The organism is Streptomyces sp. NBC_00223 (assembly GCF_036199905.1).
In the GTDB taxonomy this organism is placed as follows: domain Bacteria; phylum Actinomycetota; class Actinomycetes; order Streptomycetales; family Streptomycetaceae; genus Actinacidiphila.
In genome coordinates this window covers 7,048,180-7,105,115 of the sequence record NZ_CP108109.1, presented here as the reverse complement: position 1 = coordinate 7,105,115, position 56,936 = coordinate 7,048,180, and the positions used below count along the sequence as shown (strand labels likewise).

Here is a 56,936-nt window from a genome sequence, read left to right as displayed (position 1 = left end):
GGGTGCGGGCGCTCCTTGACGCGCACGATCCCTCGGGCGGCGATCCGCTGGACTTCCTGCGGGCCCGTTTCGACGCGGGCCTGGCGTGGGTGCACTTCCCCGAAGGGCTCGGCGGCCTCGGTGCTCCGCGCGCCCTCCAGGCCGTGGTGGACGCGGAGTTGGCGGCCGCGGGGGCGCCGGACAACGACCCGCGCCGGATCGGCATCGGCCTCGGCATGGCCGCGCCCACGATCCTTCGTTACGGCACGGAGGCGCAGAAGGCCCGCTTTCTGCGCCCGCTGTGGACCGGCGAGGAGGTCTGGTGCCAGCTGTTCAGCGAGCCGGGCGCGGGCTCGGACCTCGCGGGGCTGCGGACCAGGGCCGTACGCGAAGGCGGCGGCAGCGGAGAGGGCGACGGCGGCGGAGGGGGCGGCGGCGACTGGATCGTGGACGGCCAGAAGGTGTGGACCTCCAGCGCCCACAACGCCCGCTGGGCGATCCTCATCGCCCGTACCGACCCGGACGTCCCCAAGCACCAGGGCATCACCTACTTCGTCTGCGACATGACCGACCCCGGGGTCGAGGTGCGGCCGCTGCGGCAGATCACCGGTGAGGCGGAGTTCAACGAGGTCTTTCTGACCGGCGTCCGTATCCCCGACGCGCACCGGCTCGGCGCGGTCGGCGACGGCTGGCGGGTCGCGCAGGCCACCTTGATGAACGAGCGCGTCGCGATCGGCGGCATGGTCACGCCCCGCGAGGGCGGCATGATCGGCCCGGTCGCCGCGACCTGGCGGGCGCGGCCCGAGCTGCGGACGTCCGAGCTGCACGACCGGCTGCTGGGCCTGTGGGTCGAGGCCGAGGTGGCCAGGCTCGGCGCCGAGCGCGTACGCCAGCAGCTCGCCGTCGGCGCGCCGGGGCCCGAGGGCTCGGGTCTGAAACTGACCTTCGCCCGGCTCAACCAGCGGATCAGCGGCCTGGAGGTCGAACTCCTCGGCGAGGACGGCCTGCGCTACGGCGACTGGACGATGGTCCGCCCGGAGAGCGTCGACTTCTACGGGCGCGACGCGGGCTACCGCTATCTGCGGGCGAAGGGCAACTCGATCGAGGGCGGTACGTCGGAGATCCTGCGCAACATCGTGGCCGAACGGGTGCTCGGGCTGCCGTCGGAACCCCGTACCGACAAGGACGTCGCCTGGAAGGACCTCCCGCGATGAATCTGCTGTACACGGAGGTGGAGGACGATCTGCGGGCGGCCGTCCGCGCGGTACTCGCCGACCGCTGCCCGCCGTCGGCGGTGCTCGGCCGGGTGGAGAGCGACACGCCGTACGACCCGGAGCTGTGGCGGACGCTGGCCGTCGAACTCGGCCTGGCCGGGCTGCTCGTGCCCGAGAAGCTCGGCGGGCAGGGGGCGTCCGCGCGGGAAGTGGCCGTCGTGCTGGAGGAGTTGGGCGCGGCGGTGGCGCCCGTGCCGCTCCTCGGCAGCGCGGTGCTGGCCACGTCGGCGCTGCTCGGGTGCGATGTGGGGGACGCCGGGGTGGCCGCGCTCCTCGGGCGGCTCGCGGCGGGGACGGTCACGGGGGCGCTGGCCGTACCGCTGTCTGCGGTGCCCGGCGCGTTCCCCGGGGGAGCCTCTGCCGGCTCTTCCGGCTCTACCGGCTCTGCCGGCGTACGGGCGGACGCGGACGGGTGGCTGACCGGGCGCGTGACGAGCGTCGCGGACGCGTTCGCCGCCGATGTGCTGGTGGTGCCCGCGCTCGGGCCTGACGGACCCGCGCTCTACGAGGTGGCCACGGCCGATGCCCGGGTCGAGCGGGTGGTGTCGCTCGACCTGACCCGGCCGCTCGCTGACGTCACCTTCGCCGGTCCCGGCCGACGGCTGCCGGGTGACGCGGTGGCCGCGCTGGACCGGGCGCTGCTGGTGGGGGCCGGGCTGCTGGCCTCAGAACAGCTCGGGGTGGCGCAGTGGTGCCTCGACGAGACGGTCCGCTACCTCGGGGAGCGGCACCAGTTCGGGCGCGTGGTGGGGTCGTTCCAGGCGCTCAAGCACCGGCTGGCCGATGTGTGGGTCGAGGTCGTCTCCGCGCGGGCGGCCGCGCGGGATGCCGCCGACGCGCTCGCCTCCGGCGAGGCGGCGGGTACGGAGGCGCGCGTCGCGGTGGCGGTGGCCCAGGCGTACGTGGCGGGGGTCGCCGTGCGGGCGGCGGAGGAGGGGGTGCAGCTGCACGGCGGGATCGGGATGACGTGGGAGCACCCGCTGCACCTGTATCTGAAGCGGGCGAAGGCGGACGAGATCGCCCTCGGCACCCCGGCCCACCACCGCGCCGCCCTCGCCCCCCTGGTGAACCTCCCCCCGGCGTAGGCGGGCGGACCCGCGCCGGGCGGGCCGCCCCTCGGCAAGCGGCCCGCCCGCCGCCGGGCGCTCAGGTCCGGGCGGCTCGCGATCATGTTCAGCAGCGTGGACCTGCCGCTGCCGGAGGGCCCGAGCACGGCCGGCGCCTCCCCCGCGCGGACGTCGAGCGGCAGCCCGTCCAGCGCGGCCGGACCGTCGTCGTATCTCTTGCTCACTTCGCGGATCTCGATGATCGGCGTGGTCACGCGGTTCCTCCCGGCGCTGCGGCGGTACGCGCCGGGGACGCGCTGCCGGCCCCCGCGATCACCCGGCGCCCGGTCGAGCGCTTCGCGGACCGTACCGGGGGCGGCGCGGCCCCGCACCGCGACCTGGCCACGCCCACCCCGCGCGAACGCGAAGTGCTCCATCTGCCGGTCAGGGGGCTGAGCAACGCCGAACTCGCGGCGGCCTTCGGGCTCAGCGAGGCGACCGTGAAGACGTGTGTGGCCCGGATTCCGGCGAAGCTGCGGCGGCGCGACCGCGCCCAGGCGGTGGTCGTCGCCTACGAGACCGGGCTGGTCACTCCCGGCTCGCCCGCCCCCGGTGCCGGGGGCGCCGCGACCGACATCGCGTAGAAGGAGACCGCCGCCGCGGCGGCCACGTTCAGGGAGTCGATCGCGTGCGACATCGGGATGCGCAGGCGGGTGTCGGCGGCGTCCTGGGCGCGTGTGGTCAGGCCGGTGCCCTCGGCGCCCAGCAGGAGGGCGAGACGCGGCGGCGGGGTGAAGGCGGTGAGGTCGGCGGCGTCCTCGGCCGGGGTCAGCGCGAGGACCTGGAAGCCGGCCGCGCGCACGACGGTGGCGAGGTCGCCGGGCCACACGGCGAGGCGGGCGTACGGCACGGAGAAGACCGCGCCCATCGAGACCTTCACCGAACGCCGGTAGAGCGGGTCGGCGCAGTCCGGCGAGAGCAGCACCGCGTCCATTCCCAGGGCGGCCGCGCTGCGGAAGATCGCGCCGATGTTGGTGTGGTCGTTGACCGCTTCCATGACCGCGACCCGGCGGGCCCCGGCGAGGAGTTCGGCCGGGGTGGGCAGCGGCTTGCGTGCCATGGCGGCGAGGGCGCCTCGGTGCACGTGGTAGCCGGTGACCTTCTCGGCGAGGACGGGGTCGACGGCGTAGACGGGCGCGGTCGCCGCCTCGATCACGTCCCGCATCGGGTCGGTCCACTTGGCGGAGAGCAGCATGGACCGCATGCCGTAACCGGCGGCCAGGGCGCGGCGGATGACCTTCTCGCCCTCGGCGATGAACAGGCCCTCGGCGGGTTCGCGGCGGCGGCGCAGTTCGACGTCGGTGAGGTCGGTGTAGTCGGTCAGGCGGGGGTCGGCGGGGTCGTCGATCGGGGTGAGGTCAGCCACGGTCGGTCTCCGGACGGCCGGTTGCGGGCACTCCGGCCGCGAACGTGCTCCCGAACGCGCCTCCGACGCCGACGACGTCGCCGATGACGATGACGGCGGGCGGGCGTACGCCTTCGTCGACGACCGTGCGCGCGACGGTCGCCAGCGTGGCGTCGACCCTGCGCTGCGCGGCCGTGGTGCCCTCCTGGACGACGGCGACCGGGGTGGCGGCGTCCCGGCCGCCGGCCACCAGGCTCTCCGCGATGGCGCCGATCCGCTCGACGGCCATCAGCAGCACGAGGGTGCCGCGCAGCCGGGCGAGTGCGTCCCAGTCGACCAGGGAACGCGGGTCGCCGGGCGCGACATGCCCGCTGACCACGGTGAACTCATGGGCGACGCCCCGGTGGGTGACCGGGATCCCGGCCGCGCCCGGCACGCTGATGGCGCTGGAGATACCGGGGACGACGGTGACGAGGACGCCGGCGGCGGCCAGCGCCTCGGCCTCCTCCATGCCGCGTCCGAAGACGTAGGGGTCGCCGCCCTTGAGTCGGACGACCGCCTTGCCGGCCTTGGCGTGCTCGATCAGCGCGGAGTTGATGGCCTCCTGGGCCATCGCCCGGCCGTACGGGATCTTCGCCGCGTCGATCACCTCGACGTGCGGGGGCAGTTCGTCCAGCAGGTCGCGCGGGCCGAGGCGGTCGGCGATCACCACGTCGGCCTCGGCGAGGAGCCTGCGGCCGCGGACGGTGATCAGGTCGGGGTCGCCGGGGCCGCCGCCGACCAGGGCGACGCCGGCGGTACGGGTGCGGTGGTGGGGGGCGACGAGGGTGCCGTCGCGCAGCCCCTCGACCACGGCGTCGCGTACGGCGGCCGAGCGGCGTGGGTCCCGGCCGGTGAGCACGGCGACGGTGACGCCTTCCGTACGGCCGGTCGCCGGGGTCCAGGCGGTGGCCGCGTCGGCGTCGTCGCTGCGGACGCACCACACGCGGTGGGTCTCGGCCTCGGCGGAGGCGGCGGCGTTCGCGGCGGGGTCGGTGGTGGCGATCAGGGCGTACCAGGCGTCGGCGAGGTCACCGGGTTCGTACGGGCGGCGCTCCCAGCGCAGTTCGCCGGCCGTCGCCATGGCCTCGACGGAGGGGGTGGCGGTGGGGGCGATCAGTACGACGTCGGCGCCCGCCGAGAGCAGGGCGGGCAGGCGCCGCTGGGCCACTTGGCCGCCGCCGAGGACGACGACCCGCCGTCCGGCGAGGCGCAGTCCGACGGGGTAGGCGGGCGCGTCTTGACGGTCCATGCGGGTGGGTTCTCCTCGGCGGTCGCGGGGCGCCGCCGCGGCGGCTCTCCCCAAGGTCAGCCCCTCACTCTACGTCGCCCCGATCCCCGGTCCCGCGCGTGGCCGCGTCCCGCTGCGGTGGTCCGGTCCGTGCGGGGTCACGTAGTTCGGCCGGGCACTCCGGCGGCCGATGGGGGCGGGCGACTTGGGTGTCGCCTTCTCGGTCCGCCGCGTTTTGGAGAGACGGGTATGTGCACACTTCGGTAAGGTGGTGTGCATGACCGAGTTGACCTATTCGATCGTGGAAGCCCGCGCCCGGCTGGGCGCCATCGCGCGCGAGGTCAGCGCCACCCGTGAGCCGGTCGCGATCACCGACCACGGGCATACCGTCGCGATACTGGTCAGCCCTGCCGATGCCCTGGAACTTCAGGAGCTGCGGGCGCTGGCCGCCTACCGGGCGCGCCAGGCCCGGGGCGACGACGTCGGCGTCCCGCACGAGGAGGCGTACCGTCGCATCTTCGGCGGCGATGCGGCGTGACGTACGAGATCATCTGGGAGCCCGAGGCTCTCGCCCAGGCTGAGCGGTTCGCCAAGGAAGACCCCGCCGGGGTGCGGCAGGTGTTCACCGCCGTCGACCATCTCGCCGACGACCCCAGGCCCGACGGCGCCTTCGGCAGCGCCGATGTGCTGCGCATTCACGTCGGTGTCTACCGCGTGATGTACGAGATCAGTGACCAGCAGGTCCGCGTCAGCGTGATCCACCTCGGGCGCGTGCGCTGAGCAGCGTCCCGCTGCGGTGGCGGGGGTGGGTGGGGGACGTCCCCCACCGGGCCCCGCTGTCCGGGCAGGCGCACACCGGACCCACGCGGGGCTTGCGGCCGGTTCGGCACCGCCGAGATGCGCCGCCCCGCGTCCCGCCGCTGCGGCGGGAATGGTGGGGGCCGCCCCCACCGGGCCCCGCTGTCCGGGCAGGCGCACGCCCGACCCACACACCGCCTGCGGCCAGCTCGGCACCGCCGAGATGCGCCGCCCCGCGTCCCACCGCTGCGGCGGGGCTAGGTGGGGGCGGCCCCCCACCGAAGCGTCACCGGCCGGCCAGGGCGCGAGGCAGCCCGCCCGACCCGCGCGGGGCTTGCGGCCAGCTCGGCACCGCCGAGGAGCGCCGTCTCGCGTCCCGCCCGCGGTGGCGAGGGTGGGTGGGGGCGGCCCCCCACCGAAGCGTCACCGGGCGAACCGGACGCGAGGCAGCCCGCCCGACTCGCGCGGCGGTTGCGGCCGGTTCGGCACCGCCGAGGAGCGCCGTCTCGCGTCCCACCGCTGCGGCGGGGGTGGGTGGGGGCGGCCACACACCTACCGGGGCGGGGGCGTCAGGGTTTTTCGGTGACGCCTGCCGCGTCGAATGTGGCGACCTCGTGCATGACGCGGGCCGCGCTCTGGACCAGGGGGAGGGCGAGAAGCGCGCCCGTGCCCTCGCCGAGGCGCAGATCGAGGTCGATCAGCGGGCGCAGGCCGAGCGTCGTGAGGGCCGCGACATGGCCGGGCTCCGCGCTGCGGTGCCCGGCGATGCACGCCGCCAGTACCTCCGGCGCGATCGCGCGAGCCACCAGCGCCGCCGCCCCCGCGCTGACCCCGTCGAGGATGACCGGCGTGCGCAACGCCGCCGCCCCGAGCAACAGCCCCACCATCGCCGCGTGTTCGAGCCCGCCGATCGCGGTGAGGACGGCGATCGGGTCCGCCGGGTCGGGCCGGTGGAGTTCGAGCGCGCGCCGGACCACCTCGATCTTGCGCGCGTGCATCTCGTCGTTGATGCCCGTGCCGCGCCCGGTGACCTCTGCCGGGTCGACCCCGGTGTAGACGGCGATCAGCGCCGCGGACGTCGTCGTGTTGGCGATGCCCATCTCCCCGGTGAGCAGCGCCCTGTTCCCCGCCGCGACGAGATCGCGCGCGGTCTCGATGCCCACCTCGATGGCCCGCAGGGCCTCCTCGCGGGTCATCGCCGGCCCCACCGTGAAGTCGGCCGTGCCCGCCCGTACCTTGCGCGGCAGCAGCCCCGGCGTACTGGGCAGTTCGGAGGCGACGCCGACGTCGATGACGCACACCTCCGCGCCGACCTGGTTGGCGAACGCGTTGCAGACCGCGCCCCCGCCCAGGAAGTTCGCGACCATCTGCGCGGTGACCTCCTGCGGCCACGCGGTGACGCCCTGGGCGTGCACCCCGTGGTCACCGGCGAAGATCGCCACCGCCGCGGGCTCGGGGATCGGCGGCGGGCACTCCCGGGAGAGCCCGCTGAGCTGCGCGGAGATGATCTCCAGCATGCCCAGCGCGCCGGCCGGCTTGGTCATCCGCTTCTGCCGCTCCCACGCCTCGCCGAGCGCCTTCGCGTCCAGCGGGCGGATGCCGCGCAGCGTCTCGTCGAGCAGGTCGTGCGGCTCCTCGCCGGGCAGCGCCCGGTTGCCGTACTCCTCCTCGTGGACGACCCAGGACAGCGGCCGCCGCTGCGACCAGCCCGCCTGCGTCAACTCCGGCTCGTCCGGGAACTCGTCGACGTACCCGACGCACAGGTAGGCGACGACCTCCAGGTGCTCGGGCAGTCCGAGCGCCTCGACCATCTGCCGCTCGTCGAAGAAGCTGACCCAGCCGACGCCCAGACCCTCCGCGCGGGCGGCGAGCCACAGGTTCTCCACGGCGAGCGCCGAGGAGTACGGGGCCATCTGCGGCTGGGTGTGCCGGCCGAGGGTGTGCCGGCCGCCGCGGGTCGGGTCGGCGGTGACGACGATGTTGACCGGTGTGTCGAGGATCGCCTCGATCTTGAGCTCGCGGAACTGCCGGGCCCGGCCCTTGGGCAGCGACTTGGCGTACGCCTCGCGCTGGAGCATGGCCAGCTCGTGCATCTTCTCGCGGGTCTTCTCGGAGCGGATCACGACGAAGTCCCACGGCTGCGAGTGCCCGACGCTCGGCGCGGTGTGCGCCGCCTCCAGCACGCGCAGCAGCACGTCGTGCGGGATCGGGTCGGAACGGAAGCCGTTGCGGATGTCCCGGCGCTCCCGGATCACCCGGTGCACGGCGTCCCGTACGGCGGGCTCGTACGCCTCGGCCGCCGCGGTCGGCTGCGGGTCCGCCTCGGCGGCGGGCTGCTCCGGCGCGGCCTCGACGACCGGGGCCTCGGGGGCGACGACGGGCTGTGCGGCCTCGACGGGCTCGACGGCGGGCGTGCCGCGGCGCCTGCCCCGGCGGGGCTTGGCGGGAGCGGGCTCCTCGGCGACGGGCGCGACGGCCTCGGGCGCGACCGGCACGGGGGCCTCGGGCACCACGACGGCCTCGACGGGCGCGGCCTCGACCACGGGCGGTACGGCGACGGCCTCCGGAGCAGCGGCGACCACGGGGGCCACCGGAGTCACGGCCTCGGGCGCCGCCGGAGCTGCCGCCGCCTCCGCGATCACGGGCACGGCCGGCGCCGTCGGCGCGTCAACGCCCGGCGCGGGAACGGCCTCGGCCACGACCGGCACGGCGGCCTCGGGCACTGCGGCGGCTTCGGGCGCGGGCGCTACGGGCGCCTCCACGGCCTCGGGCACGTCCACCACCGGGGCCACCGGAGCCACCGGCTCCACCGCGTCCGCCGCCGGAGCGGGCTCCGCCACCGGGACGGCCTCGGGCGCGGCGGCGAGGGCGGCCGCCTCCCCCGACACGTCCACCGGCTCGGCGACGGGCACCACAGCGGCCACGGGCTCGGCCGGTTCTGCAACAACTGCGGGTACGTCCGCCACCGGCTCGGCGACGGCGGCCGGAGCGGCGACGGCCACCGGAGCGACGGGGGCGGCCGCCACCTCAAGGCCCACCCCGCCTTCCAGCGCGGCACCGCCCTCCAGGGCCGTGCCGACCTCGGCGGCCGGGGCCTCGTGGACCTCGGCCTCCGGCACGCCGTTCGCCGGAGCGTCGGCGGGCTCGTACTCGGCCGCCCCTTCACCGGGGCCGAACCGCGGCTCCTGCGCCGGGACGAACTGCGGCCCCTCGGCGGCCGGGTACGCGGCCGCCACCGGGACCTGCGGCACGGAGGGCTCGGCCGGGGAAGCCTCGACCGGCGCCGCCGTGAACTCCTGCACCGGAGCCGCGACCTGAGCCACGTCCGGAGCCGCGACGGGCGCCACGGCGGCCGCCTCCACCGGAGCCTCAGCCGGAGCCTGCACGGCCTCCGGCACGACGTCCGGCACCGGCTCCGCCACGAACTCCCGTACCGGCGTGGCCTGCTGCTGCGCCGGAATCACACTGTCCGCGTGCGGGATCAGGGACTGCTGGGAGACCCCGCCGGACGCGGCCGGCCACGCGCTGCCGGCAGCCGGGGCCCCGCCCGCGTCACCGGTCTGCTGCGCGGGGATGACGCCCGTGTCGCCGCGCGGCCCGTCGAGGTATTCGGGGCCCGAGACGGACGGAACCGAGGCGGTCACGGCCGGGCCGCGGTCGGCGAGGGAACGTACCGAGACACCGCCGCTGGGGGTGTCGGAGACGGGCGGGCCCAGGTGCAGCGGGCGCCGGGGAGCGGGCGCGGGAGCCGGCTGGCCGACGGCGGACGCGGGCTGCTGGTCGGCCGGTTCGCCGCTCTCGGGGACCGGCGGCAGGTCGTAGCGCTGCGGCGGCACCGGCTGCGGGTCGCTCCAGGTGCCCTGCGGGCCGGGCATGAGCAGGACGTCGTCCTCGTCGTCGATGCCCGCGCCGGGCGGAGCGGGGTGGTCGAGGTACGCGTAACCGGGCACCTCGGCGGAGGGGTCGATGCCCCAGCCGGGCTGCTGCGGCACACCGATCGCGCCGGGTACGCCCGGTACACCGGAGCCGTCGGCCACACCGGGTACACCAGGTCCGCCGAGTACGCCGTTGCCGGGAAGGTCGGTGTGCGGCTGGAGAACCGCTTCGCCGACTCCGTTCTCCGGTAGCCCCTCGCCGGGGATCTGACCGGTGTCCGTCATGCGTGCCCCTCGCCCATCGGTTTCGCTCCTTCCAGCCGCTGTGCCACGCACAGCCCGACCCCCACCAACAAGAACGAGCGTGCCGGGGATGCGGCACGTCGGGCGCCGGGCGTCCGTACAGCTCGACGCTCCGTCAACGCACGACGACGGCACAACGATCCGTCAGCCTACCCCCCGACCGGCCGCCGTCAGGCCCGTAGTCCGCACCTCGGGACGTATCTCACACCGCCTGCTACGACACCGTCTCCACCAGCGGAAACGTGCTCCCCACCGGTCTCGTCGGGCGGGCTGGACAGCCGGGATCGACCATGGACGGTCAGCGGCGGGTGGCACACAGCGCGAAGGTCACCGAGCGTTCGCGCTCGGCCCATTCGGCGTCCAGTTCGACGGATTGCAGCAGGGCGCGCTCGACGTCGTAACCGCCTTCCGTCAGCGCCCTGCTGACCGCCTCGGCCCGGTCTCGGGTGGCGGCGGTGGTCACGATCCGCTCGGGGCGGCGGGCCGCGCAAGCGGCGGCGATCGCGGGGTCGGCGCGGCCGATCCGGATCACATCGGGCTCGGGGAGGTCGTCCAGGACCTCGGGCGCGGTCCCGTGCACGACGTGGAGTTGGACGCCGGTCCGGCGTGCGGTGGCGGTGATCCAGTCGCAGGCGTCGGCGTCGCGGTCGACGGCGATGACCGCGGCGCCGAAGCGGGCCGCCTCGACGGCGACGGCGCCGTCGGCCGCGCCGATGTCCCAGACCAGGTCGCCGGTGCGCGGGCCGAGCCGGGCCAGCAGATAGGCGCGCACCTGGGCGGGCAGGTCGCCGCCGTACTCGGAGGAGGGCAGCGCCCAGCCGCGTACGCGTCCGGGGAAGCCGGGGTCGCGGCCGGCGATCCAGCCGCCCCCGCGCTCGGCCGGCGCGACCCCGAGAGCGGCCACACCACGCCCGGCCGAGGTGGTGCCGCCGACGACGAGTACGACATTGGGGTCGCGCCAGATGTGGTCGGCGACCTTGTCGGAGGTCAGTACGGTGACCTGCTCGCGCTCGGTGCCCAGCGCCTCGCAGATGACGAAGGTGCGGTGGACTCCGGTGAGCAGCAGGGCGAGTTCGGCCGGGCCGGCGCCGGGCGCGGTGAGGACGGCGACCTTGGGGTGGGCCCGGCAGACGTTGACGGCGCGGCGCAGGGTGCGGCTCTGGGCGACGACCACCCGGGCGTCGTCCCAGGGCATCCCGGCGCGGGCGAAGGCGCGGGCGACGGCGGAGACACCGGGGACGACCTCGACCTCCAGGCCGAGTTCGGGTTCGCGCAGCGCGCGGACCACGCCGAAGAAGCCGGGGTCGCCGTCGGCGAGCACGACCGCGCTGCCGCGGTGCTTGGCGATCCGGCGGGCGGCGATGTCGATGCTGCCGAGGACGATGTGCTCGGCGCCCTCGGGGACGTAGGGCAGGGCGAGGTGGCGCCGGGTGCCGGCCACCAGGGTCGCGGCGCTGAGCGCGGCTCGGGCTGTGTCGGACGGAGGTGAGCCGTCCCATCCGATCACGGTGACCCGGTCGGCCATCGTCGTCTGCCTCCATGGCGTGTGCGCGTGTGCGCGTGTGCGGTGGGGGTGAGAACACTAGCCCGCTCGGCCGATCGGCGCCCGGGCGAGGTCAGCGCCAGTCGGCGTAGGCGCTGTGGCCGCTGTAGTTGTCGTACGCCTCGTTGCCCGCGCCGTGCGCCGAGCCGTCGTCGAGGTCTTCCGGCAGCAGGCTCCACACCAGCAGGTCGGCGCGGATCTCGGCCCAGCGCCCGTCCTCGGTCTGGCTGCGGACGATGCCCGCGTTGCGCAGCACTCCCTCGCTGACGCAGCCGATCTTCTGGGCGACCTGCTGGGAGGCGGTGTTGTCGGCGGCCGTGCGCAGCTCGATCCGTTCGAAGCCCTGGTGGGTGAAGAGCCAGCGGGCCACCGCGAGCACCGATTCGCAGGCGTAGCCCTCGCCGCGGGCCCAGGTGGCGGTGAGGTAGCCGATCTCGGTACCGCGGATCCGCCAGTCGGTGTGCTGGAGCTGCACGGTGCCGACCAGCCGCTGGGTGAGGAATTCGGTGACGGCCAGCACGAGGCCGCGGCCCCGGTCGCGTTCGGCGGGCGCGGTCCTGGTGACGAACTCGCGGGCGTCGGCCGTGGTGTACGGATGGGGCCCGGCGGTCCACGCGGTGACCAGCTCGTCGTTCATCATCTCCGCGAGCGCGGGGATGTCGGCCTCCTCGTACGCGCGCAGCACCAGCCGCTCCGTACTGATCGTGACGTCCGGAAAGGTGGAGGTCATTCGCTGCTCCGTAACCAGGGCAAGGATGGAATGCACAGCTTTGGGATCGCACACTTCGGGCTGCCCAGCATGCAGCATCGGGCGCGGCGTCCGCGGGGCAGGGTCCGCCGTGCCCGGCCCGTGGGCGGCCGGGCGGCGAACACCCTTCCAGAGTAGGGGGGATGGCGGTCACGACGGGTATCCGTGGACGTCATCCGATCCTGCTACCGTCAGCCCGCGTGAGAGTGCACCACGCAGCAGGAGTCGGCTATCAGCGGGCCGCGGGGGTCTACGAGCGCTCCCGGCCCTCCTATCCGCTCGCGGCGCTGGCCGCGCTGGCGGACGCGTTGCCCCTTGAGGCGGGCCGTACGGTGGTCGATCTCGGCGCCGGCACCGGCAAGTTCACCCGGCTGCTGGCGCTGACCGGCGCCGAGGTGCTGGCGGTGGAGCCGGTCGCGGAGATGCGCGAGCGGCTGGCGGAGCTGCTGCCGGGGGTACGGGTGACGGCGGGCACGGCGGAGGACACCGGGCTGCCGGGCGGCTGCGCGGACGCGGTGGTGGCGGCGCAGTCCTGGCACTGGTTCGAGGCGGGCGAGGCGCTGGCCGAGGCGGAGCGGCTGCTGCGGCCGGGCGGCGCGCTGGCGCTGGTGTGGAACACGTACGACACGTCGGTGCCGTGGGTGCGGGACTTCCAGGACATCTACTTCCGGCTGGCGCCGCGCGACCTGCCGAGCCCGCTGGACGAGGGCTGGCGCAAGGAGTTCGGCCGGCGTCCGGGCTGGGGCGCGATCGAGGAACGGCACTGGCCCAATCCGCACTCCACGACGGTCGCGGACGTGGTGGAGCGGATGATGTCCTCCAGCCACATAGCCGTGCTGAGCGAGGACGCCCGGGTCCGGGTGCGCTCCGAGGTGGAGTCGGTGCTGGGCGCGCACGGGGCGACCAGCGGCGGCGGCGCGATCGAACTGCCGTACACGACGGATGTGTACTGGGTGCGGTACGGCTGAGGGCCCGCACCTGGTGGTACGGACCCTCAGCGCGCGGGGGTGCCGGGCGGGCGGGGGCGCCGGGCGGGCGGGGATCAGGCGGCGGGGGCGCCGAACGCCGGTATGACCGAGCCCTTGAAGGTGTCCTCGATGAACTGCTTCACCTCGGGCGAGTTGAGCAGGGTGGCGAGCTTCTTGACCCGGGGGTCGTTCTCGTTCCCCTTCTTCACGGCGAGGAAGTTGGCGTAGGGGTTGCCGTCGGCCTTCTCCAGGATCAGCGAGTCCTTGGCGGGGCTGAGACCGGACTGCAGCGCGTAGTTGCCGTTGACCACGCCGGCGTCGACGTCGTCCAGCGAGCGCGGCAGCTGGGCGGCCTCCAGCTCCTTGAACTTCAGGTGCTTGGGGTTGGACGTCACATCGGCGGGGGTCGCGGTCTGGCCGGTGCCGGCCTTGAGCTCGATGAGCCCGTTGTCGGACAGGAGCTTGAGCGCGCGGGCCTCGTTGGTGGTGTCGTTCGGTATGGCCACGTCGGCGCCGTCCTTGAGGTCGCCGATGGTCTTGATCTTGTGCGAGTACAGGCCCAGCGGCTCCAGTTCGACATTCACCACGGGCACGATGTGGGTGCCGTTCTTCTGGTTGAAGTCGTCCAGGTAGGGCTTGTGCTGGAAGAAGTTGGCGCCGACGTCGCCCTGCTCGGTGGCGGTGTTGGGCAGGACGTAGTCGGAGAACTCCTTGACCTGGAGGTCGAGGCCGGCCTTCTTCGCCAGGTGGTCGCGGACGAAGTTCAGGATCTGGGCGTGCGGGGTGGGGCTGGCGGCGACGATCAGCGGGCCGGAGTAGGCGTCCTTGCCGCTGCCGGTGGCCTTGTCCTTGTCGGAGCCGCAGGCTGCGAGGCCGGCGGTGAGCGCTCCCGCGACGAGGACGACGGTGGTGAGTTTGATGGTGTTGCGCACGAAAAGTGCCTCTTTCTTGGACGTGTCGGGTCAGGGAGGGGCGGCCCCGCGGTGTCGCGGAGCGGGACAGGAAAGCCGGGAAGGCCGGGAGCGGACGCGGGAAAGGGCTGAGGGCTGAGGGCTACGGGGAAGGACTCAGGAGGCGGTGGCCGCCGGGCGCAGCAGCCGCAGCCTCGGGGCCGGGCCCGAGCCGCCGCGGCGGGCGGCGATCCGGGCGGCGAGGTCTCCGGCGAGCTGGACTGCGGTGACGATGACGACCAGCACGGCCACGATCACCCACATGAAGCCGGTCTCGAAGCGCTGGTAGCCGTAGCGCAGCGCCAGGTCGCCGAGCCCGCCGCCGCCGACCACCCCGGCCATCGCGGAGTAGCCGATGAGCGCGATGACCGTGGTGGTGGTGCTCGCGATCAGGGACGGCAGCGACTCGGGCAGCAGCACCTTGCGGACCACGGTCCACGTACTGCCGCCCATCGCCCGTACGGCCTCGATCAGCCCGTCGTCCACCTCGCGGACCGCGGTCTCGACCAGCCGGGCGAAGAACGGTATGGCGCCGACGGACAGCGGGACGACGGCGGCCTCCCAGCCGATGGTGGTGCCGACGATCATGCGGGTGAAGGACATCAGCGCGATCATCAGGATCACGAACGGCAGGGAGCGGCCGACGTTCACCACGACGCCGAGCACCCGGTTGACGGCGAGGTTGCGCAGCAGTCCGCCGCGGTCGGTCAGTACGAGCAGGACCCCGATGGGCAGCCCCGCGGCGACGGCGACCGCCGTCGACCACGCGACCATCTTCAGGGTCTCCCCACACGCCTGGGTGAGCAGCGGGTGCATTTGTGCCCAGGTCACTTCGCGGGCTCCCCGATCGGCGCCGCCCGGCCCGGCGCGGACTTCGCCGGGTCGGCCACGTCCACCTGGAGGCCCTGCTCGCGCAGGTAGCCGATGGGCACGACGTTGTCCTCGAAGCGGCCGGGCAGTTCGATCCGCATCCGGCCGATCTGCCGGCCGCCGTAGGTCTCGATGGCGGCGCCGAGGATGGAGATGTCCACGTTGTAGGTGCGGGCCAGCTGCGAGATCACCGGCCGGGTCGCGCTCTCGCCGTGGAAGGTGAGGTCGACCACCGTACGGTCGGGGCCCGAGGCGGTGCCGCCGAGCGGGAAGAGCTCGTCGGCGAGTTCGGAGCCGGGGGTGGCCAGGAGTTCAGCGACGGTGCCGGATTCCACGACGCGTCCGCCTTTCATGAGTGCCGCCGAGTCGCAGACGGTCTTGATGACGTCCATCTCGTGCGTGATGAGCAGTACGGTCAGGCCGAGCCGCCGGTTGAGGTCGCGCAGCAGCGTCAGCACCGAGCGGGTGGTCTCCGGGTCGAGCGCCGAGGTGGCCTCGTCGGAGAGCAGCACCTTGGGGTCGCCGGCCAGCGCGCGGGCGATGCCGACCCGCTGCTTCTGGCCGCCGGACAGCTGGGCGGGGTAGGAGCGGGCCTGCTCGGACAGGCCGACGACGTCGAGGAGTTCCCGGGCCCTGCGGGCGCGCTCGCGGCGGCCGGAGACCCCGAGGATCTCCAGCGGCAGTTCGACGTTCTCCTGCGCGGTGCGCGAGGAGAGCAGATTGAAGTGCTGGAAGACCATGCCGATGCCGGCCCGGGCGGCGCGCAGCGTGGCGGGCGCCCGGTCGCTGTGTCCGGCCAACGCGGTCAGATCGCGGCCGTCGACCTCGACGGTGCCGGAGGTGGGCCGCTCCAGCAGGTTGACGCAGCGGATCAGGGTGCTCTTGCCGGCGCCGCTGCGGCCGACGACGCCGTAGACCTCGCCTTCGCGCACGGTCAGGTCCACCCCGTCCAGGGCGGTGACCTCACGGTCGCGCGAGCGGTAGACCTTTCTCAGGCCGGTGGTGGTGATCACGATGCGTCCATCACTTCTGGGCACACGGCGCGGCGGGGCGACCGTGTACGGGGTGTCTGCGGGGGGGTGCGGCACGCGTCGGCCCGCGGGGGCCGTACGGGAGCCGGTGGCGCGGTGGCGCTCTACCGGGGTTCGTGACGCGGGGGCGGAGCCGCTGTCACACGTGAACGCGGCGCGGGTCTCGCTTCGGGGCGCGAGGCTGCTCGGGGACCCTCGTCAGTCGCACATTCGACACGCACGACGGACACCGGGCGTGGTCGCCTCGGTCGCGCGGCAGCGGCTGCTCGTCGTCGTGGTCATGGTCCCAGTAAACCAGACCCGGCCGTCACGTCCCGCATTCCGGGCGTGCTGTTCATTATGCGGACACAATCGGGGTCCTGGGCCCTCCGCGGGGGCGGGCGGCGAGCGGCCCCGGCGCCCGTAATAAGGTCAGCGCATGCTTGACGCGGTCATCATCACGGTTACCGTCGCGGCGCTGCTGCTCGCGGCGTGGTGCGGCTGGGCGGCGTACAAGGACTCGCCGACCAAGGACTGGCACTTCGTCGGGATGGCCGTGGTCACCCTGGCCGTGGTGGTCCAGCTGGTGATCTCCCTGGTGCAGCTCGCCCACGGCGACCGGCCCGCCCAGGGCATGGCGGTCTTCCTCGCCTATCTGGTCGGCGCCGTCTGCGTGATCCCGGCGGCGGCCTTCATGTCCCTGGCCGAGCGCACCCGCTGGGGTTCGACGATCGTCGCCGCCGGCGGGGTGATCCTGGCCGTGCTGGAGCTGCGGCTGCACGACATCTGGGGAGCGGGACATGGCTGAGGGTACGGCCGACGGGGCGAGCGAGAACGGGGACGTGAGCGTGGCCGGAGACAGCACAGGGGCCGAGGGTTCGGCAGAGGGTTCGGCGCGGGCAGAGGGAACGGGCGGGCCCGCGAAGCTCGGCACCGGCCCGGGACGGCTGCTGCTGTCCCTGTACGGCGTCTTCACGGTGGCCGCGCTGTCCCGCTCGATCGTGCAGATCAGCACCAAATACCACGAAGCACCGCTCGCGTACGTTCTGTCGGCGGTGGCCGGCGTGGTGTACGCGGTGATCACGGTCGCGCTGTGGAAGGGCGGCGAGTCGGCCCGGAAGGTCGCGCTGGTGTGCTGCTCGGCGGAGCTGGTCGGTGTGCTCGCGGTGGGCACCTTGACCCTGGCGGACTCCTCCGCCTTCCCCGACGCGACCGTCTGGTCGGACTTCGGGATCGGCTATGTCTTCCTGCCGCTGGCCCTGCCGATCGCCGGTCTGCTCTGGCTGCGCCGGTCCGCCCGGGAGCGGGCGGGGGCGCGGCCGTAACCGACGGCACCGGCCCGCGCCCGTAAGTGGAGCGGGCACGGGCGGGCGGCGGCGGGTGCCGCCGGGCGCGAGACGAGTGCCGCCGGACGGCCCTGCACAAGGCCGCCCGGCGGATCAGCTCACGGCTCAGGCGGTGGCCGCGTAGGTCTCCGTCTCGACGACGGGCTTTTCCATGTGCACCAGGCTCAGCCGGCGCGTGACGGGCTCGGCGGCGCCCACCTGCTCGTAACCGAGCTTGCGGTACATCCGCAGATTGACCTCGCTGCGGTGGCCGGTGAAGAGCCGGTACCGCTTGGCCTCGGCCTCGGCGGACAGCCGTCCTTCGAGCGCGGCCAGCAACCGGCCGCCCAGGCCGTGCCGTTGGAGCCGGGGGTGGACGATGAGTTTGCCGATCCGGGCGGTGCCGTCGTCGTCGACGGCGCCGCGTACCGATCCGACGACCTCCTGGCCGAGACGGGCCACGAGGACGACGCCGTCGGCGAGTTCGGCCCGCAGCTCGTCCAGGGTCTGGGTGAGCGGCTCGATGGTGTAGTCGCCGTAGAGCTCCGCTTCGCTCTGGTAGCAGAGGTACTGGAGCTTCAGGATCTTCTCGGCGTCACTGTGCTCCGCCGTAGAGATGGTCACGCTCATGCCCATGCGCGCGGGCCTCCCCTTCGAATCCGTCCGGGCAGTTGAGGGTGAGGTGTGCGCCCGGAACGTGTGCCTGAGCGGAGTTGGTGCGGGTGTGCGCCGCCTCCGTGGCGCCGATGATCGCACAAACGTCCCGGTGGGGTGCCGTTGCTGCGCCACCCGTCCCAGACCCGTCCCGGCGTGCCAAGGGTGCCCACTGCCGCTGACTGTTTACCGTGGATTACCCCGTCCCACCGGGGATTCAACCCTCGAATTCAAGATCGGTCGAAGACGGTCGAACGTGATCGGAGCTGCGCGGTCGCGGCGCCCGCGCGCTTCCCTGTGAGATTCCCAACTCCCGGGAGATTTCCCGGTAAGTACGCACAGAACCGGACATCGGACCGGCCCGGACGCCCGCGCGGGAGCCGTCACCCCGGGGGCCGGCGCGGGAGTGGTGAGCGACACGTCCCGACGGGGGTCCCCGGTCCCCCGACAAGGCGCGCGGCGGCGTGCCGTGTGGAATCATCGTCCTCGTGTACGGGCCGGTAGGTTCTCGGCCCGGGGCCTGTCGACCGTACGAGACCGGAGGGTCTGTTGTTGTCCCGCATGTCCCGCAGCGTGCTGAAGGCGATTCTCGGAGTGCTGATGCGCGTCCTGTACCGCCCGGTGGTGGAAGGCGTGGAGCACATTCCGGGCGACGGGCCGGTGATCTTGGCGGGTAACCATGTCACCTTCGTCGACTCGCTGTTCCTCTCCCTCGTGGTCGAGCGGCAGGTGTACTTCATCGGCAAGGACGAGTACGTCACCGGAAGGGGTGTCAAGGGCCGGCTGATGGCCTGGTTCTTCACCACCTGCGGGATGATCCCGGTCGACCGCGACGGCGGCCACGGCGGTGTCGCGGCCCTGATGACCGGGCGGCGCGTCCTGGACGAGGGCAAGATCTTCGGCATCTACCCCGAGGGCACCCGCTCCCCCGACGGCCGGCTCTACCGCGGCCGTACCGGTGTCGCCCGGCTGACCCTGATGACCGGCGCCCCCGTGGTGCCGTTCGCGATGGTCGGCACCGACAAGGTCCAGCCCGGCGGCACCGGCATGCCCCGGATCGCCCCGGTCGCCATCCGCTTCGGCGCCGCGCTCGACTTCTCCCGCTACGAGGGCATGGACCGCGACCGCTACGTACTGCGCGCGGTGACCGACGAGGTCATGAGCCATGTGATGCGCCTGGGCGGCCAGGAGTACGTCGACATCTACGCGACCAAGGCGAAGGCCGCCTGACACCCCACCGAACCGCGGAACGGAAAAACCGCAGACCCGTAGACCCGCGGAACCCCGTATGCCGCCGTCCCTCCGGAGGGACGGCGGCATACGGGGTTCCGGTACACGGATGGCGGATTCCGCGGCCCTGGGACCTTGGTCCCAGGGCGTGGTGCCGCCCTATCGGTCGGCGTTCGCCCAGGTGTGCTGGGCGGCCAGATCGGCCTTGACCTCGGCGAGCTGGACGGCGACCGCGCTCGGCGCCGTACCGCCGCGCCCGTTGCGCGAGGCCAGCGAACCGGCCACGTCGAGCACCCCGCGGACCTCGGGCGTCAGATGCTCGGAGATCTTGGCGAACTGCTCGTCCGTCAGATCGCCCAGCTCGATGCCCTCGGCCTCGCAGACCTTGACGCACTCCCCCGCGACCTCGTGGGCGACCCGGAACGGCACACCCTGCCGTACCAGCCACTCGGCGATGTCGGTGGCGAGCGAGAAGCCGGCCGGGGCCAGCTCCTCAAGACGCTCGCGGTGCACGGTGAGGGTGGCCATCATCCCGGTGAACGCCGGGAGCAGCACCTCCAGTTGGTCGCAGGAGTCGAAGACCGGCTCCTTGTCCTCCTGGAGGTCCCTGTTGTACGCCAGCGGCAGCGCCTTGAGCGTCGCGAGCAGCCCGGTGAGATTGCCGATCAGCCGCCCGGACTTGCCGCGCGCCAGCTCCGCGATGTCCGGGTTCTTCTTCTGCGGCATGATCGACGAGCCGGTGGAGAAGGCGTCGTGCAGGGTGACGAAGGAGAACTCCTTCGTGTTCCACAAGATGACCTCCTCCGCGATCCGGGAGAGGTTCACCCCGATCATCGCGGTGACGAAGGCGAACTCGGCCACGAAGTCCCGCGCCGCGGTGCCGTCGATCGAGTTGCCCACCGAGCCGTGCTCGAAGCCCAGGTCACGGGCGACGGCCTCGGGGTCGAGGCCGAGCGAGGACCCGGCGAGCGCGCCCGAACCGTACGGCGACACGGCCGTGCGCTCGTCCCACTGCCGCAGCCGCTCCGCGTCCCGCGACAGCGCCTGGGCGTGTGCGAGCACATGGTGGGCGAAGAGCACCGGCTGGGCGTGCTGGAGGTGGGTGCGGCCGGGCATCGCGGTGTCCGGGTGCGCCTGCGCGAGGCCGACCAGCGCGTCCTGGAGGTCGGCGATCAGACCGCCGATGATCCGGGCGTGGTCGCGCAGGTACATCCGGAAGAGCGTGGCGATCTGGTCGTTGCGCGACCGGCCGGCCCGCAGCTTGCCGCCGAGGTCGGCGCCGACCCGCTCCAGCAGACCGCGCTCCAGCGCGGTGTGCACGTCCTCGTCGGCGATGGTGCCGGTGAAGTCACCGGCGGCCACGTCCGCTTCGAGGGTGTCGAGCCCGGCGATCATCCGCGCCAGCTCGTCCGCCGTCAGCAGCCCGGCCGTGTGCAGCGCCCGGGCATGCGCCCGGGAGCCCGCGATGTCGTACGGGGCCAGCCGGAAGTCGAAGTGCACGGAGGCGGAGAGCCGGGCCAGCGCCTCGGCGGGGCCGTCGGCGAACCGGCCGCCCCACAGCCGCAGGTTCTCGTCCTTGTTACGGTCCTTGCCGCCGGCCTTGCTTTCGGACGACGGGCCCCCGTCGTGTGCCGCCTTGCCGTTCGTCACTGGGCCTGGTCCCGCTTGGCCGCGATCTTCGAGGACAGGCCGAAGATCTCGATGAAGCCCTTGGACAGCGACTGGTCGAAGGTGTCACCGGTGTCGTACGTGGCCAGGTTGAAGTCGTAGAGCGACTCGTCGGACTTCCGGCCGTTGACGACGGCCCGGCCGCCGTGCAGGACCATCCGGACCTCGCCGGAGACATGCTCGTTGGCCTCGTTGACGAAGCCGTCCAGCGCCCGCTTGAGCGGGGAGAACCACAGACCGTCGTAGACCAGCTCGCCCCAGCGCTGCTCGACCTGCCGCTTGTAGCGGGCCAGCTCGCGCTCGACGGTGACGCTCTCCAGCTCCTGGTGGGCGGTGATCAGGGCGATCGCGCCGGGGGCCTCGTAGATCTCCCGGGACTTGATGCCGACCAGCCGGTCCTCGACCATGTCGATCCGGCCGATGCCCTGGGCGCCGGCCCGTACGTTCAGCTGCTGGATCGCCTCAAGGACCGTGACCGGCTGCCCGTCGATGGCGACCGGGACGCCCTGCTTGAAGGTGATCGTCACCTCGTCGGCCTCGCGGGGAGTCGCCGGGTTCTGCGTGTACTCGTACACGTCCTCGATCGGCGCGTTCCAGATGTCCTCCAGGAAGCCGGTCTCGACGGCCCGCCCGAAGACGTTCTGGTCGATGGAGTACGGCGACTTCTTGGTGGTCGCGATCGGGAGGTTCTTCTCCTCGCAGAACGCGATGGCCTTGTCCCGGGTCATCGCGTAGTCGCGGACCGGGGCGATGCACTTCAGGCCGGGGGCGAGCGAGGTGATGCCGGCCTCGAACCGGACCTGGTCGTTGCCCTTGCCGGTGCAGCCGTGGGCGACCGTGGAGGCGCCGTGCTTCTGGGCGGCGGCCACCAGGTGCTTGACGATGACCGGCCGGGAGAGCGCCGAGACCAGCGGGTAGCGGTCCATGTAGAGGGCGTTGGCCTTGATCGCGGGGAGGCAGTACTCGTCCGCGAACTCGTCCTTGGCGTCCGCGACCTCGGCCTCGACCGCGCCGCAGGCGATCGCGCGCTTGCGGATGAGGTCCATGTCCTCGCCGCCCTGGCCGACGTCCACCGCCACGGCGATGACTTCGGCGCCGGTCTCCTCGGCGATCCAGCCGATGGCGACGGAGGTGTCCAGGCCGCCTGAGTAGGCGAGTACGACGCGCTCGGTCACGGGTCTCTCCTTACGATGCATCCACTGACTGGTATAAGTATGCACTCCACCGTATGACTCGTCAACGCGGCAGGTCAGAGGCCCTTTGACGACCCCCGCCGACCCTCCGCGCGTCGGAATCGGACGCGAAGAGCCCCGGCTCCTCAGGCGCGGAAGCCGGGGCCCTGCAACCTGAAAGGGCCCCCAAGGGCGCGAACCCTTGGGAACCCCTCAGGCGTCGCCCTGGGCCAGCCGCAGCAGGTGGTCGGCCAGCTTCTGGCCGCCCGAGGCGTCCCGGCTGATCAGCATCACCGTGTCGTCGCCCGCGATCGTGCCCAGGATGTCGTACACCTCGGCCTGGTCGATCGCGGAGGCCAGGAACTGGGCCGCGCCCGGCGGGGTGCGGATCACCACGAGGTTCGCGGACGCCTCGGCCGAGATGAGGAGTTCGGCGGCGAGCCGCCGCATCCGCTCCTCCTTGACCGACTCGCCGAGCGGCGCCTGCGGGGTGCGGAAACCGCCCTCGGAGGGCACCGCGTAGATGAGTTCGCCGTCATTGGTGCGGATCTTGACGGCGCCGAGTTCGTCGAGGTCCCGGCTGAGCGTCGCCTGGGTGACGCTCAGCCCGTCGTCGGCGAGCAGTTTGGCCAGCTGGCTCTGCGACCGCACCGGCTGGCGGCCGAGGATGTCCACGATCCTGCGGTGCCGTGCCGTACGGGTCTGCGGTACGGCCTGGCTGCCGCCCTGCGTGTGCGCCTCGGTCATCGCGCGTCGGTCTCCGTCATCGTCCCGGCCGGTCGGCCTGAGCGGCGCTCGGGGCCCCCGCGGCCGCGACGGCCCGGGTGGTGGCCCGAGCGGCCTCGTACACCTGGTCGAGGACACCGGGCAGGGCCTGGAGGAACGCGTCCGTCTCGGCGTCGCCCACGATGAGCGGCGGCGCGAGCCGTACCGTGTCGGGCACGGCGGCGTTCACCAGGAATCCGGCGTCCTGAGCCGCCTGCTGGATCGCTCCGGACAGCGGCTCGGTGAGCACGATACCGATCAGCAGCCCGGAACCGCGCACATGATCGACCAGCGGGTGTCGCAGCGCCTCGATGCCCTGCCGCAGCTTCTCGCCCTGGCGCTTGACGTTGTCCAGGATGCCGTCCGCCTCAATGGTGTCGAGGACGGCCAGCGCGGCGGCGCAGGCGACCGGGTTGCCGCCGAAGGTCGACCCGTGGGCGCCCGGCGTGAGCAGGTCGGCGGCCGGGCCGAAGGCGAGGGTCGCGCCGATCGGCAGCCCGCCGCCCAGCCCCTTGGCCAGGGTGACCACATCGGGCTCGACGCCCTGGGCCTGGCACTCGAACCAGTGCCCGGTACGCCCGATGCCGGTCTGCACCTCGTCCAGCACGAGCAGGGTGCCGGTCGCGGCGGTGATATCGCGGGCCGCCCGCAGATATCCGGCGGGCGGTACGACGACGCCGTTCTCGCCCTGGAGGGGTTCGATGATCACCAGCGCGGTGTCGGTGGTGACGGCGGCCCGCAGCGCGTCCACATCGCCGAACGGCACATGGGTGACGTCACCGGGCAGCGGGTGGAAGGCGTCACGTTTCTTCGGCTGGCCGGTGAGCGCGAGCGAGCCCATCGTCCGGCCGTGGAAGGCGCCCTCGGTGGCGACCATACGGGTACGCCCGGTCAGCCGGCCGATCTTGAAGGCGGCCTCGTTGGCCTCGGCGCCGGAGTTGGAGAAGTACACCCGCCCGGGCCTGCCGGAGAGCCGGAGCAGCCGTTCGGCGAGCGCGACCGGCGGCTCGGCGATGAAGAGGTTGGAGACATGGCCGAGGGAGGCGACCTGCCGGGACACCGCCTCGATCACGGCCGGGTGCGCGGTGCCGAGCGAGTTGACGGCGATGCCGCCGAGGAAGTCCAGATAGACCTTGCCGTCGGCGTCCCAGAACCTCGCGCCCTCGCCGCGGACCAGGGGCAGCCGCGGCAGCCCGTAGTTGTCCATCAGCGAACCCTGCCAGCGCTGGGCCAGTTCCTCGTTGCCGGTCACTGGACTCCCCCTTCTTGCGGTGCGGTCGCGGGGGCGTCGGGCACGACCATCGTGCCGATCCCCTCGTCGGTGAAGATCTCCAGCAGGATCGAGTGCTGGACCCGGCCGTCGATGACCCGGGCGGTGCGTACGCCGTTGCGCACGGCGAACAGACAGCCCTCCATCTTCGGCACCATGCCGCTGGACAGGTCGGGCAGCAGCTTCTCCAGCTCGGTGGCGGTCAGCCGGCTGATCACGTCGTCGCTGTTCGGCCAGTCCTCGTACAGGCCCTCGACGTCGGTGAGGACCATCAGCGTCTCGGCGCCGAGCGCGGCGGCCAGCGCGGCGGCCGCGGTGTCGGCGTTGACGTTGTAGACGTGGTGGTCGTCGGCGGCGCGGGCGATGGAGGAGACGACCGGGATACGGCCGTCGGCGAGCAGTGCCTCGATCGCGCCGGTGTCTATGGCGGTGATCTCGCCGACCCGGCCGATGTCGACGGACTCGCCGTCGATCCGCGGGTAGTGCTTGACGGCGGTGATGGTGTGGGCGTCCTCGCCGGTCAGACCGACCGCGAGCGGGCCGTGCCGGTTGAGCAGCCCGACGAGTTCACGCTGCACCTGCCCGGCCAGCACCATCCGTACGACGTCCATCGCCTCGGGGGTGGTGACCCGCAGCCCGGCCTTGAACTCGCTGACCAGGCCGTGCCGGTCGAGCTGGGCGCTGATCTGCGGGCCGCCGCCGTGCACGACGACGGGCTTGAGCCCGGCCTGCCGCAGGAAGACCACGTCCTGGGCGAAGGCGGCCTTCAGCTCCTCGTCCACCATGGCGTTTCCGCCGAACTTGATGACCACCACCCGGCCGTTGTGCCGGGTGAGCCAGGGCAGCGCCTCGATGAGGATCTGCGCCTTCGGCATCGCGGTGTGCTTGCGCGGGGGTACCCCCGGCCGGAGGTTGGGGGACGTCATGAGCTGTACGCGCTGTTCTCGTGGACGTAGTCGGCCGTGAGATCGTTGGCCCAGATCACGGCGGACTCCGCTCCGGCGGACAGATCGGCGGTGATGACGACCTCGCGGAAGCGCATGTCGACCAGGTCGCGGTCCTCGCCGACCGAGCCGTTCCTGCACACCCACACACCGTTGATCGCCACGTTCAGCCGGTCGGGCTCGAAGGCGGCGCCGGTGGTGCCGATCGCGGAGAGCACCCGGCCCCAGTTGGGGTCCTCGCCGTGCACGGCGCACTTGAGCAGGTTGTTGCGGGCGATGGAACGGCCGACCTCGACGGCGTCCTCCTCCGAGGCCGCGCCCACCACCTCGATCCTGATGTCCTTGCTCGCGCCCTCCGCGTCGCCGATCAGCTGCCGGGCCAGATCGGCGCAGACCGTGTGCACCGCGTCGGCGAACTCGCCGTACTCCGGGGCGACTTCGGAAGCGCCCGAGGCCAGCAGCAGCACGGTGTCGTTGGTGGACATACAGCCGTCGGAGTCGATCCGGTCGAAGGTCCGCCGGGTCGCGTCGCGCAGCGCCTTGTCCAGGGTCCCGGCGTCGAGGTCGGCGTCGGTGGTCAGGACGACGAGCATGGTGGCCAGGCCCGGCGCGAGCATGCCCGCGCCCTTGGCCATGCCGCCGACGCTCCAGCCGGTACCGCTCACGACGGCCGTCTTGTGCACGGTGTCGGTGGTCTTGATGGCGAGCGCGGCCTTCTCGCCGCCGTGCTCGGACAGTTCGGCGGCCGCCCGGTCGATGCCCGGCAGCAGCTTGTCCATCGGCAGGGTGACGCCGATCAGACCGGTGGAGGCCACCGCGATCTCGCCGGCGCTGTGGCCGAGTACGTCGGCCACCCGCTCGGCGGTGGCGTGGGTGTCCTGGAAGCCCTGGGGGCCCGTACAGGCGTTGGCCCCGCCGGAGTTGAGGACGACGGCGGTCACCGCGCCGCCCTTGAGCACCTGCTCCGTCCACAGGACGGGCGCGGCCTTCACCCGGTTGGAGGTGAAGACGCCCGCGGCGGCGCGGCGCGGCCCGGTGTTGACCACGAGGGCCAGGTCCGGGTTGCCGTTCGCCTTGATCCCGGCGGCGATCCCCGCCGCCGTGAACCCTTTCGCTGCCGTGACGCTCACGGTGTCCTCTCCTCTGACAATTGTCCGTTCATCAGCCACACGCCCGCGGCCGTCGTCGTCCGCCGCCCGGCGGCCCCTCCCGCGAAGCCCGTCAAGCTCAAGCCGCTCAAGGGGCCACTCCGATCGTGGACAGTCCCGTCGCCTCGGGCAGGCCGAGGGCGATGTTCATGCTCTGCACCGCGCCGCCCGCCGTGCCCTTGGTCAGATTGTCGATCGCGCTGATCGCGATCACCCGCCCGACGCTCTCGTCGTACGCGACCTGGACCTGGACGGCGTTGGAGCCGTACACGGCGGCGGTCGCGGGCCACTGGCCCTCCGGGAGCAGATGGACGAAGGGCTCGTCCGCGTACGCCTTCTCGTAGGCCGCCCGTACGTCCTGGGCGGTGACGCCGGCGCGGGCCCTGGCCGAGCAGGTGGCGAGGATGCCGCGGGACATGGGCGCGAGGGTGGGGGTGAAGGACACGCTCACCGGCTCGCCCGCCACCGCGCCGAGGTTCTGGATCATCTCGGGGGTGTGCCGGTGGCCGCCGCCGACCCCGTACGGGGACATCGAGCCCATGACCTCGGAGCCGAGCAGATGCGTCTTGGCGGCCTTGCCGGCGCCCGACGTGCCGGACGCGGCCACGATCACCGCCTCGGCCTCGACCAGCGCGGCCCCGTAGGCGGGCCAGAGCGCCAGCGAGACGGCCGTCGGGTAGCAGCCGGGGACCGCGACGCGCTTGGACCCCTCCAGCGCGGCGCGGGCCCCCGGCAGCTCGGGCAGCCCGTACGGCCAGCTGCCCGCGTGCGGCGACCCGTAGAACCGCTCCCAGTCGGCCGGGTCCTTGAGCCGGAAGTCGGCTCCCATGTCGACGACCAGCACGTCCTCGCCCAGCTGCTCGGCGACGGCCGCGGACTGGCCGTGCGGCAGCGCGAGGAAGACCACGTCGTGCCCGGCCAGGGTCTCCGGGGTGGTGCGTTCCAGTACGCGCCCGGCCAGCGGCACCAGGTGCGGCTGGAGAGCGCCGAGCGGCTGACCGGCGTTGGAGTTCCCGGTCACCGCCCCGATCTCGACCTCGGGGTGCCCCACGAGCAGTCTGAGCACCTCTCCCCCGGCGTACCCACTGGCACCGGCAACCGCCACCCGCACTGTCATCGACTCCTCCTCCTCGACAGCATGACTATACGGTCGACCGCACTCTTATGCAAAGGTCCTCGTTGTTTCGCACAGGATCACTTGGACGGGGAGGCGCAGCCGGGTCACCGGGCGCGCATACTGGGTGTAATGACAAAGCCAGCCGCAGCCCGGCGCATCCTGCCCTCCAGTCCCTTCAAACAGCCTGCCCCGGCGCCTCTCAAGGTGTTCGAGACCGGCGATCGGGTCAGCCATGACGGACACGGCCTCGGCCGGGTGATCGGAGTCGAGCACGACGCGGTTGTCGTCGATTTCGGTTCGCTGCCCCGGCGGATTCCGAGTCCGTACACGCGGATGACCAAGCTCTGACCCGGTAGCGCGCCACGGCGGTCGGCGTGCGAGCGTACGGGCGCGCGATTCCGCGCGGCCCGGGCGCCGCCGGCGCCGTACGGCGCCCTGGTGCGCTACCGGCGGTTTCACCGCTTTCCCGCAGTTCCCCGTGCGGGCCGCGCACGCGCCCACGCACGCACGGCGGCGCGGGCGGTTTCGGGACGGCCGCCCGCATGATCCGGCCCTGCGTGCCCAGCCGCCCGGAACCCCGCGGCCCCGAGCCCTGCGGTGCCCCGAGCCCTGCGACCGGACGCTGCGGTCTCCCGCGTGCCCAGCGGTCCCGAATCCGGACGCCGCGGTCTCTCTCCCCCGTGGCCTGCGGCCCTCGCGCCCGGACGCCGCGGTCTCCCGTGCCCTGCGGCCCCGAGCCCTGCGACCGGCGCCGCGGTCTCCCCCGAGTCCGGACGCCGCGGCCCCTCCCCCGTGCCCGGCGGCCCCGCACTCAGGCGCCCCGCGCCTTCTCTCAGCGCTTCTCCGCGCGCAGCACCACGAACTTCGGGTCCGAGGCGACGACCTCGCAGCCGCCGAAGATCCGCCGCAGCATGACGTGGTAGCTCAGGTGCCGGTTCCCCACCACCCACAGCTCGCCACCGGGGCGCAGCGCCGCGCGCGCCGTGGTGAACATCCGGCGGGCCGTCGCGTCCGTGGTGGCGCGGTGGGAGTGGAACGGCGGATTGTTGAGCACGAGGTCGGCGCTACCCGCGGAGATCGCGGTGAGCGCGTCGGCGACCTGGAACTCGGCGCGCGCGGCCGGATCGGCGTTGGCCCGGAAGGTGGCCTCCGCCGAGGCCACGGCCTGGTGGGACTCGTCGATGAACAGCACGTCGGACCCGGGGTTGGCGACGGCCGCGGCCGTACCGACGACACCGTTGCCGCAGCCGAGGTCGATCACCCGGTCGGGACCCTGCCGGGCGGGCAGGTGCTGGAGCAGGAAGCGGGTGCCGACGTCGAGGCGGTCGGCGCAGAAGACCCCGGCGTGGTTGGTGACGGTCCGGCCGGACAGCGGGCCGATGCCGTCGGGCAGCTCGTAGCGCAGCGGCCAGGGGCTGGGCGTGCGGGGCAGCGCGGGGTCGGGTGTGCACAGGATCAGCCGGGCCTTGCGCACGGCCAGCGAGGTACGCGTCGGGCCGACGATCCGCTCGAACAGCCGGAGCGTCGAGGTGTGGATCTCGGTGACCATGCCCGCGCCGATCACCACCGTCCCGGCGTGCATGGCGGGCGCGAGCCGGTGCAGCTGGTCCTCCAGCAGGCCGAGGCTCTTGGGCACCCGCACCAGCAGGACGTCGATCCGCTCCGGCGGGGTGTCCCGGGTCGACAGCAGGGTGACGTCGTCCACCGCGCCGGGCGCGTTGCGGCGGAGGTTGGCGCGGGTGGCCTGCTGTCCGAGGTGGGATTCGGAGATCTGCGTGGGCCGGTGCGCGGCGAGAGCGGTGGTCAGGGCGCCCCAGCGGTCGCCGACCACGGCCACGGCCCCTGACAGGTCCGTTCCCGCGTCGGCGAGGTGCCGCAGTACGTAGTCGTCGGCGGCGTCCCAGGCCCGCAACTGCTCACGCGGGTCCGCCGGGAAGCGGGTCAGATCGAGGTCGCCCCACGGCGTGGTGAATCGGTGCATCGTCCTCTCAGGCTATCCGAGGCCGAGGACCCGGCGGACGGACGGGCGGGCGGCGGCCCGTACCGGTCGGCGGGCGGACGTACGGGTCGTACGGCAGAGGACCGGCAGGCGGCCGCGCTCACGGGGTACGGACCCGGGTCGGATAGTGGTCGGCGACGACGCGGCTCATCGCGCCGAGGGGGTCGGCGGCGACCTGGGTGGCCGAGAACCAGACGTTGCCGCGCACCCGCGGGTGGGCGGCGTCGAGGTCGAGGTGGCGGGAGAGCTCGGCCGGGTCCTGCCAGGCGTCGGGCCGGCCTTCGGCGCCCGCCTTGTACAGGGCCTCGCCGATGTAGAGCCGCACCCGGGTGCCGGCCACGACATCGGACCACCAGGGCACGAGCGTGGCGTAGTCGGCGGCGGCGAAGCCGATGTTCCAGTAGACCTGCGGGACGATGTAGTCGATCCATTCCTCGCGCACCCACTTGCGGGTGTCGGCGTGCAGGTCGTCGTAGGTCTGCACGCCCGCCTGAGTGGCCGAGCCGAGCGGGTCGGTGGCCGCGTTGCGCCAGACGCCGAAGGGGCTGACGCCGAATCGCGTGCCCGGCCTGATCCGCCTGATCCGGGCGGCGGTCTCGGCGACCAGCAGATCGGTGTTGTGGCGCCGCCAGGCGTCGCGGTCGGGGAAGCCGGCGCCGTACCGGGCCCAGGCGTCGTCGTCGGCGAAGACCTCGCCCGCCACGGGGTACGGGTAGAAGTAGTCGTCCCAGTGCACGGCGTCGACCGGGTAGCGGCGTACGGCGTCGAGCATCGCGTCCTCGACGAAGCGGCGCACCCGGGGCAGGCCGGGGTTGTAGTACAGCTTGCCGCCGTACGGCAGAACCCAGTCGGGGTGCAGCCGGGCCGGGTGGCCGGGCGCAAGCGCGGAGACATCGGTGCTCAACGCGACGCGGTAGGGGTTGAACCAGGCGTGCAGCTCCAGACCGCGCCGGTGCGCCTCGTGGACGGCCGTACCGAGGGGGTCCCAGCCCGGATCACGTCCCTGAGTGCCCGTCAGGTAGCGCGACCAGGGCTCGTACGGCGAGGGCCAGAGCGCGTCGGCGGTCGGGCGGACCTGGAACATCACGGCGTTCAGCCGCCGTTCGACGGCGAGGTCGAGGAGGTCGAGCAGTTCGCTCCTCTGGCGCTCGGGCGAGAGGCCGGGCGCGGACGGCCAGTCGGTGTTGGCCACGGTGGCGATCCACATGCCGCGCAGCTCACGACGGTGGCCGCGCGCGGCCGGACGCCCGGCCGGGTCCTCCGCCGAAGCCGCGCTCGCCGTACCGGGGAACGCCGTACCGGGAAACGCCGCCGCGGTCACGCCCGCGGCCGCCGCCGTGAGCCTCCGGCGCGAGATCCCCCGCGCTCGCCTGTCCTGTTCCGCCCGTCCCATCCGCGTCTCCCGATGCACCGTCAACTTCCGCCGAATGCCGACGAGTACCGACGAATGCCGACGGCTTCCCTCAACTTCGCACGGCTTCCGGCAACTTCGCCCGTGATTCCGTCCGATCATGCGACCCGTCCACCCACAGGGCAACACGCCTCACTGGAGACTCACCCGTTCACCGCGGTCGACGACGGACCCTTCTCGGCCGCCCCTCCGGGCGCTAACATCGGACCTCCCAGACGTGGGAGCGCTCCCACACATCCCATGTCTGAAGCGGAAACACCAGCACGTCCACCCCCCACCACCGCACCCCGGGTCCGGTTCACGGGCCCGTCCGTACGGAGAGGACGACCCCTCAACATGCTTCGCAGACCTGTCGCCGCGCTCGTCGCGGCCCTGTCGCTGATCGGCGGCGCCGTCACGGTGGCGTCGACCACCGCGGCGGCCTCCACCGGAACGCAGGCGGCCCCGGCCGCCGCGTCCGTCGCCAGTACGTACAGCTGGAACAACGCCCAGATCGGCGGCGGCGGTTTCGTCCCCGGCATCATCTTCAACCAGTCCGAGAAGAACCTCGCGTACGCCCGTACCGACATCGGCGGCGCCTACCGCTGGAACGAGTCGTCCAAGTCCTGGACACCGCTGCTGGACTCGGTGGACTGGGACCACTGGAGCCGGACCGGCGTGGTCAGCCTGGCCACAGACGCGCTCGCGCCCGACAAGGTCTACGCGGCCGTCGGCACCTACACCAACAGCTGGGACCCCAACAACGGCTCGGTGCTGCGCTCCTCCGACCGGGGGGCGACCTGGCAGGCCACCGACCTGCCGTTCAAGCTCGGCGGCAACATGCCGGGCCGCGGCATGGGTGAGCGGCTGGCCATCGACCCGAACAAGGACAGCATCCTCTACCTGGGCGCGCCCAGCGGCAACGGCCTGTGGCGCAGCACCGACTCGGGTGTCACCTGGTCGAAGGTCACGGCCTTCCCGAATGTCGGCAACTACGCGGACGACCCCTCGGACACGTCCGGGTACAACAGCGACAAGCAGGGCATCGTCTGGGTGACCTTCGACCCGACGACGGGCACGAAGGGGTCCACCACCCAGACCGTCTACGTCGGTGTCGCCGACAAGGACAACACCGTCTACCGCTCGACCGACGGCGGCACCACCTGGTCCCGGCTGGCCGGCCAGCCGACCGGGTACATCGCGCACAAGGGCGTGCTGGACTCGGTCAACGGCTACCTCTACCTCGCCACCAGCGACACCGGCGGCCCGTACGACGGCGCCAAGGGCCAGGTGTGGCGGTACGCGACCAAGACCGGCGTCTGGACGAACATCAGCCCGCTGTCGGACACGGACACGTACTTCGGCTACAGCGGTCTGACCGTCGACCGCCAGCACCCGGGCACGATCATGGTGACCGGCTACAGCTCCTGGTGGCCGGACACCCAGATCTACCGGTCCACCGACAGCGGCGCGACCTGGACCCACGCCTGGGACTACAGCAGTTACCCCAACCGGGACAACCGCTTCACCCTGGACGTCTCCGCGGTGCCGTGGCTGACCTTCGGCGCGAACCCGTCGCCGCCGGAGTCCACGCCGAAGCTCGGCTGGATGACCGAGTCGCTGGAGATCGACCCCTTCAACTCCAACCGCATGTGGTACGGCACCGGCGCCACGATCTTCGGCACCGACAACCTCACCAACTGGGACACCGCGGGCGGCAAGTTCACCATCAAGCCGAACGTCAAGGGCCTGGAGGAGACGGCGGTCAACGAGCTGATCAGCCCGCCGACCGGCGCCCCGCTGGTCAGCGCGCTCGGTGACATCGGCGGCTTCCGGCACACCGACCTCACCAAGATCCCGGCGATGATGTTCCAGCAGCCGAACTTCACCACCTCCACGGGCCTGGACTACGCCGAGACCAACCCGAACATCATGGTCAGGACCGGCAACGTCGACTCCGGCGCCCATGTCGCCTTCTCCACCGACAACGGCGCCAACTGGTTCGCCGGCGCCGACCCGTCCGGGGTGAGCGGCGGCGGTACGGTCGCGGCCGCGGCCGACGGCAGCCGCTTCCTGTGGAGCCCGGAGGGCACGGGCGTCAAGTACACGGTGGGCTTCGGCAGTTCGTGGACCGCCTCGACCGGCATACCGTCGGGCGCGGTGATCGCGGCCGACCGGGTCAACCCGAAGAAGTTCTACGGCTTCTCGGCCGGCAAGTTCTATGTCAGCACCGACGGCGGCGCGTCCTTCACCGCCACCGCGGCCACCGGTCTTCCGGCCAGTTCCGTGCATGTCAAGGCGCTGCCCGGCACCGAGGGCGATGTCTGGCTGGCGGGCGGCACCACCGACGGCGCGTACGGCCTGTGGCACTCCACCAACTCCGGCGCCTCCTTCACCAAGGTGAGCGGCATCGACCAGGCCGACAACATCGGCTTCGGCAAGGCCGCGCCGGGCGCGAGCTACCAGACGCTCTTCACCAGCGCCAAGATCGGCGGGGTACGCGGTCTGTACCGCTCCACCGACAAGGGTGTCAGCTGGGTGCGGATCAACGACGACGCCCACCAGTACGGCTGGACCGGCGGCGCCCTCACCGGTGACCCGCGGGTCTACGGCCGGGTCTACGTCGGCACCAACGGCCGGGGCATCATCTACGGCGACACGTCCGACACCTCGGGCGGCGGCGGTACGACCACTCCCCCGACGACTCCGCCCACCACACCTCCGACCACTCCCCCGACAACCCCGCCCACCACACCTCCGACCACTCCGCCCACGACCCCGCCCACGACGCCTCCCACCACGCCTCCGACCTCCCCGTCGAGCGGGGCCTGCACGGTGAAGTACACGGTCAGCAACAGCTGGCCGGGCGGCTTCCAGGCGTCGGTGACCGTCAAGAACACCGGTACGGCAGCGGTCAACCCGTGGAAGCTGGTCTGGACGTTCCCCAGCGGTCAGACCATCTCCTCGCTGTGGAACGCGGACTACACGCAGAGCGGGGCCACGGTGACCGCCACCGCGCCCAGTTGGGCGCCCTCGCTGGCCGCCGGAGCCTCGGTGGACGTCGGCTTCAACGGGACGTTCACCACGGCGAACACCCCGCCGACGTCCTTCACCCTGAACGGCGCGAAGTGCGCGGTGAGCTGATCTCGCCATGACGCCCTCCCGGTCACGGTCACGCTCCTGATCCTGGCCCGACCGTGATCCCCCGCTGCCCGGTACCCCGTGGAACGGCCCCGACCGACTCCACGGGTACCGGGCAGCGGTAACGTCTGTCCGGTACGTGAGCAGTGCGGGATCGACACCGGACCGGCACCGGACCGGCACGGGAGCACCGCGGGTCGACCGCGGCGCGCAACAGCGAGGGGCTGACGAGTGAGTGACATCCAGCGCGTCGGAGTGGTCGGCGCGGGCCAGATGGGTTCCGGGATCGCCGAGGTGTTCGCGAAGGCCGGGCTCGATGTCCGGGTCGCCGAGACCACCGGTGAGGCGCTGGAGTTGGGCCGGGCCAGGCTCTCCCACTCGCTCGGCAAGGCGGCCGAGCGCGGCAAGCTCACCGAGGACGAGCGGGACGCGGCGCTGGAGCGGCTGAGCTTCACCACGGATCTGGGCGAATTCGCCGACCGGGATCTGGTGATCGAGGCGGTCGTGGAGAACGAGCAGGTCAAGCTGGACATCTTCCGGGTGCTGGACCAGGTGGTGACCCGCGAGGACGCGATTCTGGCGTCGAACACGTCCTCGATCCCGCTGGTACGGCTCGCGGTCGCCACCTCGCGTCCCGACCATGTGCTGGGCATCCACTTCTTCAACCCGGCGCCCGTGCAGCGCCTGGTCGAGCTGATCCCGGCGCTGACCACCGGCAGTGACACCCTCAAGCGCGCGGAACACCTGGTCACGGAGGTGCTGGGCAAGCACGCGATCCGCGCCCAGGACCGCTCCGGCTTCGTGGTGAACGCGCTCCTGGTCCCGTATCTGCTCTCGGCTATCCGCATGTTCGAGTCGGGCATCGCCACCCGCGAGGACATCGACAACGGCATGGAGCTGGGCTGCGCCCACCCGATGGGCCCGCTCAAGCTCTCCGACCTGATCGGCCTGGACACGGTCGCGGCGATCGCGGACTCGATGTACGAGGAGTACAAGGAGCCGCTGTACGCCGCTCCCCCGATCCTGCGGCGCATGGTCGACGCGGGCCGCCTGGGCCGTAAGTCCGGCGCGGGCTTCTACCCGTACTGACCCCGCCCGGGGGGCCGCGCGGTCAGTCCTGGTTGGAGTGGGTCTCGTAGGCGGGGACCACCTCGTCCGTGGGGCCGTCCATGAGGAGTTCGCCCTTCTCGATCCACAGGGTGCGGTCGCAGGTGTCGCGGATGGTCCTGTTGTTGTGGCTGACCAGGAAGACCGTGCCGGCCTCCTTGCGCAGTTCGCGGATACGTTCCTCCGAGCGCTTCTGGAAGGCGCGGTCGCCGGTGGCCAGTGCCTCGTCGATCATCAGCACGTCGTGGTTCTTGGCCGCCGCGATGGAGAAGCGCAGCCGGGCGGCCATGCCGGAGGAGTACGTCCGCATCGGCAGGGTGATGAAGTCGCCCTTGTCGTTGATGCCGGAGAACTCCACGATGCCCCGGTAGCGGGACCGGATCTCCTCCTGGGACATCCCCATGGCGAGGCCGCCGAGGATCACATTGGTGCCGCCGGTCAGGTCGTTCATCAGCGCGGCGTTCACGCCGAGCAGGGACGGCTGGCCGTCGGTGTAGATCTTGCCGCGCTCGGCGGGCAGCAGGCCCGCGATGGCCTTGAGCAGCGTGGTCTTGCCCGAGCCGTTGGAGCCGATGATGCCGATGGCCTCGCCGCGGTAGGCCGTGAACGTCACGCCCTTGACGGCGTGCACGAGGTGGACGCTCGGCGAGCCCGTGCGCATCAGAAGGCGGCGCAGGGCCGAGGTGGCGCTGCCGCGGCCCGCGCCGGCGGTGTAGATCCGGTAGACGATGTGCAGGTCGTCCACGACGACGGTCGGCACGCGCGGCGCCGGGGGTTCCTGCGACACCTGGGGCTTGGGGGGTGTTTGAGGCGCTGCCTCCTTGGCGGCCGCGAGTGCCCGCCCGGTGGCCTCGTCACCGGACGCGGCCATGACGCGCGCGGCCTCGTCGCCCGACGGCTCGATCGGGCTGTCCGGCCCGCCCGGCTCCTTCTCGGCCGGATGTTCGGCCATGTCGTACTCCTTCTCGGCTGACCCGGTGGGTCGTCTGCCCGGCGGGCCCGCCTCTAGTCGCTCAGGGCGGGCCGCAGGTGGTACATCGTCCAGCGGCGGCGTACCGCCGCGGTGAGCAGCAGTGCGGCCACCGCGAAGGCGGTCCACCCGGCCAGGACGCCCACGTCCCGCCACAGACGGCCCGTGTCGCCGCCGGTCAGGGTGATCCGCAGGGCGTCGACCAGGTATGTCATCGGGATCACCACGTGCGCCGCGCGGAAGGGCGCCGGGGTGGTCTGCACGGGGTAGAGGCCGCCGCAGGAGGTGAGCTGGATCATCAGCAGCGCCAGGGCCGCAAGGGCGCCCGGGGTGCCGAACGCGGCCCGCAGCACATGGGTGATCGCGGTGAAGCAGACCGTGCCGAGGGCCATCACCCCGAGCGCGCCGCCCAGATCGACCGCGTCGAGGCCGAGGCCGAACTGGGCGATCAGATAGAGCAGCCCGGCGCCGATCAGGGCGGGCACCAGCGCGGCGATCAGCCCGCCGAAGGCGACGGTCGCGGTTCGCGCCCTGGTGGTCAGGCCGTACGCGTCCAGCGGGCGGAGCACTTCGAAGGCCGCGATGCCGAACACCCACAGGCCGATGGAGAGCAGGAAGGGCGCGAGGCCGCGCCCGTACAGCTTGGCCGGGTGGCGGTTGACCGAGCGGACGGCCAGCGGCCGGCCGACGGCCTTGGCGAAGGCGTCGATCTGCGCCGGACTGCTCGGCAGCGGGCCGCCGCTGGGCGGCCGGCCCTGGGCCGCGGCCTGCCGGTCCTTGGCCTGCCGGGTGAGCGCGGCCTTGGTGTACGAGCTGAAGGCGACGGAGTCCGCGGCGGCGACGATGCCCGACTCGATGCTCTGCGAGAGCTTGTTGATGATGAAGCCGTTGGCGTCGTTCAGGTCGAACACGAGGGTGGCCTGCCGGGGCTTGCCGCTGAGCGGGCTGGCGAGTTTCGCGCTGAAGTCGGCGGGGATGGTCAGGCCGAACGCGTAGTCGCCGTCGCCGACCCCGGCGTGCGCCCGCGCGGCACTCACCTGCCGCCAGCCGACGGTGCCGCGCCGGATCAGCTCCTGGGTGAGTCGGCGGCCCGCGGCGAGCGTGCTGCCGTCGGGGAGGGTGACCGGCCGGTCCTCGTCGACCAGCGCGATCGGCACCTTGTGCAGCTTGCCGTAGGGGTCCCAGTTCGACCACAGATAGAGCGCCCCGTACAGGCTCGGTACGAGGACGATCGAGATCAGCGCCAGGACGCGGATACGGGGGCCGCGGGTGAGGCGGCGCCACTCCTGGAGGGCGAGGCGGAACGCGTTCACCGGGCGCCGCCCCGGGGCAGGCCGTCGCTCCCGTCGTCATTGGCGCCGTGCGCCAGCAGAACGGTGCGGTGGGCGTAGCGGCCCGCGGTGGTGGCGCCGGAGGCGGTGGCGATGACGGTGGTGCCGGACTCGGCGACCCGGCGCAGCTCGGTCCATACCCGGTGGCTGCCCCGGTCGTCCTGGCCCTCGTCGACGTCGTCGACGAGCAGCACCTCGGGCTCGCCGACCAGGGCGAGGGCGACGGCGAGCAGCAGTCGGTCGGCGGCGTGCAGGTGCTCGTAGCGGGCGGAGCGGGCGAGGACGCCGGGCTCGTCGGACTTGGGGTGGTCGACCACGGTCAGCCCGACGGCGGCCAGCGCGTCGCCGATCGCGCGGGCGCCGGTCCGGTGGCCCGCGTACAGGCCCGCGAGGTCGAGGAGTTCGCCGACCTTGTCGTACGGGTCGGGGGCGGCGGCGCCCTGGGCGCGGGCGACGGCGACGCGGCGGCGTACCTCGCGGGCGCCGGTGCGCAGCCGGACGGTGCCGACCTCAGCGGTGCCCGCGCGCAGCCGCATCCGGCCGCCGAGGGCGAGCAGCAGCGAGGTGCGGCCGGAGCCGGCCGGGCCGATGACGGCGAGGAGTTCGCCGGCGGGGGCGGTGAGGTCGACGCCGGTGACGATCGGCCCGTCCGAGCCGCGCAGCGCCAGCCCGGCGGCCGTGACGGCGACACCGGCAGCGGGGACAGGCGCGTCGTGACCGGGCGCTGTGGCCATGCGGCCTCTCTCTTCCGTTAGGGGCTATTACTGGCTATATCCCCATATCTACCAAGGAAGAGAGGACTCAGGGTCGCGGCGCTCCGGAGAGCAGGGCGGCCGTGCGCGGCGCGTCCGGGGTGCGGGCGGAGTTGCGCACCAGGACGAGTACGGCCATGTCGTCGGTGACCCGGCCACCGGTGTGGCGGCGCACGGCCGTACGGATGCCGGCGGCGACGGTCGGGCCGTGCGGGGCGATCCGGTTGCGGAAGGCGGCGCCGAGGACGTGCGGCAGCGCGTCGGAGAGCGAGAAGAAGCGGCCCGCGCCGTCCCGGGCGTCCGGCAGCCCGTCGGTGTAGAGCAGCAGCCCCTCCCCCACGCCGATCCGCCCGCAGGTCGAGGGCGTGGCCGTGTGCAACGGATCGAACAGCCCGAGCGGCGGCAGCGGTTCGCCCAGCGGCAGCGGGCGCGGTCTGCGGCTGAGCAGATACGGCGGCGGGTGGCCGCAGTTGACGGCCTGGAACACGCCGTCGTCGGAGAGCTGCACGAGTTGGACGGTGGCGAACTCCTCGGCCGCGGGGTCCGGCGGGGGCGTGCCGGCCGCGGCCGGGTGCTCGCCGTGCGCGCGCTCGCGCAGGTGGCGGCCCAGGGCGCTGTCGAGGCGGTGCAGGACGCCCGCGAGGTCCCGTTCCTGGTGGGCGGCCTCGCGGAAGCTGCCGAGCAGGGCGGCGACCAGGCCGAGCGCGGGCAGTCCGTGCCCGCGGGCGTCCCCGATGAGGACGCGTACGCCGTAGGGGGTGGCCAGCACCTCGTAGAAGTCGCCGCCGACCCGGGCGCCCCGGCTGGCCGAGACGTACTCGCCCGCGACGGTCCAGGCGCCGACCCGGTACGGCAGCGGGCGCATCAGCACCTGCTGGGCGGCGGTGGCGATCTCCCGGGTACGGTCCAGCTCGGCGGTCATCCGGGTGCGGCGGGCGGCGGTCCACATCCCGGCGAGCACGACGACCAGGACGGTGGCGGCGGCGCCGAACACCGGGCCGCCGTCGTCGAGGGAGTCGTCGGCGAGTTCGCTGCTCAGGACGGCCAGGGTGAGTACGCCGCTGCCCAGGATCCAGCGCTGCCGGGCGCCCGCGGCGCAGGCCAGGGCGGGGGTGACGGCGAGGCCGGGTAAGGCGTCGGCGCCTTCGGGCAGCCACCACTCCAGGCCGCCGAGTACGCACACCCAGGTGCCGGCCAGCACGGCCCATGGGGCTCTGCGCACTCCGTTGCGTGTTCGTTCGAGGATCATCCGCCCGGCTCCCCCCGTGCGTGCGCCGGCTTTCCCGGGCTTGCCGCGTTCCGCCGATTCTGCCGAGTCGGCGGCCCACTTGGGGCGCGCGGACGGCTCAGATCACCCAAACGGATGAAGCGGGCAAAAAAGCCCCGCGCCCCCTTGCGCCGGCGTTCCACCCACCGGGCCTTCGCGCGCCCCTGAGCGCGCGCCCCTCAACCGCCGCGCGACCTGGGCTCAGTCCCGGGTGGCCCCCTCGGGCCACAGCACGCGGAGCGCCACGCCGTGCTCCCGCGCGTAGCGGACGACATCGGCGGTACCGCCGTAGCCCCGCGCCGGCCGGCCGTCCCAGACGGCGATCACCTCGTCCACCAGGCCGACCAGGATCTCGCTGCCGGTCATGTGCGCCTGGGAGTCCGACCGGGCGAGGCCCGTCGCGTGGATCTCCGCGGCCCGGCTGAGGAGTTCGTCGTACGTGCGGTGGTGCCACGCGGGCAGCGAGTCCCGGTACTCCTCGGCAGGTACGACCACTTCGAGGCGGCCGCCGAGGTCGAGTACGGTCTGCGCGAACCACGCGTCGGGGCCGTCGGCGATGCAGGACACGCCGGTCAAGTCGGCGCCCGCGTAGGGCTGCACGGCTTCCCGTATCGCCTCCCGTACGAGCGCTTCCGACGCCTCGGGCAACCCGCGATGCCCCGTTATTCCGACCCGCATACGGTCTCCTTGTCGTGGCGGAAGCCCCGGGCGGGCTTCGGGATTCTGACATCCGGGCTCCGCCGTGCCCTGCCCACGCCGATCCCCAGCATCGGCAATCGGCCACCGCGCGCCGGAACGCGGGGCGGTCTCGCGGCCTACCCTTGTGGTGACGAATCCGCAGGGAGGGACAAGGCCGTGACGAACGCAGACGCCGATCCGGACCCGTACTCCGACCCGTTGGCCTTCGGACAGCGGCTTCGGATTCTCCGCACCCGGCGGGGTCTTACCCGTGAGCAGTTGGGCGGCCTGCTGGGACGCTCCGGATCATGGGTCAAGGGTGTGGAGAGCGGTCGGTTGAAGACACCGAAGCTCGACATCATCCTGAGCATCGCCGAAATCCTGCGGGTGCGTGATCTGGCGGATCTCACGGGCAGCCGTACCCTCCATGTCGACCTGTTCGCGGGTCCGGGACACCCCCGGCTGGCGGCCGTGAAAGCCGCGGTCGACGCTTTCCCCGTCGGCTCCCGGCTGGAGGCGCCGCCGACCGCCCACCTGCGGGCCCGACTCGACCACGCCTGGGCCGCCCGGCACAGGTCGCCCCACCACCGCGACGTCCTGGGCGCGTTGCTGCCCGACCTCATCCGGGACGCGCAGGCCGCCGTACGGCAGGCGGACCGGGCCGGGGAACGGCGGGCGGCACAGGCCGTCCTCAGCGAGACGTACTCGCTGTGCCAGTTCTTCGTGGCCTACCAGCCCGACGCGCCGCTGCTGTGGCGGGTGGCGGAGCGAGGTCTGATCGCCGCTCAGGAGAGCGAGGACCCGCGCGCCATCGGGTTGGCGGCCTGGCTGGCCGGGCAGGCGCACCGCGACTCCGGTCCGGCCCACTTCGACGCCGCCGATGCCGTGAACCGCGACAGCCTGACATATCTGGAGCCGCTGCTGCCGGACGCGCCGGACGGCGTACTGGCCATCGCGGGCGCGCTCACCTTCGAGATCGGGTACACGGCCGCGAGGCGCGGCGAGACGGGTACGGCCTGGCGCCACTGGGACCTGGCCCGGGCCATGGCCGAGCGGCTGCCCGCCGACTATTTCGACCCGGTGACCTCGTTCTCGCGGGCAGTCATGGGTGCGCACGCCGTCACGGTCGCCGTGGAACTGCGCGCGGGTGGCGAGTCCGTACGGCAGGCCGCTGCCGCCGACGCGGTCACGCTCCCGTCCCGGCCGCGCCGGGCCCGCCACCGGATCGAGGAGGCACGCGGCTACCAGCTCGACGGCCAGCCGGACGTGGCCCTGGCGACGCTGGACAAAGCCCACGAAGCCGCGCCGGAGACGATCAAGTACAACGGTTACGCGAAGCGGATCGTGCTGGAGGAGACCGAGTCGTCGATTCCGGCCCGTCGCCGAAGGGCGTCCGAACTCGCCGTGAAGATGGGCCTGCTCGCTGCGTGAGCGAGGGGGCACAATCTGTGTCCCTGTCAGGTGACGGACGCTCATAGCGTCATGGACCAAGAGCACCCCCGCGACCGGCTGAACGGTCCGGGGGCTTGGCCGACCTGACGAAAGCAGGCTGACATGTGTGAGCGTATCCGGCGGTGGCCGGGACGGAGTAGGGCCCTTCTCGGCCCGTCACCCGTCGTCCACCACCCCCTCGGTTCCGCTGCGGCGGCCCCCGACCCGTTTCCGGTGATCCGGCGGGAAGCGGTCCGTACGGCGGCGGAGCCGAACAGCGACGCGCACGCGCTGGTGCGTCCGTATGCCCCGGCCGTGGACGCGGTCTCGCGGGGGCGGGCGGTCGGGCGTGGCTGACAACGTTGCGGCCGGCGACCGGGCCAGTTCCGAGGGCCGGTGGGGCGGGGTGCCGTACGTCGCGCGGTGGAGCGGGGAGCCGTCGGGCGCGATGCCCCTGGTTCTCAGGCGCAAGCGGCCGGGCATCGCGTACGCGGACGAGCGGTCGTTCGACCGGGACGAGCGCGGCGTGCTGTGGCGGCGCGACCCCTCGCAACCCGGGCGGGGACAGCCCCGGTTGGGGCAGGTGCACGGACTGCGGCAGCGCATCGCGATGGGCGGGCTGCGGTGCCAGATCTGCGGCGGGCCCGCCGACCGCAACGCCGACGGGGTGCTGTGGCTGATCGACGCGGCCCCCGACGACCCCATCCTGCAACGGGGTGAGGAGCGCACCACCCATCCGCCCATCTGCGTGCCCTGCGCCCACCGCTCGGTCCGCGCCTGCCCGCATCTGCGCACCGCCTGCGTGGCATTGCGCGTACGCACCTGGACCCAGACCGGAGTCAGCGGCGCGCTGTACCAGGCCGCCCGTCCGACGCCAGTCGCCGTGCACGTGGGCACCTTCCGCTACGGAGACCCCCGCCTGCCCTGGGTCCTGGCCGCCCAACTCGTCATGACCCTGAACGACTTCACCCTCACCGACCTCGAATCCCCGGCAACGGAACAGGAACCGACCCCATGACCACCACGCAAGCGCCGGCGAAGACGTGGACCCTCACCACGACCAACGGCTACGCCGCCACGGGCCACTTGCCCGCCTGGGCGGAAGAGGACCCCACCGAAACCGGCGTACCGCTCGACCGGCTCTCCGCCCAGCTCGCGGACATCACCCACCGCGCCGCCTTCAACGGCCTGTGCCTGCCCGTCGTGAACGGCAACGGCCCCGCGCAGGAAGCGGAAATCCTCAGCGGCACCCTCGAATGCGTCCCCTACGCCGACGCCCCCGAGCCCAACGTCCCCGTCGTCAACCTCCGCATCATCGACGATCACTGGATCACCGGCCTCGACCCCACCGCCCTCACCGACCTCGCCACCACGCTGCGCACCCACGCCGACCACCTCGACCACCACATCAACCCCGCCCTGACCGCCGCCCGCACCGACTGGACCACCCACCACCCGCCCCACACCAACGAATAGCGAACCGCCGACCCGGGCCGCGAAGCGAACCCCTCGCGGCCCGAGTTCGGGGATCATGCGCCCTCCCTCGCAAGCCCACGTAAGTGCTGCTCGCCGTTCCGGCGTCATGTGGCGGGGGTACCGTTCTGGTGTCGACGCGCGGAACGGAGTCCCATATGCCCCGGCACGTTGCGGAATTCACCGGCGCACGTATCGCGCGTACCCGTAAAGCGCGCGGGCTGACGCAGCGTGAACTGTCCGATCTCTCCCACGTCTCCTACAGCACCCTGACCAAGGTGGAACAGGGCGCCATGCCGGCCAGTCCATCGGTCATCGGCGCGCTGGCCCGGGCCATGTCCGTGCAGGTCACCGAGTTGACCGGGCAGCCGTACCTCGACGAGCTGCGGCAGGACCAGTTGGACGGCCTCATCCAGCCCATCCGTGAAGCGCTGAACATCTACGACCTCGGCCCCGATCCCGATGTACTCCCCCGCCCGACCAGGGAGTTGGAGGCCGAGGCGGAGCAACTGTGCGCACTCGTCCGGGTGACGGACATCAAGAAGGTGGCCACGCTTCTGCCCGGCCTGATCACGGAGGCCACGACCGCGGCACACAACGAGCCCACGACCCGGCACTGGCAACTCCTGGCCGCCACCTACCGCACCGCGTACGACGTGACGACAAAACTCGGCTACGCCGATCTGTGCACGGTGGCGCTGGACCGTATGGACTGGGCGGCCCAGCGGGCCTCAGATCCCGTTCTCAGCGGGATTCGCCAGTACATGCGGGCGCTGGCCTACTTGAGGGCCAGCGACTACCGCACAGGAAAGCGGCTCGTCCGACTGGGTATGTCCGCCCTGGAGCAGGCGGAGAACGGCCGGGTACGCGATGTGGTTCTCGGCCAACTGCACCTCGGGGCGGCGGTGCTGGCGGGCCGCGACAAGGACATCGGTGCGGCGGAAGGGCACTTGGACGAGGCCACGGTCATCGCCGCGCGCACGGGGCCGGCCGAACGGGTCCACTGGCTCTCGTTCGGACCGACGAACGTCGGCGCCCACCGGGTCAGTGTCCTGGCCGAACTCGACCGCTATCCGGAGGCGGTACGGACCGCGAGCGAGATGACGATTCCGGCCGACTGGCCGCTGTCCCGGCAGGCCCACCACCACGCCGAGGTGGCATGGGCCCAGATGTGGACCGGCCATACGGAGGAAGCGTTCCGGAGTCTGCAACGCGCCCGCAAGCTCGCCCCGCAGCAGACCCGCTACCACCCCACGGTGCGCGAGACCTTCGCCGGCCTGGAGTCCGCCCGGCGCCGCATGCCGGAGACCTTCACCAACTTCGGCGCCTGGCTCGCCGTCTGACGCGACGTCGATCACGGCGGGCACGCGGGCGGCGCCGCCCGGATGCGCGCGTACCCCCGTGCGGCCGGGCCGGACGGGGGTACGTAGGGGCGGGGGGTTACGCGCCGCGGAGGGTGGCGCCCGTCGCGGTCGTCGCCGCGGCGACGGCCGCTTCGCGGGCCGCCGTGGCCTCCTCGGCGGTGAGCGTACGGTCCGGCGCCCGGAAACGCAGCGCGTACGCGAGGGACTTGCGGCCCTCACCGATCTGCTCCCCGGCGAAGATGTCGAACAGCCGTACCGATTCGAGGAGTTCGCCCGCGCCCTCGCGCAGCGCGGCCTCCACGTCCCCGGCGGGCACGCTCGCGTCGACGATCAGCGCGACATCCTGCGTGGCGACCGGGAAGGTCGACACGCGCGGCCCGGCGATCCGCTTGCCGCCCGCCGCCTCGATCAGATCGAGGTCGACCTCCATCGCGCAGGTCCGCTCGGGCAGACCGAGCGCCTTGGTGACGCGCGGGTGCAACTCCCCCGCGTGCCCGACCACTTGCTCGCCGGCCAGCAGCGCGGCGCAGCGGCCCGGGTGGAAGGGCGCGTGCTGGTCCTGCCGTACGGTCAGCTCGACCCCGGCCTCACCGGCCACCACACGGGCCGCCTCGATCGCGTCGGCCCAGGTCGCGGGGTAGCCCTTGCCCCACCAGCCGGCCTGCTCGCGCGCTCCGGCGAGCACGACGCCGACCCGCCGGGGCTGGTCGGGCAGTGCGGCCTGGAGTTCGGCCAGCTCCGCCTCGGTGGGACGCCGGTCGACCGGCAGCCGGGGCGGCACCACGGCGTCGCCCGAGGGCTGGAAGACCAGCCCGGTCTCGAAGAGCGCCAGGTCGTGGCTGCCCCGGCCGACGTTGCGCCGCAGGGTGCCCAGCAGGCCGGGCAGCAGCGTGGTGCGCAGATCGGGCTCGGTGTCGTAGAGCGGGTTGGCGAGCGTGACCGTACGGCGGCGGGCGTCGTCCGCGTCCAGGCCGAGCTGGTCGAAGACCTCCGCGCCGAGGAACGGGTAGCTGGGCGCCTCGACGTATCCGGCCCCGGCCAGCGCGCGCCCGACCCGGCGGCGCAGCAGCTGCGAGTCGGTCAGACCGCGGCCGGAGGGCAGCCGGGGAAGCGTCGAGGGCAGGTTCTCGTAGCCTTCGAGCCGGATGACCTCTTCGGCGAGGTCGTTGGGGAAGGCCAGGTCGGGCCGCCAGCTGGGCACGGTGACGATCAGCTCGTCGGAGCCGTAGACGTCGCAGCCGATCTGCTGGAGGCGGCGTACGACGGTCTCGCGGCCGTACTCGGTGCCCGCGACGCGGTCCGGGTGGTTGGCCGGCATGGCGACCGTACGCGGCGGGAAGGGCGAGATGATCTCGGTGACGCCCGGCTCCGCCTTGCCGCCGGCGAGCAGCACCAGCAGGTCGACGGCCCGCTGGGCGGCGGCCGAGGTGGCCTGCGGGTCGGTGCCGCGCTCGAACCGCCGGGACGCCTCGGAGCCGAGCTTGTGGCGGCGGGCGGTGCGGGCGATCGAGACCGGCGCGAAGTGCGCGGCCTCGATGACGATCTCGGTGGTGCCGCTGTCCGGGCCCGCCTGGGCGATCTCGGTGTGGGCGCCGCCCATCACGCCGGCCAGCCCGATCGCGCCGCTGTCGTCGGTGATGACCAGGTCTTCGGGGTCCAGCACGCGGGCGACGCCGTCGAGCGTGGTGAGCTTCTCGCCGGGCTGGGCGCGGCGCACGCCGATCGGGCCGTCGAGCCGCGTGCGGTCGTAGGCGTGCAGCGGCTGGCCGATCTCGAACATCACGAAGTTGGTGATGTCCACGGCGAGCGAGATCGGGCGCATGCCGACCTTCTGGAGCCGGCGCTGGAGCCAGATCGGCGAGTGGGCCTCGGGGTTGACGCCGGTCACCGTACGGGCGGTGAAGCGGTCGCAGCCGACGGGCTCGGAGATCCTGACCGGGTAGCCGGAGGTGTTGGGCCCGGGCACGTCGATCAGCGCCGGGTCGCTCAGCGGCAGCCCGTACGCGATGGCGGTCTCACGGGCGACACCGCGCAGCGACAGGGCGTAGCCGCGGTCGGGGGTGACCGCGATGTCCAGCACCTCGTCGACGAGTTCGAGCAGCGCGATCGCGTCGGTGCCGGTCTCGTGCTCGGGCGGCAGGACGACGATGCCCTCGTGGTCATCCCCCATGCCCAGCTCGCGGGAGGAGCAGATCATGCCGTGCGAGGTGCGGCCGTAGGTCTTGCGGGCGGAGATCCGGAAGTCGCCGGGGAGCACTCCGCCGGGCAGGATCACCACGACCTTGTCGCCGACCGCGAAGTTGCGGGCGCCGCAGACGATCTCCTGCGGAGCCCCGGTGCCATTGGCATTGCCGACGTCGACCGTGCAGAAGCGGATCGGCTTCTTGAAGCCCTCCAGCTCCTCGATCGTGAGCACCTGGCCGACGACCAGCGGGCCCTGGAGCCCGGCGCCGAGCTGTTCGACGGTCTCGACCTCGAGACCGGCGGAAATGAGCTTGGCCTGGACGTCGCGGCCGGTCTCACCGGCGGGCAGGTCGACGTACTCCCGCAGCCAAGAAAGCGGGACCCGCATCAGATCTCCATCCCGAACGGAAGGGTGAACCGCACGTCACCCTCGACGATGTCTCGCATGTCCTCGACGTTGTGGCGGAACATGAGCATCCGCTCGATGCCGAAGCCGAAGGCGAAACCGCTGTACTTCCGCGGGTCCACCCCGCAGGCCGTGAGCACCTTGGGGTTGACCATGCCGCAGCCGCCCAGCTCGATCCAGCCCTCGGAGGAGCAGGTGCGGCAGGGGCGGTCGGGGTTGCCGACCGACTCGCCGCGGCAGACGTAGCAGACCATGTCCATCTCGGCGGACGGCTCGGTGAAGGGGAAGTGGTTCGGCCGCAGCCGGGTCTTCATGCCCTCGCCGAAGAGCGAGACGACCAGGTGGTCCAGGGTGCCCTTGAGGTCGGCCATGGTCAGGCCCTCGTCCACGGCCAGCAGCTCGACCTGCATGAACACCGGGGTGTGGGTGGCGTCCAGCTCGTCGGAGCGGTAGACCCGGCCGGGCGCGATGACATAGACCGGCGGCTCGCGGTCGAGCAGCGCGCGGATCTGCACCGGCGAGGTGTGGGTGCGCAGCACGATCCCGGACTGCTCCTGGCCCTCGGGCCCCTGGACGAAGAAGGTGTCCTGGGTCTCGCGGGCCGGGTGGTCGGGCGGGAAGTTCAGCGCGTCGAAGTTGAACCACTCGGCCTCGACCTCGGGGCCCTCGGCGACCTCGTAGCCCATGGCGACGAAGACGTCCTCGATGCGGTCCGAGAGCGTGGTCAGCGGGTGCCGGGCACCGGCCGGGACGCGGTCGTACGGCAGGGTGACGTCCACCGCCTCCTCGACCAGCACCCGGGCGTCGCGCTCGGCCTCCAGCTCGCGCTGCCGGGCGGCGAGCGCCTGGTTGACGGCGCCGCGGGCCTGGCCGACGCGCTTGCCCGCCTCGGCCTTGGCCTGGGGGGGCAGCGCGCCGATCTCGCGGTTGGCGAGCGCGAGCGGCGAGGTGCCGCCGGTGTGCGCGGTCTTGACATGGGCGAGCGCGTCCAGGTCGGCGGCGCCGGAGATCGCGGCGAGCGCCTCTTCGCGCATGCGCTCGATCTGCTCCGGCTTCAACGCCTCGACCTCGACTGGGTCGTACGACTTATTCGGTGCCGACATCTCTTCCCGTTTCGATATGGACAATGGGGGTGGGGGTCCCTCCCGGGCCGGCGGCTCCGGGGCGATGACTCCCCGGCCGACGGCTCTGTGGGGAGGCGCGGCTCCATCCGACCTGACACATGCCAAAGGCTGAGTCTACTGGCCTCGCGGAACCGTACTCCTCGCAGGCGGTGGCGCCCGCCGGGCGGCTCCTGTGCTGTTCCCGCGGCCGGTGACGGCTCAGCTGAGGAACGCGGGGGCCCCGACGGGCAGGGTAAATCGGAATTCGGCGCCGCCGCCGGGGGCGCGGCCGACCGCGATGGTGCCGCCGTGGGCCTCCACGATGCCCTTGACGATGTACAGGCCCAGGCCGGTGCCGCCGCGCTTGCTGCCCCGCCAGAAGCGGGTGAAGACTCGGCCCATCGATTCCTCCGGGATGCCGGGACCCTCGTCGCTCACGGTGACCGCGGTGCACAGGCACCCCCGCTCGCGCGGGGAGGAGGCGGGCGCCACCTCGATGGTGACAGTCCCCTCGCCGTGGCGCACCGCGTTTTCCAGCAGGTTGCCGAGGATCTGGTCGACCTTGTCGGAGTCGGCCCACAGCGAGGGCAGCGGCCCGCTGACCCGCACCGCGAACCGGTCGGCCGGCTGCCCGGCGGCCACATGGGCGTCCACGTGGTGCCGTACGGCGGCGGCCATGTCGACCGGCTGGCGGTGCACTTCGAGCCGGCCGGAGTCGATCCGGGAGATGTCGAGCAGCTCGGCGATCAGCCGGGTGACCCGGTTGGCGTCGGCGTCGACGGTCTCCAGCATCAGCTTCTTCTGGTCCTCGGTGAAGCGCTCCCACTTGGCGAGCAGGGTCGCGGTGAAGCCCTTGACGGAGGTCAGCGGCGAGCGCAGTTCATGGGCGACGGTGGCGATCAGCTCGGCGTGGCTGCGCTCGGTACGGCGCCGGGCCTCGGTGCCGCGCAGGGTGACCACCAGGCGGCGCAGCGGGCCCGAGGGGCGCTCGCGTACGTAGCGGGCGGCGACCAGCACCTCACGCCCGCCGGGGAGCAGCAGATTGCGCTCGGGCTGGCCGATCCGGATCGCGATGCCGCCGTAGGGGTCGGTGACCTGCCACCAGCGGCGGCCTTCGAGGTCTTCGAGCGGCAGGACCTGCTCGATGTGGCGGCCCAGCACGTCCGCGGAGCGCAGCGCGGTGATCTTCGCGGCGGCGGCGTTGAAGGAGATCACCCGGCCGAGCTCGTCGGCGACGACAAGGCCGTCGGGCAGGTCGTCCAGGTCGAGACCCAGCGGATGGAGGTCGGGACCCAGCGGGTGGAGGTCGGGACCGGCCGGTTCCGCGGACCGACCCGCGAGCGTGCCACGCACACTGTTCTGCGGCATTGTGTCCAACCCGCCACCCCCCTTTCAGGGCCCCCGGGACGCCACCCTACTAGGTCGATGTGACGCTGCGGCACCCTCCGGGCGCACGCTGCTGCCGGGCGGAGGCGTAGAGGCACACCGCGGCGGCCGTGGCGAGGTTGAGACTTTCCGCCCGGCCGTGGATCGGGACGCGCACGACATCGTCCGCCAGCGCCCTGGTCTCCTCGGGCAGGCCCCACGCCTCGTTGCCGAAGATCCAGGCGGTGGGGCCGTTCATGGTGCCCTCGTCCAGCTCGGCGTCCAGGTCGCGGTCGCCCGCGCCGTCGGCGGCCAGCACCCGTACCCCCGCGGCGCGCAGCCCCGCCACCGCGTCCGCGACGGGCACGCCGACGGCGACCGGCAGATGGAAGAGGCTGCCGGCCGAGGCGCGGACGGCCTTGGGGTTGTACAGGTCGACCGAGGCGTCGGTGAGGATCACCGCGTCGGCGCCGGCGGCGTCGGCGCAGCGCAGCACCGTACCGGCGTTGCCGGGGTCGCGGACGTGGGCGAGCACGGCGACCAGGCGGGGGCGGGCGGCGAGGACCGCGTCGAAGGGCGAGTCCAGGAAGCGGCAGATACCGACCAGGCCCTGCGGGGTGACGGTGTCGGAGATCTCCGCCACCACCTCGGGGGTCGCGGTGAGCACCTGGGCGCCGGCCGCGCGGGCGCCGGCCACCAGGTCGGCGTGGCGCTCGGCGGCCTCGGGCGTGGCGTAGAGCTCCACGAGGGTGCGTCCGGCCGGGCCGCCGGGGTGCGCGACGGCCTCCCGTACGGCCTGCGGGCCCTCGGCGAGGAAGCGACGCTCCTTGCCGCGGAAGCTGCGCCTGGCCAGCCGGTGGGCGGCGGTGACGCGCGCGGACCGCAGGGACGTCAGGTCGGGCGTGGCCATGGGGGTACTCGCTTCACGATCGCAGGGGACGGCGGCGGCCGTCAGCCGGCCCGGTCCTTCGCCGCCGGGCGCGGGCGCGCGGCGGGCGGGCTGTACGGGGGCCGCCGGGCCGTACGCGGGCCGACGCGTCGTACGCCCCCGGCCCGGCGGGTCCGGACAGACCACGGGCCCGCAGGGGACACACCACCCGCGGGCCCGGGGCCGCACTCGCACGGGGTGCGGGCGTCACGCCGCCTTGGGGGCGTTGACGTCGCTGGGCAGCGCCTTCTGGGCCACCTCGACGAGGGTCGCGAAGGCGTTGGCGTCGTTGACGGCCAGCTCGGCGAGGATCTTGCGGTCCACCTCGACGTTGGCGGCCTTCAGACCCTGGATGAAGCGGTTGTAGGTGATGCCGTTGGCGCGGGCCGCGGCGTTGATCCGCTGGATCCACAGCTGACGGAAGTCGCCCTTGCGCTTCTTGCGGTCGTTGTAGTTGTAGACCAGGGAGTGGGTGACCTGCTCCTTGGCCTTGCGGTACAGGCGCGAACGCTGACCGCGGTAACCGCTGGCCTGCTCGAGGATCGCCCTGCGCTTCTTGTGGGCGTTGACTGCCCTCTTGACGCGTGCCACTTGATAACTCCTTCTAGGGGACCGCGGGGGAACTCACGCGGGCCGAAAGCGAATGGGGTCCCGGTACGGAACGCGCGCCCCGGTCGGGGGCGCGGACGTCACTTGCCGAGAAGCTTCTTGATCTTCTTGACGTCGGCCTTGGCGACCTCGACCGTGCCGGTGAGCGCCCGCGTCTTGCTGGAGGGCTTGTGCTCAAGCAGGTGGCGCTTGCCGGCGCGCTCGCGCAGCACCTTGCCGGAGCCGGTGATCTTGAAGCGCTTGCTGGTACCGCTGTGCGTCTTGTTCTTCGGCATGGCGCCGTGGTCTCCTCGTCGCTGGCCCTCCCGGCGGCCGGTTGGGCGCACGGAGAGCGTCAGTTCTGCATTACCGACCCGGAGCCTGGGGGGCTCCGGGTGTTCCCTGCTCGTCCTCAGCCGGCGTCGGCCGGGGTGTCGACACCCTGGTCGGCGTCCTGACCGGAGGTCTCGTCGGCCGAGTCCTCGGCCGACGACTCACCGGTGTCACCCTGGCGGATCGCCTTGCGGGCGGCCTGCGCCTCGCGGGCCTCGGCCATGGCCTCGGTCTTCTTCTTGTGCGGACCGAGAACCATGATCATGTTCCGGCCGTCCTGCTTGGGGTTCGACTCGATGAAGCCGAGGTCCTGGACGTCCTCCGCGAGCCGCTGCAGCAGCCGGTAGCCGAGCTCCGGCCGGGACTGCTCGCGACCACGGAACATGATCGTGATCTTGACCTTGTCGCCCTGCTTGAGGAACCGGACGACGTGACCCTTTTTGGTGTCGTAGTCGTGCGGGTCGATCTTCGGCCGGAGCTTCATCTCCTTGATGACCGTGTGCGCCTGGTTCTTGCGCGCCTCACGGGCCTTCATGGCCGACTCGTACTTGAACTTCCCGTAGTCCATGAGCTTGCACACGGGCGGACGGGCGTTCGCCGCGACCTCGACCAGGTCGAGGTCGTACTCCTGCGCGAGTTCCAGGGCCTTGGCAAGCGGCACGATACCGACCTGCTCGCCACTGGGACCGACAAGTCGCACCTCGGGAACGCGAATCCGGTCGTTGATGCGGGGCTCGGCGCTGATGGGGCCTCCTCGGTTGCACCACGCGGCTGACTGGCCGACAGCCGCGCATGAGTCTCTTTACGTGCGACCCCGTACCCAAGACGTCAAAAACGCCCCGTACGGGACACAGGCGGGGCTCCTCACAACCGGGAGCACCGCCGCGTTATTCCGCGGGGCGCATCGGACGGCCTCCGATCGGCGGTCATGCCGATCCGAGCCGTCTGACCGGGACCCGTCGACCGCGATCGGTCGAGCAGGTGGGAGATCGGAGCCTCCACTTGGTGGCCGGACACACGGGTGTCCGACCGGTCGTTTCCCCAGCATAGCAGCGCCCGCCCGGAGGCAGTAATCGGCCGGACGGGGCATATCGTGTGGCGTATGAGTGACGCACCCGCCCCTTCCGCCCCCGGCCCCGACGCAGGCCCCGGCTCCCCCGCGCCCGACTTCGACACCCTGACCCGCGACATCGCAGACGTCCCGGCGGTCGAGGTGATCACGACGGTCGCCGTGCACCTGATGAGCTCCGCCGCGGTGAACCTGGGTCTGGCCGAGGAGGGCGCCGAGCACAAGGACCTCGACGAGGCGCGCAAGCTCATCCAGGCGCTGGCGGGTCTGGTCACGGCGAGCGCGACGGAGATCGGCTCGTACCACGCCGCTCCCCTGCGGGACGGGCTCAAGTCGCTCCAGCTGGCCTTCCGCGAGGCGTCCCTGGTGCCGGACGAGCCCGGGCAGGGGCCGGGCGAGAAGTACACGGGGCCGGTCTTCGGCTGAGGCTCCGGCGTCAGGGGTACGGGCGCGGGGCTCGCGGGCGCGGGTGTGGTCGCGGGGCTCACGGGCGCCGGGCTCACCGGCGTGCGTCGGGCGCGTCCGTACCGGCCGCGGGCGTGGCTCACTTGTCGCCCTCGCCCTCGCCGGTCCCGGTCCCGCCGCTTCCCGTCTCCCCGTCCTCGGTCTGCTCGGCCCGCACCGCCGACTCCGCCTCGACCGCGCCGGACCTGGCGGCCCACATCGCCGACATGAACGGGTGCGAGAACTGCTGCACCACCGCCGCGATCGCCCCGCCGACCAGCGGCGCCACGATGAACAGCCACAGCTGGGCGAGCGCCGGTCCGCCGGCGAAGAGCGCCGGGCCCAGGCTCCGCGCCGGGTTCACGGACGTGCCGGTCAGCGGGATGCCGACCAGGTGGACCACCGCGAGCGCCATGCCGATGGGCAGGCCGTCGAAGCCCACGACGGCGACCCGGTGGGTGACCGCGAGCACCACGAAGACGAAGAGGAACGTCAGGATCACCTCGGTGACAAAGGCGCCGAAGATGTTGATGCCCACCGCCGACCGGTATCCGTATCCATTGGTGCCGAAGTGCCCGTGCGTCTTGAGGCCCGGCACCTGCTTGGCGATGAGGAAGAGCAGCGCGGAACCCACGATGGCGCCCGCGAACTGGGCGACCCAGTACTCGACCGCCTGGCGCCGGCCGATCCGCCCGGCCAGCAGCATGCCCAGGGTCACGGCCGGGTTGATGTGGGAGCCGGAGATCGGGCCGATCGCGTAGGCGAGCGCCAGCATCACCAGGCCGAAGGCCAGCGCGATGCCCAGGGTGCCGATGTACTCACCGGTCAGCACGGCCGTACCGACGCCGATGAAGACCAGCAGGAGCGTGCCGAGGAATTCACAGGTGACGAGGCGCTTGTCGATGTCCATCGGACCTCCACGTAACGAGCGCTGCGGACACTCGTCATTGTGGGGCTATGGGGTGAATGTCACATCTTGAGCCGATCTTGGCACTCACGGTGGCCGCGCCGGACGCCGGGCGTGTCGGCCGGTGTACGGGCGGGCGTACCGCCTGGCCGGCGGCCGGTACGGGCCCCGGCGTACCGTCTGACGACCGGCCGGTACCGGCTCAGCGCGTGAAGAACGGCTCCGCCGCCACGGCCGCGTCCGGCGGCAGCAGGGCCAGGTCGAGGCCCTGGACCAGGGCGCCGCGCAGCACCTCGTCGGCGGCCAGCGCCGCGGCGATCCGGCCGCCGGTCGCCGTCACGTCCGCGTCCGGGGCGAGCACCAGGCCCAGCGTGCCGTCGCTGCCCGGCTGCCCGGCGATCAGATGGGCCCGTACGACCCCCGGCTCGGCGGCGGTCGCGGCCCGCAGCGCCTCCCGTACGGCCGGGTCCTCCAGCGGGTCACGGCGGCCGGGACCCAGCGAGGCGGCCCGCAGCTCGGGGCCGGTCAGCTCGTACGTCACCGGCCCGGCGAGGTCGATCAGCAGCGTGTCGGCGCCTTCGTGCGCGAGGGCCTGGAGCGCCTGCCGCAGCGGTACGGCGACCGGGCGGGCCTCCGGGCGCCAGCGGGCCAGCGCGGCGGTGGAGGTGAAGGCGGGCAGCGCGCGCCTGCCGTCCGGGGCCTGGATGGTCGGCACGGCCATGTCGCTGGTCTTCTCCCGGCGCAGCCCGTCCGGGCCGGTCTCCGTCTCGCCGAGCACGGCCACGACCGGGACCAGCAGCCGGGCGGTATGCAGGGCGGCGAGTACGGCGGCCTCGGCGGCGCGGTCCTCGGCGTAGGCGGCGAGGGCGGCGGCCAGTTCCGGGGACGCGGAGCCGTCGTCGTCGGAGTAACCGGAGTCCGGGATGTTCTTGAGCGCCACGCCGGAACCCTATCCGGCGCGGGCGGGCAAGGCGGTCGCCGGGGGCGGGGGTGGAGCGGTGGCCGGGCGTGCGGGCGGCCGGGCCGGTCGGTGGCCGGCGCTCAGTCGCCCGGCGCTCAGTCGCGGTACGTACGGCGGCGCGGCCGGAACCACAGCAGCCCGGCGAGCGAGACCAGCACCGCGCCCACAGCCGCGAACGCCCTGGCCACCCCGTCGCCCAGCACCTGGGCGCTGTCGTCGGGCTTGACGGCGGCGACCGGGCCGGGGCCGAAGTAACGGCTCGGGTGGGCGACGGGCGACGGGACGGCCGGCGCCGGCTTGAGCTTGCGCGCCGCGGCCAGCGCCGCCGCCGGGTCGATCAGCCCGGTGCCGAGTTCGTCGCTGCGGCCGCCCTTGGGCCGGTCCCGGGTCGTGGCCTCCAGCACCTGCTTGATCTGGGCGGGGCTGAGCTTCGGATTGGCCGAGCGGATCAGCGCGGCGGCGCCGGAGACGTACGCGGACGCGGCGCTCGTCCCCCAGCCGTTGTAGTACGTACGGTCCGGGTCGGCGATCACGACCTCCACGCCGGGGGCGGCGACCGAGGCGTACCAGCGGTGGGTGGAGAAGGGGGCGTGCTCGCCGTGGCGGTCCACGGCGGCGACCGCGATCACGCCGGGGTAGGCGGCCGGGTAGGAGGAACGGTCGGCCGCGTCGCCGCCGTTGCCCGCCGAGGCGACGACCACGACGCCCTTGCTCAGCGCGTACCGGATCGCGTCGTCCTCGGCGGCGACCGGGGAGGCGGTGGCGCTGTCGTCGCCGAGGGAGAGGTTGATGACGTCGGCGCCGTGGTCGACGGCCCAGCGGATGCCCTCCGGCAGTGCGTCGCCGCGCTGGTTCCTGGCCTTCTGCCGCTGCGGGTCCTTGTCCTCCAGGATCACCCGTACGGGCAGGATGCGGGCCTGCGGGGCGATGCCGAGGACGCCGGAACCGTTGCCCGGGCCGTGCCCGTGGCCCGCGATGATCGCGGCCATCCCGGTGCCGTGCCGGGCCCAGGCACGGTCGCCGCGTTTGGCGCCGAAGCCGATCTCGTCCTTGCCCGGCAGCACCTGTCCGGCCAGGTCGGGGTGCGTGGCGTCCACGCCCGTGTCGAGTACGGCGACGGTGATGCCCGCGCCCTTCGTCGTCTCCCACGCCTGCTGGGCGTGCAGCGCGTCCAGGGCCCAGTCGAGGCTGCGGGCGGTGTCGGCGCCGGCCGGGGGTGCGGTGAGGGCCAGGGACACTCCGGCGGCGGCCAGCGCGGTCAGGACGCGGGCGGCCCGGTGGCTTACGCGCGCGGGGGCCTTGTGGGGGCCCGGGCGCGCGGCTCGGAGGGCGGCGGCCCGGCGGTCGGCCCCGCGGTCGGTCCCGCGGTCGGTCCTGCGGCGGGCTCGAAGGGGGCTCGCGCCCGTACGGCGGCGGGTCATCAGTGCTTCTCCGGGCCTGCGGGGGTGGTCGTGGGGTGCAGTTGGGCGGCGACGGCGGCGTGCAGCCGGTCGTCCACGGCGGAGGCGAGGCCGGTCGCGTCGTAGCCGAGCCCGGCCTGGGCGGAGGCGCTGGTCGCGCCGGCGGCGTCGGCCTTGGCGGCGGGCAGCGGGGCGGAGACGGTACGGCCGTCGGCGAAACCGCTTACGGCGTACACCACGAAGGGCAGGTCCGCGGCGACCTGGACGTCCCAACTGCCGCGCTGACGGTCCCCGAAGGACGCGGCGGCCGTGCCGGGGAAGGCGACGGGCCGGGGGAGGAGGTCGGCGCGGTCGCCGAGGTGTTCGGCGGTCCAGCGCTGGTTGAGCGCGTTCATGGCGGGGGCCTCTCCCGCGGTGACGAGCAGGCCCACGGTCGTCACCGTGCTCGACGTGCTGTCGACGTAGGTCGCGCGCAGCAGCCGTACGCAGCCCACGGGGGTGATCACCCGCTGGAGCAGCGGGTCGAACGCGCCCGCGCACCCCGAGGGCGTCGCCACTCCGATCCGCGTCCACGAGCGGTCGGCGCCGCCGGGGCCGCCGCCCTTCTCCTCGACGGTGGGCGGGAAAAGCTGGTCCACGGGCGTGTCGCGCCACACGTTCCGCGCCTTGGCGAAGGCTTCCGGGCTGCCGTCCGCGACGGGCCGCGCGGCGCGGGGCCCGTGATTGATCACGGCCCCCGCGACGGCGCCCCCGATCAGCCCGAGCCCGAGCACGAGGCACACGGCGGCGGCGACCCGAAACCCGCCCCCGCCGCGAAGCGGCGCGGGGGGCGCCGGGTAGCCATAAGCCGCGGGCGCGCCGGGCCCGGGTGGCCACCCGGGCGCCGGGTGCGGGGGCGAAGCGTACGGCGGCGGCACGGGGGTCGTGGGGTACGGCGGGGCGGCGGGAGCGGGACGCGAGGGTATCCCGGCAGCGGATGGCTGCCCAACAGAGGCCGTGGGAGCGGGCGTTGG

At 73.0% G+C, this 56,936-nt stretch carries 50 protein-coding genes and 1 pseudogene (1 of these 51 running past the window's edge); 17 read left to right on the top strand and 34 right to left on the bottom strand.

Annotated features, from left to right (window positions below; translation table 11 throughout):
* The 3 genes and pseudogenes from OHA30_RS30300 to OHA30_RS30285 form a co-directional block, all read left to right on the top strand.
* Positions 1-1,193 carry the 3' portion of an acyl-CoA dehydrogenase family protein gene (locus OHA30_RS30300; protein ID WP_328917060.1) on the top strand. It extends 55 nt beyond the left edge of the window, so the window shows 1,193 of its 1,248 coding nt (coding positions 56-1,248); its start codon lies off the left edge, out of view; it ends in the stop codon at positions 1,191-1,193.
* Positions 1,190-2,338, top strand: a complete 1,149-nt coding sequence (locus OHA30_RS30295; RefSeq protein WP_328917059.1) for an acyl-CoA dehydrogenase family protein — start codon at positions 1,190-1,192, stop codon at positions 2,336-2,338. Before OHA30_RS30300 ends, OHA30_RS30295 begins: the two co-directional genes overlap by 4 nt.
* Before the next feature lie 260 nt (positions 2,339-2,598).
* A pseudogene (locus OHA30_RS30285) lies at positions 2,599-2,943 on the top strand (response regulator transcription factor); the annotation flags it as partial.
* Here the strand turns inward: OHA30_RS30285 and OHA30_RS30280 are convergent.
* Both OHA30_RS30280 and cobA read right to left on the bottom strand, forming a co-directional pair.
* On the bottom strand, positions 2,871-3,725 hold the full coding sequence (locus tag OHA30_RS30280; RefSeq protein WP_328917058.1) for a TrmH family RNA methyltransferase: 855 nt from the start codon (positions 3,723-3,725) through the stop codon (positions 2,871-2,873). The pseudogene OHA30_RS30285 and the gene OHA30_RS30280 sit on opposite strands and share 73 nt — an antisense overlap.
* The gene (gene cobA, locus OHA30_RS30275; RefSeq protein WP_328917057.1) at positions 3,718-4,995 is read right to left on the bottom strand and encodes a uroporphyrinogen-III C-methyltransferase; all 1,278 of its coding nucleotides are present in this window, start codon (positions 4,993-4,995) and stop codon (positions 3,718-3,720) included. Before cobA ends, OHA30_RS30280 begins: the two co-directional genes overlap by 8 nt.
* Positions 4,996-5,251: 256 nt before the next feature.
* Here cobA and OHA30_RS30270 point away from each other — a divergent pair, with 256 nt between their 5' ends.
* Together OHA30_RS30270 and OHA30_RS30265 are read left to right on the top strand one after the other, a co-directional pair.
* Positions 5,252-5,512, top strand: coding sequence for a type II toxin-antitoxin system Phd/YefM family antitoxin (locus OHA30_RS30270; protein ID WP_328917056.1), 261 nt, complete (start codon positions 5,252-5,254; stop codon positions 5,510-5,512).
* Complete coding sequence (locus OHA30_RS30265; RefSeq protein ID WP_328917055.1) at positions 5,509-5,754, top strand: type II toxin-antitoxin system RelE family toxin; 246 nt, start codon at positions 5,509-5,511, stop codon at positions 5,752-5,754. The genes OHA30_RS30270 and OHA30_RS30265 overlap by 4 nt, the downstream gene beginning before the upstream one ends.
* Positions 5,755-6,341: 587 nt before the next feature.
* Here the strand turns inward: OHA30_RS30265 and cobT are convergent.
* The 3 genes from cobT to OHA30_RS30250 all read right to left on the bottom strand — a co-directional run bounded on the left by cobT (position 6,342) and on the right by OHA30_RS30250 (position 12,223).
* Entirely contained in the window at positions 6,342-9,932 is a 3,591-nt protein-coding gene (gene cobT, locus OHA30_RS30260; protein WP_328917054.1) for a nicotinate-nucleotide--dimethylbenzimidazole phosphoribosyltransferase, read from the bottom strand.
* Positions 9,933-10,248: 316 nt separating this feature from the next.
* Positions 10,249-11,475, bottom strand: coding sequence for a precorrin-6y C5,15-methyltransferase (decarboxylating) subunit CbiE (cbiE, locus tag OHA30_RS30255; protein ID WP_328917053.1), 1,227 nt, complete (start codon positions 11,473-11,475; stop codon positions 10,249-10,251).
* 91 nt (positions 11,476-11,566) lie between these two features.
* Positions 11,567-12,223, bottom strand: coding sequence for a GNAT family N-acetyltransferase (locus OHA30_RS30250; protein ID WP_328917052.1), 657 nt, complete (start codon positions 12,221-12,223; stop codon positions 11,567-11,569).
* A gap of 218 nt (positions 12,224-12,441) precedes the next feature.
* Between OHA30_RS30250 and OHA30_RS30245 the strand changes: the two genes are divergently transcribed.
* Positions 12,442-13,209 carry a class I SAM-dependent methyltransferase gene (locus tag OHA30_RS30245; protein ID WP_328917051.1) on the top strand — a complete coding sequence of 256 codons (768 nt, stop codon included), beginning with the start codon at positions 12,442-12,444 and terminating at the stop codon, positions 13,207-13,209.
* A gap of 74 nt (positions 13,210-13,283) precedes the next feature.
* Here OHA30_RS30245 and OHA30_RS30240 read toward each other — a convergent pair whose 3' ends face one another.
* The 3 genes from OHA30_RS30240 to OHA30_RS30230 form a co-directional block, all read right to left on the bottom strand.
* Positions 13,284-14,141, bottom strand: a complete 858-nt coding sequence (locus OHA30_RS30240; protein WP_328917050.1) for a MetQ/NlpA family ABC transporter substrate-binding protein — start codon at positions 14,139-14,141, stop codon at positions 13,284-13,286.
* 135 nt (positions 14,142-14,276) lie between these two features.
* A complete protein-coding gene (locus OHA30_RS30235; RefSeq protein WP_328917049.1) occupies positions 14,277-14,990 on the bottom strand; it encodes a methionine ABC transporter permease in 714 nt (237 codons plus the stop codon).
* Positions 14,987-16,042: a methionine ABC transporter ATP-binding protein gene (locus OHA30_RS30230; protein WP_328917048.1), complete on the bottom strand. Its 1,056-nt coding sequence runs from the start codon at positions 16,040-16,042 to the stop codon at positions 14,987-14,989. The genes OHA30_RS30235 and OHA30_RS30230 overlap by 4 nt, the downstream gene beginning before the upstream one ends.
* A gap of 436 nt (positions 16,043-16,478) precedes the next feature.
* Between OHA30_RS30230 and OHA30_RS30225 the strand changes: the two genes are divergently transcribed.
* Both OHA30_RS30225 and OHA30_RS30220 read left to right on the top strand, forming a co-directional pair.
* Positions 16,479-16,847, top strand: a complete 369-nt coding sequence (locus OHA30_RS30225) for a hypothetical protein (RefSeq protein WP_328917047.1) — start codon at positions 16,479-16,481, stop codon at positions 16,845-16,847.
* Entirely contained in the window at positions 16,840-17,364 is a 525-nt protein-coding gene (locus OHA30_RS30220; RefSeq protein ID WP_328917046.1) for a hypothetical protein, read from the top strand. Before OHA30_RS30225 ends, OHA30_RS30220 begins: the two co-directional genes overlap by 8 nt.
* A 126-nt stretch (positions 17,365-17,490) precedes the next feature.
* Here the strand turns inward: OHA30_RS30220 and OHA30_RS30215 are convergent, their stop codons facing one another.
* Entirely contained in the window at positions 17,491-18,000 is a 510-nt protein-coding gene (locus OHA30_RS30215) for a GNAT family N-acetyltransferase (protein WP_328917045.1), read from the bottom strand.
* Positions 18,001-18,579: 579 nt separating this feature from the next.
* Here OHA30_RS30215 and OHA30_RS30210 point away from each other — a divergent pair.
* The gene (locus OHA30_RS30210; RefSeq protein ID WP_328917044.1) at positions 18,580-19,248 is read left to right on the top strand and encodes a lysophospholipid acyltransferase family protein; all 669 of its coding nucleotides are present in this window, start codon (positions 18,580-18,582) and stop codon (positions 19,246-19,248) included.
* A gap of 159 nt (positions 19,249-19,407) precedes the next feature.
* On the opposite strand, the gene argH is transcribed toward OHA30_RS30210, so the two are convergent.
* The 7 genes from argH to argC form a co-directional block, all read right to left on the bottom strand.
* Positions 19,408-20,814, bottom strand: coding sequence for an argininosuccinate lyase (gene argH, locus OHA30_RS30205; RefSeq protein ID WP_328918055.1), 1,407 nt, complete (start codon positions 20,812-20,814; stop codon positions 19,408-19,410).
* Positions 20,815-20,894: 80 nt separating this feature from the next.
* Complete coding sequence (locus tag OHA30_RS30200; RefSeq protein ID WP_328917043.1) at positions 20,895-22,091, bottom strand: argininosuccinate synthase; 1,197 nt, start codon at positions 22,089-22,091, stop codon at positions 20,895-20,897.
* Positions 22,092-22,301: 210 nt separating this feature from the next.
* Positions 22,302-22,835 (bottom strand): arginine repressor, encoded by a 534-nt coding sequence (locus OHA30_RS30195; protein ID WP_328917042.1) that lies wholly within the window; start codon positions 22,833-22,835, stop codon positions 22,302-22,304.
* Positions 22,836-22,851: 16 nt separating this feature from the next.
* Positions 22,852-24,060, bottom strand: a complete 1,209-nt coding sequence (locus OHA30_RS30190) for an acetylornithine transaminase (RefSeq protein WP_328918054.1) — start codon at positions 24,058-24,060, stop codon at positions 22,852-22,854.
* Between the two features lie 41 nt (positions 24,061-24,101).
* Positions 24,102-25,049, bottom strand: a complete 948-nt coding sequence (argB, locus tag OHA30_RS30185; protein ID WP_328917041.1) for an acetylglutamate kinase — start codon at positions 25,047-25,049, stop codon at positions 24,102-24,104.
* Complete coding sequence (gene argJ, locus OHA30_RS30180) at positions 25,046-26,197, bottom strand: bifunctional glutamate N-acetyltransferase/amino-acid acetyltransferase ArgJ (protein WP_328917040.1); 1,152 nt, start codon at positions 26,195-26,197, stop codon at positions 25,046-25,048. Before argJ ends, argB begins: the two co-directional genes overlap by 4 nt.
* Before the next feature lie 106 nt (positions 26,198-26,303).
* On the bottom strand, positions 26,304-27,332 hold the full coding sequence (gene argC, locus OHA30_RS30175; protein WP_328917039.1) for an N-acetyl-gamma-glutamyl-phosphate reductase: 1,029 nt from the start codon (positions 27,330-27,332) through the stop codon (positions 26,304-26,306).
* 129 nt (positions 27,333-27,461) lie between these two features.
* Here argC and OHA30_RS30170 point away from each other — a divergent pair, with 129 nt between their 5' ends.
* Entirely contained in the window at positions 27,462-27,680 is a 219-nt protein-coding gene (locus OHA30_RS30170) for a hypothetical protein (RefSeq protein ID WP_328917038.1), read from the top strand.
* A gap of 484 nt (positions 27,681-28,164) precedes the next feature.
* Here OHA30_RS30170 and OHA30_RS30165 read toward each other — a convergent pair whose 3' ends face one another.
* The gene (locus tag OHA30_RS30165) at positions 28,165-29,313 is read right to left on the bottom strand and encodes a methyltransferase (protein WP_328917037.1); all 1,149 of its coding nucleotides are present in this window, start codon (positions 29,311-29,313) and stop codon (positions 28,165-28,167) included.
* A 118-nt stretch (positions 29,314-29,431) separates the two neighbouring features.
* Complete coding sequence (locus OHA30_RS30160; RefSeq protein ID WP_328917036.1) at positions 29,432-30,724, bottom strand: glycoside hydrolase family 10 protein; 1,293 nt, start codon at positions 30,722-30,724, stop codon at positions 29,432-29,434.
* 354 nt (positions 30,725-31,078) lie between these two features.
* On the opposite strand from OHA30_RS30160, the gene OHA30_RS30155 reads away from it, so the two are divergent.
* A complete protein-coding gene (locus tag OHA30_RS30155) occupies positions 31,079-33,865 on the top strand; it encodes a cellulose binding domain-containing protein (RefSeq protein WP_328917035.1) in 2,787 nt (928 codons plus the stop codon).
* Between the two features lie 228 nt (positions 33,866-34,093).
* Entirely contained in the window at positions 34,094-34,951 is an 858-nt protein-coding gene (locus OHA30_RS30150) for a 3-hydroxybutyryl-CoA dehydrogenase (RefSeq protein ID WP_328917034.1), read from the top strand.
* 22 nt (positions 34,952-34,973) lie between these two features.
* Here the strand turns inward: OHA30_RS30150 and OHA30_RS30145 are convergent, their stop codons facing one another.
* The 5 genes from OHA30_RS30145 to OHA30_RS30125 all read right to left on the bottom strand — a co-directional run bounded on the left by OHA30_RS30145 (position 34,974) and on the right by OHA30_RS30125 (position 39,967).
* Positions 34,974-35,921: an ABC transporter ATP-binding protein gene (locus OHA30_RS30145; protein ID WP_328917033.1), complete on the bottom strand. Its 948-nt coding sequence runs from the start codon at positions 35,919-35,921 to the stop codon at positions 34,974-34,976.
* Between the two features lie 53 nt (positions 35,922-35,974).
* Entirely contained in the window at positions 35,975-37,252 is a 1,278-nt protein-coding gene (locus OHA30_RS30140; RefSeq protein WP_328917032.1) for a YhgE/Pip domain-containing protein, read from the bottom strand.
* Complete coding sequence (locus tag OHA30_RS30135; RefSeq protein ID WP_328917031.1) at positions 37,249-38,004, bottom strand: ATP-binding cassette domain-containing protein; 756 nt, start codon at positions 38,002-38,004, stop codon at positions 37,249-37,251. The genes OHA30_RS30140 and OHA30_RS30135 overlap by 4 nt, the downstream gene beginning before the upstream one ends.
* A gap of 67 nt (positions 38,005-38,071) precedes the next feature.
* Positions 38,072-39,271: a PP2C family protein-serine/threonine phosphatase gene (locus tag OHA30_RS30130; RefSeq protein WP_328917030.1), complete on the bottom strand. Its 1,200-nt coding sequence runs from the start codon at positions 39,269-39,271 to the stop codon at positions 38,072-38,074.
* A 219-nt stretch (positions 39,272-39,490) separates the two neighbouring features.
* Complete coding sequence (locus tag OHA30_RS30125; protein ID WP_328917029.1) at positions 39,491-39,967, bottom strand: hypothetical protein; 477 nt, start codon at positions 39,965-39,967, stop codon at positions 39,491-39,493.
* 177 nt (positions 39,968-40,144) lie between these two features.
* Between OHA30_RS30125 and OHA30_RS30120 the strand changes: the two genes are divergently transcribed.
* From OHA30_RS30120 to OHA30_RS30105, 4 genes are all read left to right on the top strand, one after another.
* On the top strand, positions 40,145-41,398 hold the full coding sequence (locus tag OHA30_RS30120) for a helix-turn-helix domain-containing protein (protein ID WP_328917028.1): 1,254 nt from the start codon (positions 40,145-40,147) through the stop codon (positions 41,396-41,398).
* Positions 41,399-41,747: 349 nt separating this feature from the next.
* Positions 41,748-42,416: a hypothetical protein gene (locus OHA30_RS30115; protein WP_328917027.1), complete on the top strand. Its 669-nt coding sequence runs from the start codon at positions 41,748-41,750 to the stop codon at positions 42,414-42,416.
* A complete protein-coding gene (locus OHA30_RS30110) occupies positions 42,413-42,874 on the top strand; it encodes a DUF6907 domain-containing protein (RefSeq protein WP_328917026.1) in 462 nt (153 codons plus the stop codon). Before OHA30_RS30115 ends, OHA30_RS30110 begins: the two co-directional genes overlap by 4 nt.
* Positions 42,875-43,029: 155 nt before the next feature.
* Positions 43,030-44,214: a helix-turn-helix domain-containing protein gene (locus OHA30_RS30105; RefSeq protein WP_328917025.1), complete on the top strand. Its 1,185-nt coding sequence runs from the start codon at positions 43,030-43,032 to the stop codon at positions 44,212-44,214.
* Positions 44,215-44,311: 97 nt separating this feature from the next.
* Here OHA30_RS30105 and pheT read toward each other — a convergent pair whose 3' ends face one another.
* The 7 genes from pheT to infC form a co-directional block, all read right to left on the bottom strand.
* Positions 44,312-46,807, bottom strand: coding sequence for a phenylalanine--tRNA ligase subunit beta (gene pheT / locus OHA30_RS30100; protein ID WP_328917024.1), 2,496 nt, complete (start codon positions 46,805-46,807; stop codon positions 44,312-44,314).
* A complete protein-coding gene (gene pheS / locus OHA30_RS30095) occupies positions 46,807-47,928 on the bottom strand; it encodes a phenylalanine--tRNA ligase subunit alpha (protein WP_328917023.1) in 1,122 nt (373 codons plus the stop codon). Before pheS ends, pheT begins: the two co-directional genes overlap by 1 nt.
* A gap of 219 nt (positions 47,929-48,147) precedes the next feature.
* Positions 48,148-49,296: a sensor histidine kinase gene (locus OHA30_RS30090; RefSeq protein ID WP_328917022.1), complete on the bottom strand. Its 1,149-nt coding sequence runs from the start codon at positions 49,294-49,296 to the stop codon at positions 48,148-48,150.
* A gap of 49 nt (positions 49,297-49,345) precedes the next feature.
* Positions 49,346-50,203 carry a TrmH family RNA methyltransferase gene (locus OHA30_RS30085; RefSeq protein ID WP_328917021.1) on the bottom strand — a complete coding sequence of 286 codons (858 nt, stop codon included), beginning with the start codon at positions 50,201-50,203 and terminating at the stop codon, positions 49,346-49,348.
* Between the two features lie 225 nt (positions 50,204-50,428).
* Positions 50,429-50,812: a 50S ribosomal protein L20 gene (rplT, locus tag OHA30_RS30080; RefSeq protein WP_328917020.1), complete on the bottom strand. Its 384-nt coding sequence runs from the start codon at positions 50,810-50,812 to the stop codon at positions 50,429-50,431.
* Positions 50,813-50,910: 98 nt separating this feature from the next.
* Positions 50,911-51,105 (bottom strand): 50S ribosomal protein L35, encoded by a 195-nt coding sequence (rpmI, locus tag OHA30_RS30075; RefSeq protein WP_328917019.1) that lies wholly within the window; start codon positions 51,103-51,105, stop codon positions 50,911-50,913.
* A 116-nt stretch (positions 51,106-51,221) separates the two neighbouring features.
* Positions 51,222-51,887 (bottom strand): translation initiation factor IF-3, encoded by a 666-nt coding sequence (gene infC / locus OHA30_RS30070; RefSeq protein WP_328918053.1) that lies wholly within the window; start codon positions 51,885-51,887, stop codon positions 51,222-51,224.
* 357 nt (positions 51,888-52,244) lie between these two features.
* Between infC and OHA30_RS30065 the strand changes: the two genes are divergently transcribed.
* Entirely contained in the window at positions 52,245-52,637 is a 393-nt protein-coding gene (locus tag OHA30_RS30065; RefSeq protein WP_328917018.1) for a DUF1844 domain-containing protein, read from the top strand.
* A gap of 118 nt (positions 52,638-52,755) precedes the next feature.
* On the opposite strand, the gene OHA30_RS30060 is transcribed toward OHA30_RS30065, so the two are convergent.
* The 4 genes from OHA30_RS30060 to OHA30_RS30045 form a co-directional block, all read right to left on the bottom strand.
* Positions 52,756-53,559 carry an MIP family channel protein gene (locus OHA30_RS30060; RefSeq protein ID WP_405786032.1) on the bottom strand — a complete coding sequence of 268 codons (804 nt, stop codon included), beginning with the start codon at positions 53,557-53,559 and terminating at the stop codon, positions 52,756-52,758.
* Positions 53,560-53,764: 205 nt separating this feature from the next.
* Positions 53,765-54,502, bottom strand: a complete 738-nt coding sequence (locus OHA30_RS30055) for an SseB family protein (RefSeq protein ID WP_328917016.1) — start codon at positions 54,500-54,502, stop codon at positions 53,765-53,767.
* Positions 54,503-54,618: 116 nt separating this feature from the next.
* Positions 54,619-55,944 carry a type VII secretion-associated serine protease mycosin gene (gene mycP / locus OHA30_RS30050; RefSeq protein WP_328917015.1) on the bottom strand — a complete coding sequence of 442 codons (1,326 nt, stop codon included), beginning with the start codon at positions 55,942-55,944 and terminating at the stop codon, positions 54,619-54,621.
* On the bottom strand, positions 55,944-56,696 hold the full coding sequence (locus OHA30_RS30045; RefSeq protein ID WP_328917014.1) for a hypothetical protein: 753 nt from the start codon (positions 56,694-56,696) through the stop codon (positions 55,944-55,946). Before OHA30_RS30045 ends, mycP begins: the two co-directional genes overlap by 1 nt.
* Positions 56,697-56,936: the final 240 nt, after the last annotated feature.

Excerpts from the sequence above, each read along its gene's own strand:
- OHA30_RS30295 (WP_328917059.1), top strand. The coding sequence starts at position 1,190 with ATGAATCTGCTGTACACGGAGGTGGAGGACGATCTGCGGGCGGCCGTC.
- cobA (WP_328917057.1), bottom strand. The coding sequence starts at position 4,995 with ATGGACCGTCAAGACGCGCCCGCCTACCCCGTCGGACTGCGCCTCGCC.
- OHA30_RS30270 (WP_328917056.1), top strand. The coding sequence starts at position 5,252 with ATGACCGAGTTGACCTATTCGATCGTGGAAGCCCGCGCCCGGCTGGGC.
- cobT (WP_328917054.1), bottom strand. The coding sequence starts at position 9,932 with ATGACGGACACCGGTCAGATCCCCGGCGAGGGGCTACCGGAGAACGGA.
- cbiE (WP_328917053.1), bottom strand. The coding sequence starts at position 11,475 with ATGGCCGACCGGGTCACCGTGATCGGATGGGACGGCTCACCTCCGTCC.
- OHA30_RS30250 (WP_328917052.1), bottom strand. The coding sequence starts at position 12,223 with ATGACCTCCACCTTTCCGGACGTCACGATCAGTACGGAGCGGCTGGTG.
- OHA30_RS30225 (WP_328917047.1), top strand. The coding sequence starts at position 16,479 with ATGCTTGACGCGGTCATCATCACGGTTACCGTCGCGGCGCTGCTGCTC.
- OHA30_RS30220 (WP_328917046.1), top strand. The coding sequence starts at position 16,840 with ATGGCTGAGGGTACGGCCGACGGGGCGAGCGAGAACGGGGACGTGAGC.
- OHA30_RS30215 (WP_328917045.1), bottom strand. The coding sequence starts at position 18,000 with ATGGGCATGAGCGTGACCATCTCTACGGCGGAGCACAGTGACGCCGAG.
- OHA30_RS30210 (WP_328917044.1), top strand. The coding sequence starts at position 18,580 with ATGTCCCGCAGCGTGCTGAAGGCGATTCTCGGAGTGCTGATGCGCGTC.
- OHA30_RS30195 (WP_328917042.1), bottom strand. The coding sequence starts at position 22,835 with ATGACCGAGGCGCACACGCAGGGCGGCAGCCAGGCCGTACCGCAGACC.
- OHA30_RS30190 (WP_328918054.1), bottom strand. The coding sequence starts at position 24,060 with ATGGACAACTACGGGCTGCCGCGGCTGCCCCTGGTCCGCGGCGAGGGC.
- argB (WP_328917041.1), bottom strand. The coding sequence starts at position 25,049 with ATGACGTCCCCCAACCTCCGGCCGGGGGTACCCCCGCGCAAGCACACC.
- argC (WP_328917039.1), bottom strand. The coding sequence starts at position 27,332 with ATGACAGTGCGGGTGGCGGTTGCCGGTGCCAGTGGGTACGCCGGGGGA.
- OHA30_RS30170 (WP_328917038.1), top strand. The coding sequence starts at position 27,462 with ATGACAAAGCCAGCCGCAGCCCGGCGCATCCTGCCCTCCAGTCCCTTC.
- OHA30_RS30165 (WP_328917037.1), bottom strand. The coding sequence starts at position 29,313 with ATGCACCGATTCACCACGCCGTGGGGCGACCTCGATCTGACCCGCTTC.
- OHA30_RS30160 (WP_328917036.1), bottom strand. The coding sequence starts at position 30,724 with ATGGGACGGGCGGAACAGGACAGGCGAGCGCGGGGGATCTCGCGCCGG.
- OHA30_RS30155 (WP_328917035.1), top strand. The coding sequence starts at position 31,079 with ATGCTTCGCAGACCTGTCGCCGCGCTCGTCGCGGCCCTGTCGCTGATC.
- OHA30_RS30145 (WP_328917033.1), bottom strand. The coding sequence starts at position 35,921 with ATGGCCGAACATCCGGCCGAGAAGGAGCCGGGCGGGCCGGACAGCCCG.
- OHA30_RS30135 (WP_328917031.1), bottom strand. The coding sequence starts at position 38,004 with ATGGCCACAGCGCCCGGTCACGACGCGCCTGTCCCCGCTGCCGGTGTC.
- OHA30_RS30130 (WP_328917030.1), bottom strand. The coding sequence starts at position 39,271 with ATGATCCTCGAACGAACACGCAACGGAGTGCGCAGAGCCCCATGGGCC.
- OHA30_RS30125 (WP_328917029.1), bottom strand. The coding sequence starts at position 39,967 with ATGCGGGTCGGAATAACGGGGCATCGCGGGTTGCCCGAGGCGTCGGAA.
- OHA30_RS30110 (WP_328917026.1), top strand. The coding sequence starts at position 42,413 with ATGACCACCACGCAAGCGCCGGCGAAGACGTGGACCCTCACCACGACC.
- OHA30_RS30105 (WP_328917025.1), top strand. The coding sequence starts at position 43,030 with ATGCCCCGGCACGTTGCGGAATTCACCGGCGCACGTATCGCGCGTACC.
- pheT (WP_328917024.1), bottom strand. The coding sequence starts at position 46,807 with ATGCGGGTCCCGCTTTCTTGGCTGCGGGAGTACGTCGACCTGCCCGCC.
- pheS (WP_328917023.1), bottom strand. The coding sequence starts at position 47,928 with ATGTCGGCACCGAATAAGTCGTACGACCCAGTCGAGGTCGAGGCGTTG.
- OHA30_RS30090 (WP_328917022.1), bottom strand. The coding sequence starts at position 49,296 with ATGCCGCAGAACAGTGTGCGTGGCACGCTCGCGGGTCGGTCCGCGGAA.
- OHA30_RS30085 (WP_328917021.1), bottom strand. The coding sequence starts at position 50,203 with ATGGCCACGCCCGACCTGACGTCCCTGCGGTCCGCGCGCGTCACCGCC.
- rpmI (WP_328917019.1), bottom strand. The coding sequence starts at position 51,105 with ATGCCGAAGAACAAGACGCACAGCGGTACCAGCAAGCGCTTCAAGATC.
- OHA30_RS30065 (WP_328917018.1), top strand. The coding sequence starts at position 52,245 with ATGAGTGACGCACCCGCCCCTTCCGCCCCCGGCCCCGACGCAGGCCCC.
- mycP (WP_328917015.1), bottom strand. The coding sequence starts at position 55,944 with ATGACCCGCCGCCGTACGGGCGCGAGCCCCCTTCGAGCCCGCCGCAGG.